The organism is Microbacterium sp. NPDC091676, assembly GCF_044756645.1.
GTDB classification, from domain to species: Bacteria; Actinomycetota; Actinomycetes; order Actinomycetales; family Microbacteriaceae; genus Microbacterium; species Microbacterium paraoxydans_D.
Map to the genome: position 1 here is coordinate 2,490,444 of NZ_JBIVTI010000001.1, position 44,404 is coordinate 2,534,847.

43 protein-coding genes and 1 riboswitch (1 of these 44 running past the window's edge) are annotated in these 44,404 nt (G+C 71.8%); of the genes, 30 read left to right on the plus strand and 13 right to left on the minus strand.

The window, feature by feature from the left end:
• The 3 genes from ACIQID_RS12110 to ACIQID_RS12120 all read left to right on the plus strand — a co-directional run.
• Nucleotides 1–640 carry the 3' end of a glycine--tRNA ligase gene (locus ACIQID_RS12110; RefSeq protein ID WP_400285187.1) on the plus strand. 746 nt of this gene lie to the left of the window's left edge, so only the last 640 of its 1,386 coding nucleotides appear in the window; the start codon falls outside the window, past its left edge; the stop codon is at nucleotides 638–640.
• Between the two features lie 46 nt (nucleotides 641–686).
• A complete protein-coding gene (locus tag ACIQID_RS12115) occupies nucleotides 687–1,373 on the plus strand; it encodes a hypothetical protein (RefSeq protein ID WP_400285190.1) in 687 nt (228 codons plus the stop codon).
• A gap of 278 nt (nucleotides 1,374–1,651) precedes the next feature.
• Nucleotides 1,652–3,331 (plus strand): ABC-F family ATP-binding cassette domain-containing protein, encoded by a 1,680-nt coding sequence (locus ACIQID_RS12120; protein ID WP_400285193.1) that lies wholly within the window; start codon nucleotides 1,652–1,654, stop codon nucleotides 3,329–3,331.
• Between the two features lie 93 nt (nucleotides 3,332–3,424).
• Here ACIQID_RS12120 and ACIQID_RS12125 read toward each other — a convergent pair whose 3' ends face one another.
• The 3 genes from ACIQID_RS12125 to ACIQID_RS12135 all read right to left on the minus strand — a co-directional run bounded on the left by ACIQID_RS12125 (nucleotide 3,425) and on the right by ACIQID_RS12135 (nucleotide 5,783).
• Entirely contained in the window at nucleotides 3,425–3,604 is a 180-nt protein-coding gene (locus tag ACIQID_RS12125; protein ID WP_400285196.1) for a hypothetical protein, read from the minus strand.
• Nucleotides 3,605–3,850: 246 nt separating this feature from the next.
• On the minus strand, nucleotides 3,851–4,441 hold the full coding sequence (locus ACIQID_RS12130; protein ID WP_400285199.1) for an HhH-GPD-type base excision DNA repair protein: 591 nt from the start codon (nucleotides 4,439–4,441) through the stop codon (nucleotides 3,851–3,853).
• Between the two features lie 25 nt (nucleotides 4,442–4,466).
• Nucleotides 4,467–5,783: a glutamyl-tRNA reductase gene (locus ACIQID_RS12135; RefSeq protein WP_331201349.1), complete on the minus strand. Its 1,317-nt coding sequence runs from the start codon at nucleotides 5,781–5,783 to the stop codon at nucleotides 4,467–4,469.
• A gap of 72 nt (nucleotides 5,784–5,855) precedes the next feature.
• Here ACIQID_RS12135 and hemE point away from each other — a divergent pair, with 72 nt between their 5' ends.
• Nucleotides 5,856–6,878, plus strand: coding sequence for a uroporphyrinogen decarboxylase (gene hemE / locus ACIQID_RS12140; protein WP_085605597.1), 1,023 nt, complete (start codon nucleotides 5,856–5,858; stop codon nucleotides 6,876–6,878).
• Nucleotides 6,879–6,929: 51 nt separating this feature from the next.
• On the opposite strand, the gene ACIQID_RS12145 is transcribed toward hemE, so the two are convergent.
• Nucleotides 6,930–7,823: an NAD(P)H-binding protein gene (locus ACIQID_RS12145; RefSeq protein ID WP_400285204.1), complete on the minus strand. Its 894-nt coding sequence runs from the start codon at nucleotides 7,821–7,823 to the stop codon at nucleotides 6,930–6,932.
• A gap of 66 nt (nucleotides 7,824–7,889) precedes the next feature.
• Between ACIQID_RS12145 and ACIQID_RS12150 the strand changes: the two genes are divergently transcribed.
• From ACIQID_RS12150 to ACIQID_RS12200, 11 genes are all read left to right on the plus strand, one after another.
• Nucleotides 7,890–8,201: a metalloregulator ArsR/SmtB family transcription factor gene (locus tag ACIQID_RS12150; RefSeq protein ID WP_060921528.1), complete on the plus strand. Its 312-nt coding sequence runs from the start codon at nucleotides 7,890–7,892 to the stop codon at nucleotides 8,199–8,201.
• A gap of 92 nt (nucleotides 8,202–8,293) precedes the next feature.
• On the plus strand, nucleotides 8,294–9,802 hold the full coding sequence (locus ACIQID_RS12155) for a protoporphyrinogen/coproporphyrinogen oxidase (protein ID WP_400285208.1): 1,509 nt from the start codon (nucleotides 8,294–8,296) through the stop codon (nucleotides 9,800–9,802).
• Nucleotides 9,803–9,971: 169 nt separating this feature from the next.
• Nucleotides 9,972–10,385: a hypothetical protein gene (locus ACIQID_RS12160; RefSeq protein WP_312674784.1), complete on the plus strand. Its 414-nt coding sequence runs from the start codon at nucleotides 9,972–9,974 to the stop codon at nucleotides 10,383–10,385.
• Nucleotide 10,386: 1 nt separating this feature from the next.
• Nucleotides 10,387–10,794, plus strand: a complete 408-nt coding sequence (locus tag ACIQID_RS12165) for a phage holin family protein (protein WP_025104873.1) — start codon at nucleotides 10,387–10,389, stop codon at nucleotides 10,792–10,794.
• On the plus strand, nucleotides 10,781–11,053 hold the full coding sequence (locus ACIQID_RS12170; protein WP_312674788.1) for a hypothetical protein: 273 nt from the start codon (nucleotides 10,781–10,783) through the stop codon (nucleotides 11,051–11,053). Before ACIQID_RS12165 ends, ACIQID_RS12170 begins: the two co-directional genes overlap by 14 nt.
• 78 nt (nucleotides 11,054–11,131) lie before the next feature.
• The gene (gene hemQ / locus ACIQID_RS12175; RefSeq protein ID WP_174521419.1) at nucleotides 11,132–11,809 is read left to right on the plus strand and encodes a hydrogen peroxide-dependent heme synthase; all 678 of its coding nucleotides are present in this window, start codon (nucleotides 11,132–11,134) and stop codon (nucleotides 11,807–11,809) included.
• Nucleotides 11,810–11,814: 5 nt separating this feature from the next.
• On the plus strand, nucleotides 11,815–12,816 hold the full coding sequence (hemC, locus tag ACIQID_RS12180; protein ID WP_312674791.1) for a hydroxymethylbilane synthase: 1,002 nt from the start codon (nucleotides 11,815–11,817) through the stop codon (nucleotides 12,814–12,816).
• Complete coding sequence (locus ACIQID_RS12185; protein ID WP_312674792.1) at nucleotides 12,813–13,610, plus strand: uroporphyrinogen-III synthase; 798 nt, start codon at nucleotides 12,813–12,815, stop codon at nucleotides 13,608–13,610. The genes hemC and ACIQID_RS12185 overlap by 4 nt, the downstream gene beginning before the upstream one ends.
• Nucleotides 13,607–14,584, plus strand: a complete 978-nt coding sequence (gene hemB, locus ACIQID_RS12190) for a porphobilinogen synthase (protein ID WP_400285215.1) — start codon at nucleotides 13,607–13,609, stop codon at nucleotides 14,582–14,584. Before ACIQID_RS12185 ends, hemB begins: the two co-directional genes overlap by 4 nt.
• A 96-nt stretch (nucleotides 14,585–14,680) precedes the next feature.
• A complete protein-coding gene (locus ACIQID_RS12195; protein ID WP_400285218.1) occupies nucleotides 14,681–16,003 on the plus strand; it encodes a glutamate-1-semialdehyde 2,1-aminomutase in 1,323 nt (440 codons plus the stop codon).
• 204 nt (nucleotides 16,004–16,207) lie between these two features.
• Entirely contained in the window at nucleotides 16,208–16,657 is a 450-nt protein-coding gene (locus tag ACIQID_RS12200) for a hypothetical protein (protein ID WP_312674795.1), read from the plus strand.
• Nucleotides 16,658–16,712: 55 nt separating this feature from the next.
• On the opposite strand, the gene ACIQID_RS12205 is transcribed toward ACIQID_RS12200, so the two are convergent.
• Nucleotides 16,713–18,689 (minus strand): ATP-binding cassette domain-containing protein, encoded by a 1,977-nt coding sequence (locus ACIQID_RS12205; RefSeq protein WP_400285222.1) that lies wholly within the window; start codon nucleotides 18,687–18,689, stop codon nucleotides 16,713–16,715.
• A gap of 110 nt (nucleotides 18,690–18,799) precedes the next feature.
• Here ACIQID_RS12205 and ACIQID_RS12210 point away from each other — a divergent pair, with 110 nt between their 5' ends.
• Complete coding sequence (locus ACIQID_RS12210; protein ID WP_400285226.1) at nucleotides 18,800–19,861, plus strand: enoyl-CoA hydratase/isomerase family protein; 1,062 nt, start codon at nucleotides 18,800–18,802, stop codon at nucleotides 19,859–19,861.
• Nucleotides 19,862–19,869: 8 nt separating this feature from the next.
• Here ACIQID_RS12210 and ACIQID_RS12215 read toward each other — a convergent pair whose 3' ends face one another.
• Both ACIQID_RS12215 and ACIQID_RS12220 read right to left on the minus strand, forming a co-directional pair.
• Entirely contained in the window at nucleotides 19,870–20,265 is a 396-nt protein-coding gene (locus ACIQID_RS12215) for a GntR family transcriptional regulator (protein ID WP_400285229.1), read from the minus strand.
• Nucleotides 20,262–21,284: a hypothetical protein gene (locus ACIQID_RS12220; protein WP_400285232.1), complete on the minus strand. Its 1,023-nt coding sequence runs from the start codon at nucleotides 21,282–21,284 to the stop codon at nucleotides 20,262–20,264. The genes ACIQID_RS12215 and ACIQID_RS12220 overlap by 4 nt, the downstream gene beginning before the upstream one ends.
• A 203-nt stretch (nucleotides 21,285–21,487) precedes the next feature.
• On the opposite strand from ACIQID_RS12220, the gene ACIQID_RS12225 reads away from it, so the two are divergent.
• Nucleotides 21,488–23,215 (plus strand): ABC transporter ATP-binding protein, encoded by a 1,728-nt coding sequence (locus tag ACIQID_RS12225; RefSeq protein WP_312674800.1) that lies wholly within the window; start codon nucleotides 21,488–21,490, stop codon nucleotides 23,213–23,215.
• Nucleotides 23,212–25,542 (plus strand): ABC transporter ATP-binding protein, encoded by a 2,331-nt coding sequence (locus tag ACIQID_RS12230; RefSeq protein ID WP_400285236.1) that lies wholly within the window; start codon nucleotides 23,212–23,214, stop codon nucleotides 25,540–25,542. The genes ACIQID_RS12225 and ACIQID_RS12230 overlap by 4 nt, the downstream gene beginning before the upstream one ends.
• 50 nt (nucleotides 25,543–25,592) lie before the next feature.
• On the opposite strand, the gene ACIQID_RS12235 is transcribed toward ACIQID_RS12230, so the two are convergent.
• A complete protein-coding gene (locus ACIQID_RS12235; RefSeq protein WP_400285239.1) occupies nucleotides 25,593–27,083 on the minus strand; it encodes a D-alanyl-D-alanine carboxypeptidase in 1,491 nt (496 codons plus the stop codon).
• A gap of 77 nt (nucleotides 27,084–27,160) precedes the next feature.
• A riboswitch (TPP riboswitch) is annotated at nucleotides 27,161–27,270 on the plus strand.
• Between ACIQID_RS12235 and ACIQID_RS12240 the strand changes: the two genes are divergently transcribed.
• From ACIQID_RS12240 to ACIQID_RS12260, 5 genes are all read left to right on the plus strand, one after another.
• The gene (locus tag ACIQID_RS12240; protein ID WP_312674804.1) at nucleotides 27,263–27,904 is read left to right on the plus strand and encodes an ECF transporter S component; all 642 of its coding nucleotides are present in this window, start codon (nucleotides 27,263–27,265) and stop codon (nucleotides 27,902–27,904) included. (Overlaps the previous riboswitch by 8 nt.)
• Complete coding sequence (locus ACIQID_RS12245; protein WP_400285244.1) at nucleotides 27,904–29,358, plus strand: ABC transporter ATP-binding protein; 1,455 nt, start codon at nucleotides 27,904–27,906, stop codon at nucleotides 29,356–29,358. The genes ACIQID_RS12240 and ACIQID_RS12245 overlap by 1 nt, the downstream gene beginning before the upstream one ends.
• A complete protein-coding gene (locus ACIQID_RS12250) occupies nucleotides 29,355–30,146 on the plus strand; it encodes an energy-coupling factor transporter transmembrane component T family protein (RefSeq protein WP_400285249.1) in 792 nt (263 codons plus the stop codon). Before ACIQID_RS12245 ends, ACIQID_RS12250 begins: the two co-directional genes overlap by 4 nt.
• 101 nt (nucleotides 30,147–30,247) lie before the next feature.
• Nucleotides 30,248–31,618: a glutamate decarboxylase gene (locus ACIQID_RS12255; RefSeq protein ID WP_400285252.1), complete on the plus strand. Its 1,371-nt coding sequence runs from the start codon at nucleotides 30,248–30,250 to the stop codon at nucleotides 31,616–31,618.
• A 9-nt stretch (nucleotides 31,619–31,627) separates the two neighbouring features.
• On the plus strand, nucleotides 31,628–33,100 hold the full coding sequence (locus ACIQID_RS12260) for an amino acid permease (protein WP_400285255.1): 1,473 nt from the start codon (nucleotides 31,628–31,630) through the stop codon (nucleotides 33,098–33,100).
• A 7-nt stretch (nucleotides 33,101–33,107) separates the two neighbouring features.
• Here ACIQID_RS12260 and ACIQID_RS12265 read toward each other — a convergent pair whose 3' ends face one another.
• The gene (locus ACIQID_RS12265; protein ID WP_400285258.1) at nucleotides 33,108–33,833 is read right to left on the minus strand and encodes a phosphotransferase; all 726 of its coding nucleotides are present in this window, start codon (nucleotides 33,831–33,833) and stop codon (nucleotides 33,108–33,110) included.
• Nucleotides 33,834–33,965: 132 nt separating this feature from the next.
• On the opposite strand from ACIQID_RS12265, the gene ACIQID_RS12270 reads away from it, so the two are divergent.
• A complete protein-coding gene (locus ACIQID_RS12270; protein WP_062637106.1) occupies nucleotides 33,966–34,724 on the plus strand; it encodes an SDR family NAD(P)-dependent oxidoreductase in 759 nt (252 codons plus the stop codon).
• A 79-nt stretch (nucleotides 34,725–34,803) separates the two neighbouring features.
• The gene (locus ACIQID_RS12275; RefSeq protein WP_400285263.1) at nucleotides 34,804–35,637 is read left to right on the plus strand and encodes an SDR family oxidoreductase; all 834 of its coding nucleotides are present in this window, start codon (nucleotides 34,804–34,806) and stop codon (nucleotides 35,635–35,637) included.
• Nucleotides 35,638–35,734: 97 nt separating this feature from the next.
• Here ACIQID_RS12275 and ACIQID_RS12280 read toward each other — a convergent pair whose 3' ends face one another.
• The 3 genes from ACIQID_RS12280 to ACIQID_RS12290 all read right to left on the minus strand — a co-directional run bounded on the left by ACIQID_RS12280 (nucleotide 35,735) and on the right by ACIQID_RS12290 (nucleotide 37,858).
• Entirely contained in the window at nucleotides 35,735–36,484 is a 750-nt protein-coding gene (locus tag ACIQID_RS12280; protein WP_400285266.1) for a sulfite exporter TauE/SafE family protein, read from the minus strand.
• Entirely contained in the window at nucleotides 36,481–37,068 is a 588-nt protein-coding gene (locus ACIQID_RS12285) for an ankyrin repeat domain-containing protein (protein ID WP_400285269.1), read from the minus strand. The genes ACIQID_RS12280 and ACIQID_RS12285 overlap by 4 nt, the downstream gene beginning before the upstream one ends.
• A gap of 151 nt (nucleotides 37,069–37,219) precedes the next feature.
• A complete protein-coding gene (locus tag ACIQID_RS12290) occupies nucleotides 37,220–37,858 on the minus strand; it encodes a bifunctional 4-hydroxy-2-oxoglutarate aldolase/2-dehydro-3-deoxy-phosphogluconate aldolase (protein WP_400285272.1) in 639 nt (212 codons plus the stop codon).
• A gap of 132 nt (nucleotides 37,859–37,990) precedes the next feature.
• Between ACIQID_RS12290 and rlmN the strand changes: the two genes are divergently transcribed.
• Together rlmN and ACIQID_RS12300 are read left to right on the plus strand one after the other, a co-directional pair.
• Nucleotides 37,991–39,280, plus strand: coding sequence for a 23S rRNA (adenine(2503)-C(2))-methyltransferase RlmN (gene rlmN, locus ACIQID_RS12295; protein WP_400285275.1), 1,290 nt, complete (start codon nucleotides 37,991–37,993; stop codon nucleotides 39,278–39,280).
• Between the two features lie 122 nt (nucleotides 39,281–39,402).
• Nucleotides 39,403–40,893, plus strand: a complete 1,491-nt coding sequence (locus tag ACIQID_RS12300) for a DUF4407 domain-containing protein (RefSeq protein WP_331201330.1) — start codon at nucleotides 39,403–39,405, stop codon at nucleotides 40,891–40,893.
• Here the strand turns inward: ACIQID_RS12300 and ACIQID_RS12305 are convergent.
• Nucleotides 40,881–41,201 carry a hypothetical protein gene (locus ACIQID_RS12305; RefSeq protein ID WP_400285279.1) on the minus strand — a complete coding sequence of 107 codons (321 nt, stop codon included), beginning with the start codon at nucleotides 41,199–41,201 and terminating at the stop codon, nucleotides 40,881–40,883. The genes ACIQID_RS12300 and ACIQID_RS12305 overlap by 13 nt on opposite strands.
• 19 nt (nucleotides 41,202–41,220) lie before the next feature.
• Here ACIQID_RS12305 and ACIQID_RS12310 point away from each other — a divergent pair, with 19 nt between their 5' ends.
• The 3 genes from ACIQID_RS12310 to ACIQID_RS12320 are packed head-to-tail and all read left to right on the plus strand — an operon-like array spanning nucleotide 41,221 to nucleotide 44,288.
• On the plus strand, nucleotides 41,221–42,714 hold the full coding sequence (locus ACIQID_RS12310) for a PLP-dependent aminotransferase family protein (protein ID WP_400285282.1): 1,494 nt from the start codon (nucleotides 41,221–41,223) through the stop codon (nucleotides 42,712–42,714).
• A gap of 9 nt (nucleotides 42,715–42,723) precedes the next feature.
• A complete protein-coding gene (locus tag ACIQID_RS12315; protein ID WP_400285285.1) occupies nucleotides 42,724–43,221 on the plus strand; it encodes a hypothetical protein in 498 nt (165 codons plus the stop codon).
• Nucleotides 43,222–43,274: 53 nt separating this feature from the next.
• Nucleotides 43,275–44,288, plus strand: coding sequence for an aldo/keto reductase family protein (locus ACIQID_RS12320; RefSeq protein WP_400285288.1), 1,014 nt, complete (start codon nucleotides 43,275–43,277; stop codon nucleotides 44,286–44,288).
• The last annotated feature ends 116 nt before the right edge of the window (nucleotides 44,289–44,404 follow it).

Here is a 44,404-nt window from a genome sequence, read left to right on the forward strand (position 1 = left end):
GCGCCAGTTCGACGTGCCGGAAGACGACCGCGCGCACTACTCGGCCGGCACCATCGACGTCGAGTACCGCTTCGGCTTCGCGGGCAAGGAGTGGGGCGAGCTCATGGGCGTCGCCAACCGCACCGACTACGACCTCTCCAGCCACAGCGAGGCTTCCGGCCAGAGCCTGACGTACTTCGACCAGGCCACGGGCGAGCGCTACACGCCGTATGTGATCGAGCCGTCCTTCGGCCTCACCCGCGCGATGATGGCCTTCCTCGTCGACGCGTACGTGGAGGAGCAGGTACCCAACGCCAAGGGCGGGACCGACACCCGCACCGTCCTCAAGCTCGACCCGCGCCTGGCTCCGGTCAAGGCGGCGGTGCTCCCGCTGTCGCGCAACGAGAAGCTGTCGCCGCTCGCCCGCGAGGTCGCCGACACCCTCCGCGGCTCGTGGGCCGTGGACTTCGACGACGCCGGTGCGATCGGTCGTCGCTACCGCCGCCAGGACGAGATCGGCACGCCGTTCTGCGTCACGGTCGACTTCGACTCGCTCGACGACCGCGCGGTGACCGTGCGCGACCGGGACACCATGGCGCAGGAGCGCGTCCCGATCGACGAGCTGCACGCCTACTTGGCGGAGCGCCTCCGCGGCGCGTGAGGTGACGGCACCGGGGGGAGCCGGCGCACGGGGGGAGTCCTCGCCCGTGCGTCCGGTCGCGGCCATCGTGCTCGGCGCGCTCGCCGTGTCGTGGATGATCCTCACGGTGCTCGACCTGCGCGAGAACGACGGCGCGGGGCCCATCATCGCGATGTTCGGCATCCCGGCGCTCGCGGCGGCGGTCATCATCCAGATCGTGATGGCGCGGCTGGGGGAGCGCAAGCGGGTGCCGAAGGCCGTGTTCTGGTGGGTGCTCGCGGTGCTGCCGCTCGGGACCCTGGCGGGCTTCGTCGTCGCGATCCTCCGCGACCCGGACTACTTCATCGCGGACGAAGGCCCCTGGATGCTCCTCTGGGTGCCGGTCTTCATCGTCGTGGGGCTGCTGCTCGGCGCCCTCGTCTGGTTCTTCTTCGTGTTCCCCCTCGTGTCGCTCGTGACCGTGATCCGCTTGATCGCGCGCGGGGAGGCGAAGCCCGGCGCCCTCATCATGCCGATCGTGCTGCTGAGCCTCGGCGTGCTGAGCATCGTGGGCGGACTCTCGATCGACACCGACAGCAGCGGCCGGGCGTCGTGGGGATCGATCATCGCCGCGTTCCTCGGTCTTCCCGGGAACTACGAGGTGATCTGGGAGCCCGGCCTCTGGATCGTCCGCGGCATCGTCCTCGCGATCATCCTCCTCTTCGCCCTCCCCGCCCGCCTCTCCTCCCGCCTCTCCTCCCGCCCCCGCCGTTGACGCCGAGACCTCGGGTTTCCGTCGAGACCCCGGGGTGCATGCGGGCACACGGCGGGGTCTCGCCGGGAAAGCGGGGTCTGGCGGGCGTGGAGTGACCCTGCTATGGTCGCTCCTCGTGGGTACTCTGATTCGCTAGATCGGGACGCCGCGTCGAGAGCTCTTCTCCGCGGTGGGTCCTGAGCGAACGCGCCCGACTCCGGGCGCGGTCGAGGTTCCTGTTCCCCGCGTCATCGACGCAGATCCCGGCCGTGCGCGTGCGCCGCTGGAGAGGACCCCTCATGTTCCCTGTACTCTCGACCCCTTCCGACACCTCGGCGCGCGCTCATCGCGAGTGCGCGATCCGGGCCGCATCCGTCCGGTTCGCCGACCGTCTCGTGCTGGACCGCATCGATCTCGCCGTCGGGCCCGCCGACCGCCTCGCCGTCATCGGCGACAACGGCGCCGGGAAGTCGACTCTGCTCGATCTGCTCGCCGGTGCTCTCGCGCCGACGTCCGGGGAGGTGCGGCTCGACCTCCCCGGCGGGATCGCGCATGCCCGGCAGAACCCCGTGTTCGCGGACGGGGCGACGGTGGCCGATGCCATCGACGATCTCCTCGGCGACCTCCGCGAGCTGGAGCGCGGACTCGGCCATGCCTACGACCTCCTCGCCGCCGCGACACCTTCCGAGCGCGCGTCGCAGATGGCCGTTGTGGCCTTGTTGCAGGACCGTTTCGAGTCCCGCGGGGGATACGACGTCGACCATCGCATCGACATCGCCCTCGAACAGCTCGGGGTGGGCGGGCTGGATCGCGGACGATCCGTGGCCGCGTTGTCGGGCGGAGAGCGGGCGCGGCTCGCTCTCGCGGTCGCCCTCTCTTCCGGAGCCGAGCTGCTGCTCCTCGACGAGCCCACGAACGACCTCGATGACCGGGCGCTGACCTGGCTCGAGGCGCGACTGGCCGCGCATCGGGGAGCGCTGGTGGTCGTGACGCACGACCGAGACTTCCTGGACCGTTTCGCGACGGCTGTCGTCCAGGTGGAGGACGGTCGGATCCGTCGCTACGGCGATGGTTACGCCGGGTTCCTGCGGGCGCGCGAGGCCGAGCGCCGGGCCGCGGTCGCGCGCCACGAGGAGTGGAAGGCCGAGCTCTCTCGCGCCGAGTCCTTGCTCGCGGCCAACGCGTTCCGGCTGGAGGCGATCCCGCGAAAGCTCGAGCTCGACGGGTTCGGTCATGGCGCGTTCCGAGCGCGGAGCCGTGATCACGGTGCCGTCGGACGCATCCGCATGGCGAAGGAGAGGTTGTCGCGGCTGCGGGAGAACCCGTGCCCGGCGCCGCCCGAGCGCCTCCGGTTCGTGGTCGCGGCAGAGGATCGCGCACCGCTCGACGACCCGCTCCTGACCCTCGATGCCGTCTCCCTCCGCGAACCGGGACGACGGCTCGACGTGTCGCACTGGACGATCGAGGCCGGTTCGCGATGGCTCGTGACCGGGCCGAACGGGGCCGGGAAGACGACACTCCTCCGTCTCCTCGTCGGCGAGCTCCTCCCCGCATCCGGGACGCTCGTCCGCGCCGACGGGCTGCGCGTCGCCTTCCTCCGGCAGGAGGTCGACACGCGCCTGCGGGGTACCGCCGTCGAGGTCTTCGCGGCCCGGACCTGGACGCCGCCGACGGATGCGCACGACGCTCTCCTGGCTCATGGACTCTTCCGTGGGCCGGAAGCGGACCGCGACGTGCGGACCCTCTCCGTCGGGCAGCGTCGGCGGCTGGATCTCGCGGTCGCGCTGGCGACGCCGTTCGATCTGCTGCTGCTCGATGAGCCGACGAACCATCTCGATCCCGAGCTCGTGGAGCAGCTCGAGGGCGCCCTCGTCGACCATCCCGCCGCCGTCGTCACGGTGACGCACGACCGGCGGTGGCGGCGTCACGCAGCGTATGCGCGGCGCGTGCAGGTCGAGGAGGGGGTGGCCACCGCGTGAGACCCCGCCTTCCCGCCGAGACCCCGGGCTCCGCACGTCCGCACGCCGGGGTTTCGGCGGGAACCCGGGGTCTCGGCGGCAGGAGAGGGGGAGCTACGACGTGACTGTCAGGTGCATGCGCGCGTCGCCGCCGGACTCGACCCAGGCACGCGAGCGCTCGAGGATCCCGCGCAGCACGTCGAGGTCGACCCGGTCGAGGTCCTTGAGGTAGAGGCAGCCCACCCCCGTCGTGTGCGGGCCGAGCGCGCCGAGAGCCTCCGCGTGGGCGTCCACGCCGTCGAGGAGGTAGATCGTCGTCGCGGCCTTCCGGGGGGGCGAAGCCCAGAATGCCGCTGTCGCCCTCCGTCCCGGTGGGGTAGCGGTAGTGACAGGAGCCGAACCCGATGATCGAACCCCAGGTCTGCGGCTCGCGCCCGGTGATGTCCTGCAGGAGAGCGGTCAGCGTCTCCGCATCACGGCGACGCACGGCCGGGGAGGAGCGGGCGATCAGCCCCGCGACGTCGTCCCCGGTCGGCTGCACTACTTCGCCGCCTTCGCCGCGGCCTTCATCGCCTTCTTGTACTCGCGCACCTTCGTCAGCGACTCCGGCGACACGATGTCGGCGACACTGCGGTACGAACCGTCCTCGCCGTAGGGCGCCGAAGCCTCCCGCCAGCCCTCGCCGGTGAACCCGTACTGCTTGCCGAGGAGGGCGAGGAAGATCTTCGCCTTCTGCTCGCCGAAGCCGGGAAGGGCCTTGAGCCGTTCGAGCACCTCGGCGCCGCTCGGCTGGGTCCCTGAGCCTGTCGACGGGCGCGTCCACAGGGCGGCGGCATCTCCGTCCCACTCGTCGACGATCGCCTGGCACAGGGTCTGCACCCGCGTCGCCATGGAGCCGGGGAACCGGTGAACGGCGGGCGTCTGCTTGAAGGCCTCCAGGAACTCCTCCGGTGCCATGCCCGCGATCGCCGCAGCATCCGCGGCTCCCGTCCGCTGCTCGATCTTGAGCGGTCCGGTGAACGCGGTCTCCATGGGGATCTGCTGGTCCAGCAGCATGCCGATCAGCAGAGCCGTCGGGTTCTCGGTCAGCAGGGCGTCGGCGGCGGTGTCTCCGGTGATGTGAAGGGCCATGCCTCCAGTCTCCCACCCCGCCGGATCAGGCTGTGGCGGCGTCTTCGACCGTGTCCGCGGCAGGGGTGATCCCGTACAGCGTCGCGAGCGCGGCGGCGAACTCGTCCGCGCGACCGGCGGCGGCGAGCTCATGAGCCCGCACGGTCGGCGTGTGCAGCAGCACACCCGAGAGGTGCCGCAGCGCCTGCTCGACCTTGCCGTCCTCGTCGCCTCGGGCGCGGGCGCGGTCGATCTCACGCTCCAGCAGCTCGAAGATGTGCGAGCGGAAGGCCACGACTGACGGGGTCACGCTCTGGCGGGCGCCGACCACGTGGAAGGTCTCCGCGGCTTCGCGGACGACGCTCCGGGCGGCGTCCGTCGCCTGCAGCTCCTCCAGCGGAGCGTGCAGGCGGATGGTCTCCAGATCCAGCAGTGCGACGCCCTCCAGCGCAGCCACGGCCGGGTCGACGTTCCGCGGCATGCCGAGGTCGACCACCAGTCGGCTCGGGACACCGGTGGTGCCGCTGGTCGCGACGACGGGGCAGCCCGCGGCGGCGAGGCCGACCGGCAGCTGCAGATGCTCCGGGCCCAGCACCGGCTCGGTCGCGGTGGTGCAGGTGATCAGCAGCGTGGAGTGCGCCGCCGTGCGGGCATACTCCTCGGCCGGTACCGGGCGGATGTCGTGCTTCGCCGCGAAGATCTCCGCACGGCCGGACGGGGAGTAGACGGAGATGTCGACGGCGCCGCGTTCACGCAGGGTCGCGAGGGTGACGGCCGCGTAGGCGCCCGTGCCGACCAGCAGCACGCGCTCGGCGGACCAGTCGGCGATGCGGCTGTCGGCGAGCTCCAGCGCGAGGCGCACGAGCGAGCGCCCGGCGCGGCCGAGGGCGGTGACGTTCTTGACCTTGCGCTGCGCCTGGCTCGCGCGCTGGAACAGCCGCTCGAGCTCGGGAGAGGTGGTGCCGTCCTTGCGGGCCGACTTCAGCGCCCGACGGACCTGGCCGGCGATCTCACCCTCACCGGAGACGACGGACTCGAGGCCGGAGGCGACGGAGAAGAGGTGCTCGGCGACGCGGCGACCGGAGTGCACGGCGTAGGCGCCGTCGAGATCGGCGGCGGGGATGCCGGTCGCGGACTCGACCGCCTCGATCACGGCTTCCACGCCGATGGCGCCGGCCGCGGTCACCGGCTCGTCCATCTCCACGTACGCCTCGAAGCGGTTGCACGTCGCCAGGACCACGGCACCCTGCACGCACGGCGCCATGCCCACAATGGTGGGAGCGACGTCGTCGGGGGTGCGGCTCAGGCGTTCGAGCAGTTCGAAGGAGGCGGTCTTGTGACTCGCCGTCACACACAGCAGCACCCTTCGATTGTACCCGAGCGTCCGAGGGCGGGACTCGGCGGCTCCATATGCGCCGGATGGGAGGATGGGGGCATGGCACTCTCCGACGCCCCGCTGCTGCGCGCCCTCACCGGCGATCGCCCCGCCACCGCTCCGGTCTGGTTCATGCGCCAGGCGGGCCGCTCCCTGCCCGAGTACCGGGAGCTGCGGGTCGGCACGCGCATGCTCGACGCCTGCCTCACCCCCGACCTCGCCGCCGAGATCACCCTGCAGCCGGTGCGGCGGCACGGCGTCGATGCGGCGGTCTTCTTCAGCGACATCGTCATCCCGCTGCGCCTCGCCGGCGTGGAGGTCGAGATCGAGCCCGGCCGCGGCCCCGTCTTCGCGAACCCCGTGCGGACGGTCGCGGACGTCGACCGCATCACGGCGATCGATCCGGAGAGCCTGGACGGCAGCGCCATCGCGGAGGCCGTCGGCATCGTCGTCGCGGAGCTCGGCGACACCCCGGTCATCGGCTTCGCGGGGGCGCCATTCACCCTCGCCGCGTACCTCGTCGAGGGCGGTCCGTCCAAGGAGCACCTGCGCGCCCGCGGCATGATGCACGCCGAGCCCGAGGCCTGGCACCGTCTCGCGGGCTGGCTGGCGCAGATCTCACGGCGGTTCCTGGAGACGCAGCGCGATGCGGGCGCCGCGGTCGTGCAGCTCTTCGACAGCTGGGCGGGTTCGCTCAGCCCCGCCGACTACCGCACCTTCGTGGCGCCGCACTCCCGCACGGCTCTGGACGGCATCGGGGTCCCGACCATCCACTTCGGCGTCGGCACCGGCCCCTTCCTCGGCGACATGCGGCTCGACGGCATCGCGGACGGTGTGGGGGTCGACTGGCGGCTGCCCCTCGACGAGGCCGCCGCGATCCTCGGCCCCGACGTCTCGGTGCAGGGCAACATCGACCCCGCGTTCCTCGGCGCACCGTGGCCGGTGCTCGAGGCGCATGTCCGCGACGTGCTCGAGCGCGGTCGCGCGGCCCGCGGGCACATCCTCAACCTCGGCCACGGCGTGCCCCCGGAGACCGACCCCGACCAGCTCACGCGCATCGTCGAGCTCGTGCACGCCGGCTGACCTCCGTTCGAATCGCCTGCTTTGCTGCATCTGCGGCCCAGATGCAGCCATTCAAGCGATTCGAAGCGCGCGCGCCAGCCGCAGGTCCGACAGACCGAAGCGCCCGGTGGGCAGCGCCGCGCGGATGCTGTCGTCGTCGAACGGTCGCGAGGGACGGATGCCCTCCGGCGGCTCCGGTGCCCACGGTGCCGGCTCGCTGACGCCCTCCGCGAGCATCCGCGCCTGCGCCTTCGCGACCAGGGGGACCACCATGGTCCACTCGGTGAGCTGCGCGAGCACCCGCACGACCCAGGTCGGCACCGGGAGGAAGGCGGGGCGGCGTCCGGCAACGCGGGCGATCCGCCGGATGGCCTCTCCGAGCGTCACCTCGTCCGCGCCCATCACCGCGACGGTCGGTTCCGGGATCCGCCCCTCGAGCGCGGCCACCAGCACGTCCGCGGCATCCTCGACCGGGACCGGGCGGGCGGTGCGTTCGCGGTAACCGACCGTCCAGAAGAACGGGAGGGTGCGGACGGCGCGGGTCACGTGATCGACCATGTGATCGCCGGGGCCGTAGATCATCCCGGACTTCAGGATCGTGTGCGGCAGCCCGGAGCCGCGGACGATCTCCTCGGCCTCCCACTTCGACTCGTGGTAGCCGGAGCCGCAGTCGGGACGGGCGCGGAGGAAGCTCACCATGACGAGGCGTCGGACACCGGCGCGGCGGGCGGCTTCGACGACGGCGGCCGTCCCCTCCACGTGCACGCGGCGGAAGGTGTGGTCGCCGATCTCCCGGTTGATCCCGGCGCAGTGGGCCACGGCGTCGCATCCGGCGAAGGCCGCGGCCAGCGCATCGACGTCCGTGATGTCCGTGCCGGAGCGTCGGGAGATCACCACGGGCTCCTCCAGGCGGTCGGCGAGGGCGCGGCCGACGAATCCACTGCCTCCGGTGATGGCGACCTTCATGGTGTTCTCCTTCGCTAATTAGCTATCTGGCGAAACTGTATCTAGCGAAGGTGCTATATTGCAAGCATGGCCGACAGCGCATCCGACATCTTCGCGGCGCTCGCCCATCCCACCCGGAGGCAGATCCTGCAGGACCTCAAGGAGGGGGAGCTCGCAGCCGGGGAGATCGCGTCGCGGTTCTCCGCGAGCGGGCCGACCATCTCCCGCCACCTGAGCGTGCTGCGGCAGGCAGGCCTCGTCTCCGAGCGTCGCGACGCCAACCGCATCTTCTACTCGCTCGTCGGCGAACGCCTGGCCCTCTCCGTGGGCGACTTCCTCTCCACCGTCTGCCCCGAGCAGATCGTCCTCCGCGAGGTCCGCAAGCGCGGTCGGGCCTGACCTCCGTTCGAATCGCGCACCTGGCTGCATCCGCGGCGATTATCCGGCCAATCGGGCGATTCGAGCACAGGTGGCGGTGAAAGGATGGAGGCATGAGTCCCGAGCACCCCGCACCCGCCGAACCGGCTGACCTGGCCGCCCGTGCCGCACGGAAGCACGTCGTCGTGGTGGGTGGCGGCGTCGGCGGACTGGTGGCCGCCCGCGAATGCGCGAAGGTCGGCATGCGGGTGACACTGCTCGAGGGGTCAGAGGCCCTGGGTGGCGTGATCCGCCGGGTCGCCCTGGACGGGGTCGTCGTCGACGCCGGGGCCGAGAGCTACGCGACGAAGGGCGGACACGTCCGGGCGCTCGTGGACGACCTCGGCCTCTCCGACCGCGTCGTGACGCCGCAGGCGGGTGGGGCGTGGCTCGCCGGACTCCCCGGCGGCGGCGCGGCTCCGCTTCCGGCCGGCGGCATCCTCGGCATCCCCGGCAACCCGTTCCAGGACGACGTCCGCCGCATCATCGGCTGGTCCGGCGCCTGGCGGGCCTATCTCGATCGGGTGCGCCCGCCGCTCACGATCGGGCACCAGCTCAGCCTCGGCCGCCTCGTCGCTTCGCGCATGGGGGAGAAGGTGCGCGACCGCCTCGTCGCCCCCGTCACGACCGGCGTCTACTCCGCGTCCCCGGACGACGTGGACATCGATGTCGCCGCCCCCGGACTCAACGCCGCCCTGACCCGCGTCGGCTCCCTGTCCGGAGCGGTGCTGGCCCTCCGCGGCGAGGGTGCGTCGCGCGGCGCGAAGACCCCGGGCGCGGCCGTGGAGGGCCTCGTCGGCGGCATGAACGTGCTCGTCGACGCCCTGGCGGCCGACCTCGACGAGCTCGGCGCGACCGTGCGCACCGGCGTCCGTGCCCGTCGCCTCACGACCGACGGCACCGCCTGGCGCGTGGTGGTCGAGGAGCCTGCCGCGGAGGAGTCGATCGAGGGGGAGGAGACGACCCAGGAGGCGGAGCTCGTCGCCGATGCCGTGATCGTCGCCACCTCCGAGCACGGGGCGAGGGAGCTGCTCGCGGGCGCTGTGCCCGCCCTCGCGGCCGCCGACGCCGCGCCCGCCCCCGAGATCGAGATCGTCAGCCTGCTGCTCGACGCGCCAGCGCTGCGCACCCCGCCCCGCGGCACCGGAGTGCTCACTGTGCCGCACAGCCACACGGCGAAGGCGCTCACGCACTCCACGGCGAAGTGGTCATGGGTACGGGAGGCGGCCGGCGACCGCGAGGTCGTCCGCGTCTCGTTCGGCGCCCAGGGGGAGCCGGCGGCCACCGCGGCGCTGGATGACGAGGCCGCGATCGACCTCGCCCGCCGTGAGGCCTCGGCGCTCCTGGGCGTCTCCCTGACGGCCGCTCAGGTCGTGGCCGCCCACCGGGGGCGCTTCGTGCAGGCGCAGCCCGCGTCGATCATCGGATCGGGGGAGCGGCGCGCGGCGGCCCGTCAAGCCGTGCAGGCCGTTCCCGGTCTGGCCGCGGTGGGCGCGTGGCTCGCCGGCACGGGGCTCGCCCAGGTCGTGCCGGACGCCGCGGAGGAGGCGGAGCACCTGCGCCGCGCCCTCCTCTGGGACTGAGCATCCGCGGAGCATCCGCGAGTGCGGTCGAGTGCTCCGTGTCAACCCTCTGATCGATTGATGCCGAAATCGGCATACGGCGTTACGCTGGGTACCTGATCGCGGTGGAGACGCGGGCGATCGGCGTCCCCCGGGACGGACCACAGCCGGAACAACGTGAGGAGACCCCATGAAGGGGAAGATCGGACTCGTCGTCGGACTCGGCGTCGGCTATGTGCTCGGCACCCGCGCAGGACGCGAGCGCTACGAGCAGATCAAGACGCAGTGGCTGAAGGTCTGGAACACCGACCCGGTGCAGGAGCGCGTCGACAAGGTCAAGGGCTTCGTCGGCGACAAGGCCGCCGCGGTCCCGGGCGCCGTCTGGACCGGCGCCGTGAAGATCGTGAAGTCGGTCACGGGCGACGGCACGCCGGGGCAGAAGCTCGATGCGGTCATCGCCTCCGGCAAGGACGCCGCCGAGGAGATCTCGGACGCCGCCGAGGACGCGGTCGAAGAGGTCAAGGAGCGCGCCGCCGACGCCCAGAAGCCGGCTGCCTCGAAGCCGGCCGCGAAGAAGCCCGCCCCGCGGAAGTCCGACGACTGACATGCCCCGCGGATATCGGGATCGCGCCGACGACAGCCTGCTGACGCTGCTCGGCGACCTGCCGGAGCTCGTCACGAATCTGGTCAAGGCCGAGATCGACGCGGCCAAGGCATGGGTGTCGCGCACGGCGAAGGACGCGGGAGTCGGCTCGGTCTGGTTCCTCGTCGCGCTTTTCTTCCTGTTCTGGGCCGTGCCCGTGATCCTCGTCTTCGCGATCGCGGGACTGTCGTCATGGTGGCCGGTGTGGCTGTCCGCGCTGGCGGTGTTCGGCATCCTCATCATCGCCGTGCTGCTGTTCGCACTGCTCGGCATCCTGAAGTTCCGCAAGGTGCTCCGCCGCCAGAACCCGGCACAGGCCGTGGCCGAAGACATCCGAATCGTGAAGGAGGCCGGCGATGAGCACCCCTGAGTCGCTGCCGCGCACCGCGGTCCCCGCGGGCATCGTCGATCCTGTCGCCTCCGCGCGCGCCGAGCTGAAGGCGGCCCTCGCCGCCATCGAGGTCAAGGGGAACATCCCGCGACGCGTCGAGAAGGCGTCGGCGCGGGCCGCCGTGAAGGCCCGTGCGTTCGCGGACCGCAACCCCGTCGCCGCCATCGCGGCCACGGTCGGGATCGCCGCCGCCGTCGGCGGGGCCGTGTGGGCCATCGCCCGCGCCATCGCGCGCTGACGGACCCCGCACCGCCCTCGGGCGGAGGCAGTATTCCCCTGATTAGCGGCTCCTCCGCAAAGGGGGCAGACTGGGATCATGTCCGACCTGCGCGAAGAGAACCCGTCCGGTTACACCCTCTGGGCCGTCTGGCGACGCAATCCTGACGCCCCCGTCACCGAGAACGATGCGACCGAGCTCGAGTCGATCGTCTCGCACATCGAGGACTCCGGCGTCACCGTCCGCGGCTTCTACGACGTCTCCGGGCTCAAGGCCGATGCCGACCTCATGGTGTGGCTGCACGGTGCCACCGCCGAGGAGCTGCAGAAGGCTCTCCGCCGCCTGCGCCGCACCGAGATGCTGCGCTCGCTCCTCCCGGTGTGGAACGTCATGGGTGTCCACCGCGACGCGGAGTTCAACCGCGCGCACGTCCCCGGCTTCCTCCGCGGCATCGAGCCCAAGGACTGGCTCTGCCTCTACCCGTTCGTCCGCACGCCGGAGTGGTACCTCGCACCGGAGAGCGAGCGCCGCGCGATGCTCGCCGATCACGGGCGCAAGGGAGCGGCGTTCACCGGGGTCATCGCCAACACGGTGGCCTCCTTCGCCCTCGGCGACTACGAGTGGCTGCTGCCGCTCGAGGCCGACGAGCTGACCGATCTCGTCGACATGATGCGCGACCTCCGCTACACCGACGCCCGCATGTTCGTGAAGGAGGAGGTGCCCTTCTACACGGGGCGCCGCCTGCGCTTCGACGAGATCGCGGACGTGCTGCAGTAAGCGCCATGAGCACCCCCATCCGTCTCGGCACCCGCCGCAGCGCGCTCGCGCAGGCGCAGTCCGGTCACGTCGCCGCCGCGCTCGAGAAGGTCACCGGCCGCCGCGTCGAGCTCGTCCCGATCACCAGCGAGGGCGACACCAATCGCGCCTCGCTGTCGGAGATCGGGGGCCTCGGCATCTTCGCCACCCGCCTCCGCGAAGCCCTCCTCGCCGGCGAGTGCGACTTCCTCGTGCACTCGCTGAAGGACCTCCCGACCGCGGTTCCGGAGTCGCTCGTCATCGCGGCGACGCCCCGGCGGGAAGACGCCCGCGACGTCGTGCTCACCCGCCACGGCATCCCCCTGCACGAGCTGCCCGCGGGGAGCGCCGTGGGCACGGGCTCCCCACGACGCATCGCGCAGGTCCACCGTCGTGCGCCCCGCGCCCACGTCGTGGACATCCGCGGCAACGTCGACTCCCGCCTCGCGCGGGTCGCGTCCGGCGAGCTGGACGCCGTGATCCTCGCCGCCGCCGGGCTCTCGCGGCTCGGCACGGACTCCCCGCTGCATCGCGAGGAGCTCGGCCTCGCGGAGTGGCCGACGGCGCCCGGCCAGGGGTCGCTCGCCGTCGAGACACGGGCGGATGCGCCGGAGGAGCTGCGCACGGCGCTGTCGGCGCTGGATCATCGGGAGACGCGGCTCGCGATCACGGTCGAGCGCGCCATCCTGGAGGGACTGGACGCCGGTTGTCAAGCCCCCATGGCGGCGCACGCGATCGTCCAGGGCTCCGAGATCCGCGTCAGGACGGTGGTCTACGCCCCGGACGGCGGTCGTCGGATCGGGCTGGACGTCACGGAAGCCCTGAACGGGGAGTATATTCATCGGAACGGCAGTGGCAATGGTGCGGATGCTGCCGATGGTGCAGACCCGATGCACGCAGCGCGTGAGCTCGGGCTCGCTGTTGCCCGTCGGCTGCTCGATCAAGGGGCGGCCGACCTCGTCCCTCAAGAGCAATCCGAATTGTCATGACCACTTCTGAAAGCAAGCAGGACCGACCGCTGGACGGCTGGCGCATCCTCGTGCCCCGTGGCGGCCCCTGGGGCGACAGCGTCGCCGCCAGCCTCCGGGCCCTCGGCGCCGTTCCCGTCGTCGCCCCCCTCATCAACTTCGCTCCGACGACCGACCAGGCGACCCTCGATCGGGCGCTGGAGCAGCTCGCGGCCGGGGAGTTCGACTGGCTGACCGTCACGAGCGCGACCACGGTGGACGTGCTGTTCGCGCACCGTGCCGTCGTGCCCAAGACCACGAAGATCGCCGCGGTGGGCGAGACGACGGCTGCGGCGCTGCAGGCCGTGGGCTACGAGGTCGCCCTGGTCCCGGAGCAGGACAACTCCGCGCAGGGCATGGCGCAGCAGCTCATCGCCCTGGAGCACGAGCCGCGCCGCATCCTGGCGCTGCGCAGCGAGATCGCCAAGCCCGTCCTCAGCCTTCTCCTGTCCGACGCGGGGCACGACGTGCACGGCGTCGTCGCCTATCGCACGGTCGGCGTCCCGGTGACGGAGCGCATCCGCCGCGACGTCGAGAACGGCCGGATCAACGCGATCCTCATCACCAGCGGATCGGTGGCCGAGCAGGTGCGCGAGCAGTTCCCCGAGATCCCGGACGAGACGCTGCTCGCGGCCATCGGCCCGCGCACGGCCAAGGACGCCGAGCGCGCCGGTCTCCCCGTCTCGGTGGTCGCCGACCGGCAGACCATCGATGCGCTGATCGAGGCCGTGTCGCAGTTCACCCTTCCGCACGCGGCAGACGAGTTCGCGCCGTGAGCTTCCCCGACATCCGCCTGCGCCGCCTGCGCCAGTCGCGCGCGGTCCGCGACCTCGTGCGCGAGACCTCGCTCGAGCCGCGCCAGCTCGTGCTCCCGCTCTTCGTCCGCGAGGGACTCAGCGAGCCGGTCGCCATCGGGTCGATGCCCGGTGTGGCCCAGCACTCCATCGACTCGCTGCGTTCCGCCGCCGTGGAGGCTGCGGAGGCCGGAGTGGGCGGCGTCATGCTGTTCGGCGTGCCGGCGGTGCGCGACGCCCGCGGCTCCGGTGCGGACGACCCGCAGGGCATCCTGAACGTCGCCACCGAGGCGCTGGCGGCCGAGGTCGGTGATGCGCTCGTCGTGCAGACCGACCTCTGCCTCGACGAGTTCACCGACCACGGGCACTGCGGCGTCCTCGCCGCCGACGGCTCGGTGGACAACGACGCGACCCTGGAGCGGTACGCCTCGATGGCCCTGGCCCAGGCGCGAGCGGGATCGCAGCTGCTCGGGCTGTCCGGGATGATGGACGGCCAGGTCGCCGTGATCCGCCAGGCGCTCGACGCCGAGGGCTTCACCGACACCCTGATCCTGGCGTACGCCGCGAAGTACGCGAGCGCGTTCTACGGCCCCTTCCGCGAGGCCGTGGACTCGCAGCTCCAGGGCGACCGCCGCACATATCAGCTCGACCCCGGCAACCGTCGCGAGGGCGTGCGGGAGGCGCTGGTCGACGAGGACGAGGGCGCCGACGTCGTCATGGTGAAGCCGGCGATGGCCTTCCTCGACGTGCTGCGCGAGGTGCGCGATGCCGTGACCGTCCCGGTCTGGGCGTACCAGGTGTCGGGCGAGTACGCGATGATCGAGGCCGCCGCCGCCAACGGATGGATCGATCGGCGCGCCGCGGTCCTCGAGTCGCTGCTGTCGATCCGCCGTGCGGGCGCCGATGCCGTGCTCACGTACTGGGCCACCGAGGCGGCCCGCTGGCTGCGCGGCTGAGCCCTCCTGCTGCCTGCCGGCGGCCTCCGGGGGAGACGCGGCGGGTTAGCCTGGAAGGGATGCCGGGAGAGTTCCGTGCATCACGGAGGAGCCTCGATGACCGACCGCAATGACGACCTTTTCTCTGCCGCCCGAGCGGTGATCCCCGGTGGGGTGAACTCTCCGGTGCGCGCCTACGGGTCGGTCGGCGGGACGCCCCGGTTCCTCGCCTCGGCGCGTGGTGCCACCGTGACCGACGCCGCGGGCCGCGAGTACGTCGACCTCGTCGCGTCCTGGGGCCCCGCGCTGCTCGGTCACGCGCAGCCCGAGGTCGTCGCCGCGGTGCAGGAAGCCGCGACCCGCGGGCTCTCCTTCGGCGCGCCGACCGAGGGCGAGGTCGAGCTCGCGGCGCTCATCGCCGACCGCGTCCGCTTCGGCGAGATCCGTCCCGTGGAGCGCGTCCGTCTCGTCTCGACCGGCACCGAGGCCACCATGACGGCCATCCGCCTCGCCCGGGGCGCGACCGGCCGCGATCTGCTCGTGAAGTTCGCCGGTCACTATCACGGCCACTCCGACGGCCTGCTCGCGGAAGCCGGGTCCGGGGTCGCCACGCTGGCGCTTCCCGGTTCGGCCGGCGTGCCCGCGCCGATCGCCGCGCAGACGCTCGTGATCCGCTACAACGACCCCGAGGCGCTCGCCGCCGTGTTCGCCGAGCACGGCCCCCGCATCGCGGCCGTCATCGTCGAGGCCTCGGCCGCGAACATGGGCGTCGTCCCTCCGCTGCCGGGCTTCAACCGCCTCATCGCGGAGACCGCGCACGCCCACGGTGCTCTGATGATCCTCGACGAGGTCCTCACCGGATTCCGCGTGCACCCGGCCGGCTTCTGGGGCCTCCAGGCGGCGGCGGGGGAGGACTACCTTCCCGACATCCTGACCTTCGGCAAGGTCGTCGGCGGCGGTATGCCGCTGGCGGCCCTCGGCGGTCGTGCCGAGGTCATGAACCTCCTGGCCCCCCTCGGACCGGTCTATCAGGCGGGGACGCTCTCCGGGAACCCGCTCTCGGTGGCTGCGGGCCTGGCCACGCTCCGCCTCGCGACGCCGGAGGTCTACGCGACCGTCGATGCCGCGGCTGCTCGGGTCTCGACGGCCCTCGACCGCGCGCTCTCCGACGCCGGGGTGACCCACGCCCTCGCCTCCGCCGGCAACCTCTTCAGCGCCTCGTTCCGCGCCTCCGCCCCGCGCGACTACGCCGAGGCGCAGGCACAGGAATCGTTCCGGTACGCGGCGTTCTTCCACGCGATGCGCGAGCACGGCGTCGCGCTGCCGCCGAGCGTCTTCGAGGCCTGGTTCCTCACCGCCGCGCACGGCGAGGACGAGCTCCAGCGCATCGAGGCGGCCCTGCCGCACGCCGCCCAGGCGGCCGCCACCGCGCGCCCCTGACCGCTGCTCGCGCGGCTGCCCGCGAGGCTCGTTCGCGGGAGGACAGGCAGCCGCGCGGGGACAGGAACCCCTGGAGACCGTTGCCTGATCTCCCGCGAACGCCTGCGGCAGAGGGCTGAACGTGGGGGATTCCGACAAGGGATCGTTGCGTTCCTGTGAGCAACTTCCAGCCAACCGGGAGGACGGCGCTGGCAGACTGGGGACATGGTGACGTTGTTGCTGGACCAGACGCAACTCGAGGTCGTGCTCTCGCCCATCGAACGTGCCGCCACCTTCCACCGCGAGAACGTCCGCATCGTGCGGGAGACGATCACGAAGGTCCAGCTCACGGACGACGCCTGGACCTGGCTCCGTGGCGTCCCGAATCCGGGTACCCACATCCCGGGCGTGCTGGCCGCCGGGAGCTGGAAGGCCGCCGGGACCCTCGACTTCGTGCTCATCCGCCGCCGACGCCCGAGCGTGGTCGTCGACCTCGAGGGCGATCCGCAGTACAACCGCCTCATCCTGACCACGCGGCACGGCCTCGCGTTGACGCAGGCGCTCCGCCTCCCGGTCTCCGAGGAGCCGACGACGGTCGAGGAGATCGTCGCCACGGCCCCGACCCCGGTGTCGAAGGGCAGCCGGCGCCCGGTCATCCGACCCCGCCCGGCCTGACCCCGGACGCAGAACGCCCTCCCGGGATGCCGGGAGGGCGTTCTGCTGCGTGGGCTCAGTCGCGGTGTTCGTCCCCGTGTTCGTCCGCGGGGGTGTGCTCCTCCGTCGGGGTCTCCGCGCCGGATGCCTCCGGTCCGGGCTCGTCCCCGTGGTCGTCGGCGTCGGTCGAGCCGTCGCTGTCGTCCTCCGTCTGCGGGGCGGTCTCGGCGGCCGCGGCCTCCTCCGTGGGAGCGAGCGGGTAGTCGCGGGGCTCGTCCTCGTAGTAGGCGCGAGCGGCGGCGGCCAGCATCGAGCTCACGGCGGCCGAGCGCGGGTCGTCGTCCTCGGACGCCGGGGAGGCGGGCTCGCCCTGCGCTGCGGCATCGGCGGCCTCCTCGGAGGGCGAGGTCTCGTCCGCCGACGCGGTGTCCAGGCCGGTGAAGAACTCGACGCCCGCGGGCTCCTCGTCACCGGACGTGCCGTCGTGGGCGTCGGCGTCCGTGCTGTCGGCCGGGGTCGCGGCAGCGGTGTCGGCCGCCTCGGCGGGGGTCGCCTCGGGCGAGGACGGCGACTCGTCCGCCTCGATCTCGCCGGGAGCGCCCGTCGTCACCGGCTGCGCGGACGACTCGGCCTCCGCGTCCGCAGACGCCGTTGCGAAGAGGGCGGCGAAGGACCGCCGCGGGGACTCGGTGGCGGGCGCGGGGGCACCGAAGAGGATGTCGTCGAACGACGGCGCGTCCTCGGCCTCCGTGTCCGCGTCCTCTTCCGCGTGCTCCGCCTCTGCAGGCTGCGTGTCTTCGGCCGCGTCGACCACCGGCAGGACCCGGGTGGCGTCGTCGTCCGCCGCGACGACGGGAAGGACACGGGTCGCATCCTCGTCCGCGGGGACCTCCGCCTGCTCCGTCGGGGCGGTGTCGGCGGCGATCGTCCCGGCGGTCACGGGGCCCGTGGCCTGGGGCGTCAGGTCGTCGGCGAGGGCGGCGGTGCCCCCGGCTGCGAGAGCCGCAGCGGCGGTGCCGGCGGCGGCCTCATCCGTCGACACGGCGTCCGTCGGAGCTTCCGCCGCAGGCGCCTCGGCAGCGGTCGCGGGCTCGGCATCCACCTCGGCATCGGCCTCCGTCGGAGACTCCGCCGACGGGAGCGCCGGGGCGGTGTCGAAGCGGCCGCCGCGCATGAGGTCGATGAAGACGTCCTCCAGCGTCGGGCCGCGCTGCACGAGCGTGCTGAGAGCGATGCCGGCGTCGGCAGCCACGGCGCCCACCCGGCTCGCGTCGGTGCCGCGCACGGTCAGGCCGGAGCGGAGCACCTCGATGTCGAACCCTGCGGCGACCAGCGCGGTCGTGAGGCCGGGGCGATCGGCCGAGTCGACGACCACGGAGCCGCCGGCCGGATCGGCCAGCGTCTCGATGCCGCTCGACAGCACGAGGCGTCCCTTGGAGAGCACGAGGACGTGGTCGGCGACCTGCTCGATCTCGCTGAGCACGTGGGACGAGACCAGCACCGTGCGGCCTTCGTCGGCGAGGCGACGCATCAGCAGGCGCATCCAGCGGATGCCCTCCGGGTCGAGGCCGTTCGCCGGCTCGTCGAAGACGAGCGCTCCCGGGTCGCCGAGGAGTGCGTGGGCGACGCTGAGGCGCTGGCGCATGCCGAGCGAGAACCCGCCGATGCGCGTGTCCGCTTCGCCCTCCAGGCCGACGAGGGAGATCACCTCGTCGACGCGGGCCAGGCGGATGCCGTTGGCCTTCGCGGCGATGGTGAGCTGACGGCTCGCGGTGCGGCGCGGCCGGTAGGCCGTCTCCTCCAGGACCGCGCCGATCGTGCGCAGCGGCTGACGCAGCTCGGCGTATGCGACGCCCCCGATCGTGGCGGTGCCGGACGTGGCGCGCACCTGGCCGAGCAGGATGCGCAGGGTCGTCGTCTTGCCCGCGCCGTTGGGGCCGAGGAAAGCAGTGACCGCGCCGGGCTCGACCCGTGCGGAGAAGTCCGAGACGGCCGTCACCTCGTTGAAGCGCTTCGTCACATTCGTGAACTCGAGCACCTGTCCTTCGGGCATCCGGGACCTCTCGTTGCGATGAACAGTTCCTCCTATCCTGCCGGAAAACCGCCTCGGAACCCGCATTTCGTGCGGAATCCGGCCGCACGCGACGGGGTAGCCTGGCACCCGTGACCGATACCCCCGCCGCGCCCCGTGTCCTCATCCGCACCGAAGGAGCGCTCGGGCGGCTCACGCTCAACCGCCCCGAGGCGATCAATGCGCTCGACGAGGACATGATCGCGATCATCACGGAGGCGCTCGTCGCCTGGCGCGACGACTCCGACGTGCAGATCGTCCTCATCGACGGGGAGGGCGAGCGGGGCCTGTGCGCGGGCGGGGACGTGCGCCGCCTGCACGGCCAGATCACGTCCGGTCATCCGGAGCAGTCCGCGGAGTTCTTCCGCCGGGAGTACGCGATGAACGCCATGATCGCGGAGTACCCCAAGCCCGTGGTCGCGCTCGCCGACGGCATCACCATGGGCGGCGGCATCGGTCTCGCGGGCCACGCCGCGATCCGCGTGGTCACCGAGCGCTCGAAACTCGCCATGCCGGAGACCAGGATCGGCTTCACGCCCGATGTCGGCGGCACCTGGCTGCTGGGACGGGCGCCGGGACGGCTCGGCGAGTACCTCGGTCTCACCGGGAGCACGATGAACGGTGCCGATGCCGTGTACGCGGGCTTCGCGGATCACTTCGTCCCCTCCGACCGCCTCGATGCGCTGCGCGAGGCGCTCGCCTACCGCGCCGACCCGACGAGTCCCAGTGAGATCGTCCTGCTGTTCGACGAGACGCCGGAGCCGTCCGCGCTCCCCGCCGCGCGGGAGTGGATCGACGACGCCTTCGCCGCCCCGACCGTCCCCGAGATCCTGGAGCGGCTCCGCGCGCTCGGCACCGGGGATGCGGCCGCCGTGGCCGAGCTGATCGAGGGGCTGGCCCCGACGGGTCTCGTCGTCACGCTCGACGCCGTGCGCGAAGCCCGCGAGATGACGGGGCTGCGCGCCGCTCTCGAGGGCGAGTACCGCCGAGTGCTCTGGTTCGTGAACGAGCACCCCGATCTCGTGGAGGGGATCCGGGCGCAGGTCGTCGACAAGGACCGCGACCCGAAGTGGCAGCCCGCCACCCTCGCCGAGCTCGGCCCCGACGCCGGGGCGGCCGCGCGCGACTACGTGCCGCAGCCGGCGCTGTTCTGACGCGCGCCTCAGCTCTCCTCGGGGACGACGGTGGCGCGGCGACGGGACTCCCAGGTCGCCCGGATCACATCGGTGACGTCGCCGGGTTCGAGGCCGGCGTCCTGTGCGACGTCGACCAGGTCGCGGATCCTCCGGATCACCGCGCCCGGCAGCACGGCGGCGGAGTCGGCGACCCGCGTGCCGGCCGCGGTGCGCGACACGACCAGGCCGTCGGCTTCGAGCATCTTGTAGGCGCGCGCCGCCGTGCCGGGGGCGACCCCGAGGTCGCCCGCCGTCTGCCGGACCGAGGGCAGGCGTTCGCCGGCACCGAGCTGCCCGGAGACGATGAGCCCGCGGAACTGGCGATAGATGTCCCGGGCCGGGAGCGCATCGTCGGGGCCGGACAGCGGGGAGCGCGGCGTCATCGCGCCTCTTCCGGCTGCCGCGACGCCGCCGTCGCGGAGTCTGCCGACCTGCGGGTACCGCCCTGCCGCAGAGCCAGCGCCGAGAGGACCAGGAGCATCACGGCGACGACCTCCAGCACGGGGGCCGCGGCGCCGGCCGCGCGGGCGATGTCGGCGTAGCGCCAGACGATCTCGAACGTGCCCTCGCCCTCGATCGTGAGGGAGCCGATCCGCCCCGCGCTCCCGATGAACCGCCAGGCGGCGGCCAGCGTGAGCAGGATGCCTCCGGTCGCGACCTGGGCGAGCCCCGCGGCGATCCGGCGGCGCTCGTGGTGCTCGGCGGGAACGGTCTCCGGGCGGAGGAACGGACGCGTGGCGTTCGCCGACAGCGCCCACAGGACCGCCCCGGCGAGGAGTGCGCAGCAGAGCAGCACCGCGACGCCGTAGGCCCACCCGTAGAACCACAGTCGCACCGGGTCGACGTCGGTGTTCGGCGCGGGGATCTCCAGGAACACGAAGGGCCCGCCGTCGATGTTCGACGACGCGCAGCCGGCGGCGATCGTCGTGAGGACGAGCCCGAGGAGCGCGAGACCTGCCGCGGCGGTCCCGCCGCGAGGGCTGAAGGAGAGCCAGGTCCGCCGGGTCCCGGTGGTCACCGGTTCCGTCGCGTGATGTGCCCCGCGAACGCTGATCGCGAGTGCCAGGGCGGCGGCGACGGCGGCGGTCGCGAACACGGGGGCGGCATAGCGCCACCAGGACACCTCGCCGTTGAGCGACAGCACGTACCGCGCGAGCACCTCCACCGTCACCCCCGTCACGAGGACCACCAGGGCGCCGGCGGCGAGGAGGCGCCGCTCGGGCGAATAGCGCGCGCCCACGACGACGGCCTCGTCGCGCGTGAGTCGGGTCGCCGTCGCCGCGCGCGTGCGCCACCAGGGCGTGAAGGCGAGCAGTGCAGCGAAGACGAGGCCGACCACGAGGGAGACGGCCGACGAGGAGAGGACGGCGCCGACGACGTCCGGTGGGGTGGGGTTCGGCATGGCGGACTCCGTTCGTTGTGCCATATGTCTATCACAACTTGTGTCATTCGGGTGATACATGTGTCGGTTCGCTGTGAGCGAAGGTCCTCCGGGAGGGGGATCCGAATGTCGCCGCTTCGTGGCACCCTGTCCTATGGCCGGTCGTCGGTCGGCATCCGTCTGCCGGGAGACCCGCCGCCTCCTCCTTCCTAGAAAGTCCGCCTGTGCTGGGAAAACTCCTCCTCCGATATCTGTCTCGCTACAAGTGGCTCCTCGTCGCCGTGCTGGTCTTCCAGTTCGCCAGCGCGGCCGCCACCCTCTACCTGCCGTACCTGAACGCCGACATCATCGACAAGGGCGTCGCGCAGGGCGACACCGCGTACATCTGGCGCACCGGCCTGTTCATGCTGGCCGTGTCGTTCGGCCAGATCGTGGCCTCGGTCATCGCGACCTTCTTCGCCGCCCGCGCCGCGATGGGCGCCGGCCGTGACATCCGCGCCGACGTGTTCGGCAAGGTGAGCGGCTTCTCCGAGCGCGAGGTCTCGCAGTTCGGTGCCGGATCCCTCATCACCCGCAACACGAACGACGTGCAGCAGGTGCAGATGCTGGCGATGATGGGGGCGACCATGCTCGTCACCGCCCCGCTGCTCGCGATCGGCGGCATCATCTTCGCCATCCGGACCAGCGCCGAGCTGAGCTGGCTGATCGCCGTCGCCGTCCCCGTGCTCCTCGTCCTCGCGGCGCTCGTCATCGGCCGGATGGTCCCGCTCTTCCGCAGCTACCAGGGCAAGCTCGACAACGTGAACCGCATCATGCGCGAGCAGCTCACCGGCGTGCGCGTGGTGCGGGCGTTCGTCCGGGAGCGCATCGAGGAGGAGCGCTTCCGCGGCGCGAACACCGACATCATGGTCGTCGGCCGCAAGGTCGGCTCCCTGTTCGTGCTGCTGTTCCCGCTCTTCATGCTCATCCTCAACGTGACGGTCGTCGCCGTCATCTGGTTCGGCGGCATCGAGGTCAACAACGGCACCGTGCAGGTGGGTACCCTGTTCGCCTTCATGCAGTACATCGGCCAGATCATGGGCGGCGTCATCATGGCCAGCTTCATGGCGATGATGATCCCGCGCGCCGCGGTCTCCGCCGAGCGCATCGGCGAGGTGCTGGACACCGAGTCCACGATGACCCGTCCCACGGACGGCGTCACCGTCTTCCCGACGCCCGGTGCGGTCGCCTTCGACGACGTCGAGTTCACGTACCCCGGCGCCGACGCCCCCGTTCTCACCGGCATCAGCTTCGCCGCGGAGCCGGGCGAGACCGTCGCGATCGTGGGTTCGACCGGCTCGGGGAAGACCACGCTCGTCTCGCTGGTCCCGCGCCTGTTCGACGTGTCCGGCGGGTCCGTGCACGTCGGCGGCGTGGACGTCCGTGAGGCCGACGTCGAGGCGCTGTGGGACAGCATCGGCCTCGTGCCCCAGCGTCCCTTCCTGTTCACCGGTACCGTCGCGTCCAACCTGCGCTACGGCCGCGAGGACGCCACCGACGAGGAGCTCTGGCACGCGCTCGAGATCGCGCAGGGGCGCGACTTCGTGGAGGAGATGCCGGACGGCCTCGACTCCCGCATCGCCCAGGGCGGCACGAACGTGTCCGGCGGCCAGCGACAGCGCCTCGCGATCGCGCGGGCCATCGTGCACCGGCCGCAGGTGCTCGTGTTCGACGACTCCTTCTCCGCGCTCGACCTCACGACCGACGCCCGGCTGCGGCAGGCGCTGTGGCGCGAGCTCCCACATGTGACGAAGATCGTGGTCGCGCAGCGCGTGTCCACGATCACCGACGCGGATCGCATCGTGGTCCTCGAGGGCGGCACCATGGTCGGCGTCGGCACCCATGAGGAGCTGCTGGAGACCAGCGAGACCTACCGCGAGATCGTCGAGTCGCAGCTGGGGGTGGACGCATGAGCGAGCAGGACCCTTCGACAAGCTCAGGGACCCAGGGGACCGGCCCTTCGACAAGCTCAGGGACCCAGGGGACCGGCTCAGGGACCCAGGGCCGGCGCCGTCGCGGAGGGGGCTCGGCCGCCGCGCCCACGGTCGAGCGGGAGCTCACCGCCGAGGAGCAGTACGAGGCGGAGCTCGCCGAGCAGGCTCGGCAGAACTCCGGCGACTGGGACAGCGTCGCGCCCGGCAAGGCCGACAACTTCGGCGCGAGCTTCGCCCGGATGATCGGGCTGCTGAAACCCTCCGCGGTGTGGTTCGTCTTCGTGTCGATCCTCGGGGCGATCGGGGTCGTGCTGACCGTCGCCGCCCCGAAGGTGCTCGCCGAGGCGACGAACATCGTCTACCGCGGCTTCATCTCGATCCAGCTCGGTCAGCCCAGCGGCGACTTCCCCGGCTTCCCGGCCGGGACCCCGCAGGACGTGGTGGTCGACGCGTTGCGCGACGCCGGGCAGAACGACTTCGCGAATCAGGTCGGAGCGCTCGGCGACTTCCAGGTCGGCGACGGCATCGACTTCGACGCCCTGCGCTGGGTGATCGCCGCGGTCCTCGCGATCTACGTCGTGGCCGCGTTCCTCAGCTGGCTGCAGGGATACGTCATCAACGTCATCATGGTCCGCACCATGTGGCGCCTGCGCGAGGCCGTCGAGGCGAAGATCAACCGGCTGCCGCTGGCGTACTTCGACAAGGTGCAGCGCGGCGAGCTGATCTCGCGGGTGACGAACGACATCGACAACATCACCCAGACCATGCAGCAGTCGCTGTCCGGTGCCCTGACCGCCGTGCTGACGGTGGTGGGCGTGCTCGTGATGATGTTCTCGATCTCGTGGCAGCTCGCCCTCGTCGCCCTCGTGGCGCTCCCGCTCATGGGCGTGATCTTCGGCGTCATCGGACCGCGTTCGCAGAAGGCCTTCGGCACGCAGTGGCGCAAGGTCGGCCGGCTCAACGCCCGGGTCGAGGAGGCCTTCTCCGGTCACGCGCTGGTCAAGGTGTTCGGCCGTGAGCAGGATGCCCTGGACAAGTTCAAGGCCGAGAACGAGGAGCTCTTCCAGGCGAGCTTCAAGGCGCAGTTCCTCTCCGGCATCATCATGCCCGCGATGACCTTCGTCGGCAGCCTGACCTATGTCGGCATCGCGGTGCTCGGCGGGCTCATGGTCGCGAGCGGGCAGCTGCGGCTCGGCGACGTGCAGGCGTTCATCCAGTACTCGCAGCAGTTCACGCAGCCGCTGTCCGAGCTGGGCGGCATGGCTGCGGTCGTGCAGTCCGGCACGGCGTCGGCGGAGCGGGTGTTCGATCTGCTCGACGCCGACGAGCAGGAGGCCGACGCCCCCGACGCCCCCGCGCTCCGCGAGGGGGAGGGCGTGATCGAGTTCGAGAACGTCTCCTTCTCGTACTCGCCGGAGCGTCCGCTCATCACCGACCTGTCGTTCCGGGTGGAGCCGGGGCAGACCGTCGCGATCGTCGGACCCACCGGCGCCGGCAAGACGACGCTCGTGAACCTCATCATGCGGTTCTACGAGCTCAGCGGCGGCCGGATCATGCTCGACGGTCAGGACATCTCGACCATCACCCGGGACGACCTGCGGTCCCGCACCGGCATGGTGCTCCAGGACCCCTGGCTGTTCGCCGGGAGCATCCGCGAGAACATCCGCTACGGCCGCTCGACCGCGACGGACGAGGAGGTGCTGGCCGCGGCGAAGGCGACCTACGTCGACCGCTTCGTGCACGCGCTTCCGGACGGGTACGACACCGTGCTCGACGAGGACGCGTCGAACGTCTCGGCCGGTGAGCGCCAGCTCATCACGATCGCGCGGGCCTTCGTGGCGCAGCCGTCGATCCTCATCCTGGACGAGGCCACATCGGCGGTCGACACCCGCACCGAGCTGCTGCTGCAGAACGCCATGGCAGCGCTCCGGCAGGGGCGCACCTCGTTCGTCATCGCGCACCGGCTGTCGACCATCCGCGACGCCGACCTCATCCTCGTGATGGAGCACGGCGACATCGTGGAGAAGGGCACGCACGACGAGCTCATCGCCGCGCAGGGCGCGTACTGGCGGCTGTACCAGTCGCAGTTCGAGCAGGCCGCGACCGACCTCGACGCGGAAGCGGCCCTGACCGGGTCGTCTCCGGTCGTGGTGACCGGAGACGCCGACGCCGAGGCCCGCGTGGAGGAGCAGGCGGCGGACGCCGTGGCGGGTGCCGCCGTCGGTGCCCAGCTCCCCGGGGCGGAGGCCGCCGCGGCGCAGGCGCTCCTCGACGACGGGGCGGACGGCTCGACGCCGCGCCCCTGATCGGCATCGCCCTGACGCCCCGCTCCGGACTCGGAGCGGGGCGTCAGTCGTCAGGAGCGGTCCGCGGCGATGCCGAACAGTTCGAGGGGATGGGTGAGGCGCCACCACGGGCTGGGGCCCTCCACGTCCTCGGCGAGCACGAGCGCGGTCTCGGTCGTGTCGACGGGGCCGGTCGTGGTGAGGGTTCCGACGTCGCCGTCCGCCTCGCGCTGCTCGCCGAGATCGAACACGGCCGACGCGGTCGCGCTCGCCCCGTTCCACAGCACCACCTCCGCGTCCTCGCCGGTCACGACGTCGACCTCCTCGCCCCAGATGGTACGGACGCGCCCGACCACCGTCCCGGCGGGAACGGCGGGGCCCTGCGCCTGCAGCGCGGCCTCGGTCTGCGCGAACAGCGCGCGCGTGAGGGCGAGACGCGCCTCGTCGTCCTCCTGGTTCAGCGCCGCGGCGTAGAGGCGGACGGTCGAGTCCCCGATGGAGACGTCCTTCGCGGTCAGCAGGTTCCACCCGACCAGCGTCCCGGTCTTGATGCCGACGACCCCGGGATCGGCGAGCATGCCGTTGGTGTTCTCGACCGTGCCGGCCCCCGGAAGCTCGACCGACCGGGTGCCCACGATCTCCGCGAACACGGGGTTCTGCATCGCGAGCTCGCCGAGAGCCACGAGGGCCTCCGGGGTGGCGACGTTGCGCGCGTCGAATCCGGACGGCGTGACCACGGTGATCCCGGAGAGCCCGCGCTCGCCGAGCCACACCTCGGCGGCGGCCGCGAACTCCCGATCGGAGCCCCAGATCTCCGCCGCGAGCCGATCGATGTAGTTGTTGGCCGAACCGAGCAGGGTGCCCTGCAGGAGCTGGTACTCGGTGAGCACCCCGCCCACGGGCACGTCCAGCGCGGACTGATTCGAGATCCGGTAGTCCCAGTAACGGATGCTGTCGGCGTAGGTGAAGGAGAACTCGGGCCCCTGCTCCCCGGGGGCGAGGGGAAGGCGATCCAGCACCATGAGCGTGCTGACGACCTTGGTGATGCTCGCGATGCTGACCGGGGCGGTCGTGGACGCCGTCGTGGTCATCCCGGCGATGCCCACGGCACCGTCTCCCACCTCCGGCCAGGCGAGCGCGGCCGTGGGGGCGGCCACCGGGGTGAACTCCACGGCCTGGACGGTGGGGGCGACCTCGTGCAGCGGCCAGAGCAGCGTGCTCCCGGCATAGGAGGCGACGAGCCCGGCGAGGATCGCGAGCGGGACGAGCAGCCCGGGGCCGGCGATCGCAGGACGCAGCGTCGCATCGCGCAGCAGACCCGGGGTGGCCTCGGCTGCCGGGGTGGCGTCGAACTCCGGCGTCGACGAGCCGGCCTCGACCACGCCGGTGTCGACCCAGGTCAGCGCGGTCGCCGGTGTGGAGGCGTCGGCCCACGCGACGGTCTCCGTCGTGGGCGCGGGCACCGCGTCGACGGTCTGCGAGGACGCGGGAACGGAGTCTTCGGGCCGCGCGTCGACGCCGACGCCGCCGGACGCCTCTTCAGGGGGATCGGAAGCGGTCACTCGCTTACGGTACCGAATGCCGCCAGGAATCCGCCGTGCGCGGCTCGGGACGCGCGGGCGGAAGACGCTAGGATCGACAGCACAACCACGGGAGTCCGGCGAGCCGGGCTGAGAGGGAGCGAATCGCGCTTCGACCGTCGAACCTGATCTGGGTCATGCCAGCGCAGGGAGGAGTTCACATGAGTACGTCCACGTCCACATCCTCGTCCACGAAGACGACCGGCGCTCCGGCGCGCAGCTATCTGCGGTGGCGCATCGTCGACATCGTCGTCGCCAGCGTGCTCGGCGTCGCCGCCGGCCTGATCTTCCTGGCCTGGAACGTCGGGTACCTCGGCCCCAAGGCCCTGCTCGAGCCGCTGCTCCCCGGGCTCCAGGGGCTCCTGGACGGACCGTGGCTGTTCGCCGGAGTGCTCGGCGGCCTCATCATCCGCAAGGCCGGTGCGGCGATCTACGTCGAACTGCTGGCCGCCGTCGTCTCGGCGCTCATCGGCAACCAGTGGGGTGGCTTCCTCACGCTCGAGGCGGGTCTCGTGCAGGGCCTCGGTGCCGAGCTGGTCTTCCTGCTGTTCTTCTACCGTCGCTGGTCGCTGCCCGTCGCGATCCTCGCCGGTGCCGGCGCTGCGCTCGCGGGAGGCATCAACAACCTCATCCTCTGGTACGCCGGCTCCGGTCCCGCGTTCACCGTGATCTACCTCGTGAGCACCGTGATCTCCGGCGCCGTCATCGCCGGTGCCCTGTCGTGGGTGCTCGCGCGCGGCATCGCGGCGACCGGGGCGCTGGACCGCTTCGGCTCCGGGCGCGAGGCGCGCGTGCGCGTCTGATGGCGGCGCAGGTCGCTCCCGCCGTCGTCGAGGCGCGCGGCTGGGGCTGGCGGCATGCGAGCCGCCGGGCCTGGGCGCTGCGCGACCTCTCGTTCCGCATCGAGCCCGGCGAGCGGGTGCTCGTGCTCGGGGCCTCCGGGGCGGGCAAGTCGACCCTGCTGCACGGTCTCGCGGGCGTGCTCGGCGGCGAGGAGGAGGGCGAGAGCGCGGGGGAGCTCCTCGTCGACGACGCTCCGGCTGTGGCGACCCGCGGGCGCGCCGGACTCGTCCTCCAGGACCCCGATTCCCAGGTGATCCTCGCGCGCGCAGGCGACGACGTCGCGTTCGGGTGCGAGAACCTCGGCGTGCCGCGTGCGGAGATCTGGCCGCGTGTCGAGGCGGCGCTCGCTGCCGTCGGGCTCGAGGTGCCGCTCGATCATCCGACCAAGGCGCTGTCGGGCGGCCAGAAGCAGCGCCTCGCCCTCGCCGGCATGCTCGCGATGCGCCCCGGCCTCGTCCTCCTGGACGAGCCGACGGCGAACCTCGATCCGGACGGGGTGCGCGAGGTCAGGGAGGCGGTGGAGCGGATGCTCGCCGCGCACCCCGCCACCCTCGTGGTCGTGGAGCATCGGCTCGAGGTGTGGTTGCCGCTCCTCACCCGGGTCATCGTGCTCGGTGCCGGCGGGGTGGTCGCGGACGGCCCTCCCGCCGCGGTGCTCGGTGCGCAGGGGGAGCGCCTGGCGGCGGACGGCGTCTGGGTGCCCGGGCGTCCTCCCGTCGAACCGCCGGCACCGCGGGCGGTACCGGGGGAGGTGCTGCTGTCGGCGCGTGCACTCGCCGTGGCGCGGGTGAAGGGGCGTCCGGTGGCCCGCGGCATCGACCTGGACGTGCGTGCGGGCGAGGCCCTCGCGATCACCGGTCCGAACGGCGCGGGCAAATCCACGCTGGGCCTGACCCTCGCGGGCCTGCTCCCGCCCGCGGAGGGGGCCGTGATCGCGGCGCCGATGCTCGCGCAGGGTGCCGATCCCGCGCCGATCCGCTGGGCATCCCGCGACCTCCTCACCCGGATCGGCATGGTCTTCCAGGAGCCGGAGCACCAGCTCCTCGCCACCACCGTGCGGGACGAGCTCGCCATCGGCCCGCGCGCGCTGGGCGTCCCCGAGGACGAGGTCGAGGCCCGCGTCGACGAGCTGCTCACCCGCCTGCGCCTGTCCCCGCTGGGAGCCGCCAACCCGTACACGCTCTCGGGTGGGGAGAAGCGTCGTCTCACGGTCGCGGCCGCGATCGCCACGCGACCCCGGGTGCTGATCCTCGACGAGCCGACGTTCGGACAGGACGCCCGCACCTGGGCCGAGCTCGTCGCGATGCTCGCCACGCTCCGGGATGAGGGCTCCGCGATCGTCACCGTCACGCACGACCTCGACGTGGCGCGCGCCCTGCACGCCACCCGCTTCGCCCTGGGGGCGCCGGCATGACGGATCTCGCCGACACCCGCGCCCGCGCCGGCGTCGTGGCCCGGATCAACCCGGTCGCGAAGCTCGGCGTGAGCGCGCTCATCGCCGTGCCGTTGATCCTCACGCTGGATCCGGTGTCGGCGTCAGTCGCCCTGGTGCTCGAAGCCGTGCTGTTCCTGTTCGCCGGCATCGGGTGGCGCGAGTTCTGGGTGCGCACCTGGCCGGTCTGGCTCGCGGCGCCGCTGACGGGTCTCACCATCGCCCTCTACGGCGAGACGAGCGGCACGGTCTACGTCGACTGGTTCGTGCTGCGCATCAGCGAGGGGTCGCTCGCGCTCGCCGTCGCCACGATGCTCCGGGTGCTCGCGATCGCCCTGCCCTCGGTGGTGCTCTTCATCACGGTCGATCCGACCGATCTCGCCGACGGCCTCGGGCAGATCCTGCGCCTGCCCGCCCGATTCGTGCTCGGTGCGCTCGCGGGCCTGCGCATGGTGGGGTTGTTCCTCGACGACTGGCGGGCTCTAGAACTCGCGCGACGGGCGCGTGGCGTCGCCGACCGCGGACGCATCCGGCGCTTCTTCGGCATGGCCTTCGCCCTGCTCGTCCTGTCGATCCGCCGCGGCGCCAAGCTCGCGACCGCGATGGAGGCACGGGGCTTCGGTGCCCCCGGCCGTCGCACCTGGGCGCGCGAGTCCCGCTTCGGTGCCCCCGAGTGGGCCCTCCTCGCCGTCGGAGCCGCGATCTCCGGGATCGCGATCGCCGCCGCGGTCGCGACCGGCGCCTGGAACTTCATCCTCGGTCCGTCCTGACCCTCACCCCTTTCGGACGAGGGCCCCTGGAGGTGGCTCAGCGGCCGGTCTAGCGTCCGCTGGAGACAGTGCCAATCGACACCGACCGAAAGGGACGTCCCATGAGCATCTCCTCCGCCGACGACCAGCCGCTCTTCACGCGGCCGGGTGAGGCCACCGTCGCACCGCGACACGTCATCCCGGACTCCGAGTCGCTTCCCGCGACGGCGAAGCAGATCGTCGAGGACGAGACCATCCTCGACGGCAACGCGCGCCTCAACCTCGCCACCTTCGTCAGCACCTGGATGGACGACGAGGCGAAGCAGGTCTACATGGCCTCCTTCGACAAGAACATGATCGACAAGGACGAGTATCCGCAGACCGCCGCCATCGAGGACAACTGCTGGCACATGCTCGCGAACCTGTGGAAGGCGCCGGACGCCGCTCGCAGCATCGGCACGTCGACCATCGGCTCCTCCGAGGCCTGCATGCTCGGCGGTCTCGCGTTCAAGCGTCGCTGGCAGCAGGCGCGCCGTGCCGCCGGCAAGGACGCCTCCACGCCGAACCTCGTGATGTCGAGCGCGGTGCAGGTGTGCTGGGAGAAGTTCTGCAACTACTTCGACGTCGAACCGCGCTACGTGCCCATCAGCGAGGAGCACAAGACGCTCGACGGCCACGACCTCGAGAAGTACGTGGACGAGAACACCATCGGAGTGGTCGCCATCATGGGCGTCACCTACACCGGCATGTACGAGCCGGTGGCCGAGATCGCCGCGGCGCTCGACGCGATCCAGGAGAAGACGGGTCTCGACATCCCGATCCACGTGGACGGCGCCTCGGGCGCGATGATCGCCCCGTTCCTCCAGCCCGACCTGGTCTGGGACTTCCGGCTGGAGCGCGTGCATTCCATCAGCACCTCGGGACACAAGTACGGTCTCGTCTACCCGGGCCTCGGGTGGGTGGTCTGGCGCGACGCGCAGTGGCTGCCGGAGGACCTCGTCTTCCAGGTGAGCTACCTCGGCGGGGAGATGCCGACCTTCGCCCTGAACTTCTCCCGCCCTGGCGCACAGGTGCTGCTGCAGTACTACCTGTTCCTCCGCCTCGGGTTCGAGGGCTATCGGGCCGTGCAGCAGGCCTCGCAGGACGTGGCGAAGTTCCTGTCCGCGGGCATCGCCAAGCTCGATGCGTTCGAGCTGTGGAACGACGGCAGCGACATCCCCGTCTTCGCTTGGCGCCTGAAGGACGGGCATACCGACAAGTGGACGCTCTACCACCTCCAGGACCGCCTCCGGATGCGCGGCTGGCTCGTGCCCGCCTATCCCATGCCCGCGGACCTCGAAGACCTCACGGTGCAGCGGATCGTCGTGCGCAACGGGCTCAGCATGGACCTGGCCGCCGAGCTGCTCGATGCCATCACCGCCGAGGTAGCCCACCTCGACGCGCTCACGGCTCCCATGCCGTCCGACCACCCCGACTCGGCGTTCCACCACTAGGGGGCCGACATGTCCGCCTCGCAGTCCGGTGCCGCCGGCGCCGCCTCCACGCCGCGCGTCTCCCGTCCCGCCGTCGCCGTCCTCGGCGTCGGGCAGCTCGCCCTCCTCACCCTCGTGGTCGTGGCGAGCCTGCGCTCGCTGCCGGCGATGGCGATCTACGGCCTCGGCAGCGTCACGCTCTACATCATCCCGGCGATCCTCTTCCTCATCCCCACGGCCCTCGTCGCGGCCGAGCTCGCGACGGGGTGGAAGGGCGGCGTGTACGTCTGGGTGCGCGAGGCCCTCGGCAACCGCTGGGGGTTCACCGCGGTGTGGCTGCAGTGGATCCAGAACGTGGTCTGGTTCCCGACACAGCTCGCGTTCGTGGCCGGCGCCCTCGCCTTCGTCTTCCTCGACCCCTCGCTGTCCAGCTCCGGGTTCTTCACGGCCGTCGTCATCATCGTCTTCTACTGGGGCTCCACCCTGGTCACCCTCCGCGGCGGCGACCTCTTCGCGAAGCTCGGCTCCTGGGGCGGCATCATCGGCACCCTGTTCCCGGCGGTGCTGCTCATCGTGTTCGGGGCGGTGTGGGTGTTCAGCGGAGAGAAGAGTCAGGTGCCGCTGGACGCCTCGGCGATGATCCCGCCGTTCACGGGACTGGCCTCCATCGTGCTCATCGTGTCGAACGTGCTCGCCTACGCCGGTATGGAGGTGAACGCGGTCCACGTGAACCAGATGAAGGATCCCGGCAAGGGCTATCCGCGCTCGGTGTTCCTCGCCGCCGGCCTCATCCTGCTCGTCTTCATCCTGCCCACCATCGCGATCGCGGTCGCGGTGCCCAAGAAGGAGCTCGGGCTGACGAACGGCATCATGCTCGCGTTCGGGGAGTACTTCGACCACTGGGACATGGGGTGGGCGACGGCCGTCGTATCCGCGCTCATCGCCGCCGGTGCCCTCGCCTCGGTCGTGACGTGGGTCGCCGGTCCGTCCAAGGGCGTGCTGGCGGCGGCGGAGACGGGTCTGCTCCCGCCGCTGCTGCAGAAGCGCAACAAGGCCGGGGTCCAGTCGGGCATCCTGATGCTCCAGGGCACCATCGTCACGATCCTCGCGGCGATCTTCATCATCGTGCCGAACGTCAGCGCGGCCTTCGTCGCCCTCATCGACATGGCCGCCGCGCTGTACCTCATCATGTACATGCTCATGTTCGCCTCGGCGATGGTGCTGCGGCGGAAGGCGCCCGACGTCCACCGGGCCTATCGCGTGAAGGCCCTCCCGTTCGTCGCCGGGGTCGGTTTCGTCGCCTGCCTCGCCGCGTTCGTGCTCGCCTTCATCCCGCCCGACGGCTTCACCGCGTTCCCGGCGGCCGCGTACCCGTGGATCGTCGGTCTGGTGATCGTCGTGCTCGGCGTGCCGCCGCTGCTGTTCTACGCGCTGCGCAAACCGTCGTGGGATCGGCGGCCGGCCGACGGGAGCCTCCTCAGCGACGCGCATCCCGAGGCGTGAGGACGGCTCAGGTCTCGTTCCAGAGCCGTCGGTAGTACTCCAGCCGCGGACGATCGGGGTCGACGCCGTAGGCGGCGATGAGCGTGTCCTCCCACCCGGGACCGAAGTTCCACAGCGTGCTCATGGCGGCCACGGCGATGTCGGCCCACCGGTCGGCGACCCCGAGTGCGGCGAGGTCGACGTGGGCCACGGGACGGCCGTCGTCGTCGAGCAGGGTGTTGGGGAGGCACGCGTCGCCGTGGCAGACCACGAGCCGGTCGATCGACGGCGGCTCGAGCAGGTCCGTCGGTACCGTCGTGCCGCGGGCGGCGGCATTCGCGATGCGCTCCGCCGGGCTCCACGTCCACGGGCACTCCGCGACGGGGAGGGCGTCGTGCAGGCGGCGCAGGCCGAGCCCGACCGCGCGGACGGCGGCCTCCGGAGAGGCGGCCCACCGCGGATCCACGGCGCTGCTGCCGGGGAGGGCCGCCGTCACGAGCCACTCGTGCGCCTCGTCCTGGCCTTGGGAGAGCACCTCGGGCACGGTGGTCCAGGTGCGGGCCCAGCGCATCCGCTCGGCCTCGTCACGCATGTTCGCCTCGGGATCGAGGGGACCCCATTTGATGTAGCGGCCGTCGTCGGTGCGGAAGGTCAGGCCGCCGAGCGCGTTGCGCCACGCGGGGGTCAGTGCGGCCCCGGCGGCGAGTTCGCGCACCCGGGCGGGGACCTCGACGGAGGCTGCGGGAATGCTCACCCCCTCATCCTGCCCGACCTCCGTGTCGTAGGCTCGGGTCGACGCGGCGGGCCTGCGGTGACACCAAGAACCGCATAGGCTGGAACTGCGTTCCATGCATGTCGCACGACGACGTTCGAAGGAGAACATCAGATGCAGATCAGCGGACAGGGTGCCCTCGTCACCGGCGGCGCCTCCGGACTCGGGCTGGCCACCGCCCGGCGGCTCACGGCCGCGGGCGCGCACGTCACGATCATCGACCTCGCCTCGTCGAAGGGGGAGGAGATCGCCGCAGAGCTCGGCGGTCTCTTCGTGCCCGCGGACGTGACGAGCGTCGACGAGGTCAAGGCCGCCGTCGCCGCGGCGCAGGCCGCCGCACCGTTGCGGGTGGTCGTGAACTGCGCCGGCATCGCCCCGCCCGCCAAGGTGCTCGACCGCGACGGCACTCCCGCCGTCCTCGCCGACTTCGAGCGGATCGTCCGCATCAACCTCGTCGGCACGTTCAACGTGATCTCGCAGGCGGCCGCCGTCATCGCCGCGAACGAGCTGCATGACGAGGAGCGCGGCGTCATCGTCAACACCGCCAGCGTCGCGGCGTTCGACGGGCAGATCGGGCAGCCGGCGTACTCGGCGTCCAAGGGCGGGGTGCACGCCATGACCCTGCCGATCGCCCGCGAGCTCGCCCGTCACGCCATCCGCGTGTGCACGATCGCCCCCGGCATCATGGAGACCCCGATGCTCATGGGCCTTCCGCAGGAGGCGCAGGACTCGCTCGGACAGCAGGTGCCGTTCCCCGCTCGCCTCGGACGCCCCGACGAGTACGCCGCCCTCGTGCAGCAGATCGTCGAGAACGGCTACCTCAACGGCGAGACCATCCGCCTCGACGGCGCCATCCGCATGGCCCCGCGGTGACCCCTCCCGGCTTCGAATCGCCTGAATGACCCGATTCGACCCGAAAATCCAGCCAATCAAGCGATTCGAAACGAGAACCATGAGCACACTCGTCGGAAAGACCATCCTCATGTCGGGCGGCAGCCGCGGGATCGGCCTCGCGATCGCCCTGCGCGCGGCCGCGGACGGCGCGAACATCGCGATGCTCGCCAAGACCGACTCCCCGCACCCGAAGCTCGAGGGCACCGTGCACAGCGCTGCCGAGCAGATCCGCGCCGCCGGCGGCCAGGCGCTGCCGATCGTGGGCGACGTGCGGGATGACGACCACATCACCGAGGCCGTCATGAAGACGCAGGGCGAGTTCGGCGGGATCGACATCGTCCTCAACAACGCCAGCGTTATCGACCTCTCCCGGTCGCTCGACCTCTCCGCGAAGAAGTACGACCTGATGCAGGACGTGAACGTCCGCGGCACGTTCATGCTCTCCCGGGCCGCGGTGCCCATCCTCAAGGACGCCGAGAACCCGCACATCCTCTCGCTCTCGCCGCCCCTGAACCCCACCCCGAAGTGGCTGGGCGCGCACACCGGGTACACGCTGGCCAAGTACGGGATGACGATGGTCACGCTCGGACTCGCAGCGGAGTTCGCGGCCGACGGCATCGCCGCCAACACGCTGTGGCCGCGCACGACGATCGCGACGGCCGCGGTGCAGAACCTCCTCGGCGGCGACAAGGTGATGGCCGCGAGCCGGACGGCCGACATCTACGCCGACGCCGCCTACGCCGTGCTCACCCAGCCGGCGCGCACGTACACGGGGCAGTCGCTGATCGTGGAGGACGTGCTCGAGGCGAACGGCGTCACCGACTTCTCGGGCTACGCCGCCGTCCCCGGGACTCCGGACAGCGCGCTGTTCCCGGACATCTTCCTGGACTGACGCGCTTCGACAGGCTCAGCGACCCAGATCGGGGTCCCTGAGCCCGTCGAAGGGTGGGGTCCCTGAGCCTGTCGAAGGGCCTGAGCCCGTCGAAGGGCTAGAGCAGCAGGTACACGGCACCGAGGATCGTCAGCACGATCACGATGCGATCGAAGAGCCGCTGATCCAGGCGCCGCGCCACCCGCAGACCGACCAGCGCGCCGAGCACCACGAGCGGCGCGAGGATCGCATCGGTGAGCAGCACGGGACCGGTGAACAGTCCGATCCCGGCCAGGAACGGCACCTTGATCACGTTGATGATCGCGAAGAACCAGGCGGAGGTGCCGAGAAAGACCTGGACGGGCGTCCGCGTGGCGAGGAAGTACATCGACATGACCGGCCCGCCCGCGTTCGCCACCATGGTCGTGAAGCCGCCGAGCGTGCCGTAGACGCCGGCCAGCAGCGCGCCGCCCCGCGCCGCCGCCTCCTGCTCCGCCCGCGCCTGCCGCCACCGCCGCCACAGGGTCACGGCGATCATGAGCAGCAGGATCACGCCGATGGCGCGGCGCACGACCCCGTCTCCGGTCAGGGCGAGGAAGGCGAAGCCCAGGAGGAGTCCCGCCACGACCGCGGGTGCGGGGCGCAGCAGCGTGGGCCAATGCGCGTGCCGTCGATAGGCGAGCAGCGCGAACACGTCGCCCACCATCAGCAGCAGAAGTGTCGCCGCCGTGGAGGTGCGTGCGGGGAGGACCGCGGCGAACAGGGCGATCGCGAGGATGCTGCCGCCCGGAAGAGCGGTCTTCGAGATCCCGATGACGACCGCGGCCACGCCGAGCGCGGCCCAGGCCCAGGGATCGAGTGCTGTCACCGCCGGAGCTCGGCGGCGATGGCGTCGTACCCGCGGTCGGTCGCGAGGTCCAGCGGCAGCACACCGTCGCCGTCGCGGATGGTCGCATCGGCGCCGCCGTCGAGGAGCGCGCGCACCACCTCGACGTAGCGGGCGGAGCCGTCGCCGAGCACGATCGCCTCGTGCAGGGCGGTCCAGCCGAGGTTGTTGATGTGATCCGGGTCGACGCCCGCGTCCAGCAGCATCTCGACCGTCGGCAGGAGACCGCGCTCGGACGCGGGGATCAGCGCGGTGCCGCCGAAGCGGTTGGTGCTGCGGAGGTCGGCCCCGTGCGCCAGGGTCATCCGCAGGATCTCGTCATGCCCGCGGGCGCCGGCGTAGAGGTAGGCGGAGTCCTGGATGTCGTCCTTCGCGTTCACGTCGGCGCCGGCCTCGATCAGGAGCCGTGCCGCGTCGACATGGTTCGCCTTGGTGGCCGCGATCAGGGCAGTCATGCCGCCGTCGCCACGGGCTTCGATGTCGGCGCCCGCGTCGAGCGCGCGGCGGACGGCGTCAGCGTCGCCCGCGGCAGCGGCGGCGAGCAGGTCGGACGTGGCGTCGGTCATGGGAACCTCCGGGATCGGTGGCGAGGGATGCGACGAGGTCGCGGCGGTGCATGCCGAGGCGAGAAGCAGTGCCCCCGCGAGCACGACGGTCGTCGCCACCCGTCGTATCCGCATGCATCCGGTATACCAAATGATCCCGGAGGTCGGCGGCTCAGCCCCGCGTGGCAGCGAGCGCGGTCGCGAAGCGCGCGGCGCGCTCCTCGATGTCCGCCCAGTCCGCGTTCGCGATCGCGGTGCCGTTCGCGAGGTCTCCACCGGCCCCGACGGCGACCGCGCCGGCGGCGAACCAGTCGGCGAGGTTGTCGGGCTTCACGCCTCCCGTGGGCATCAGCGGGGCGTCGGGGAAGGGCCCGCGCAGCGCACCGAGGTAGGAGGGGCCGCCGAGGGAGGCGGGGAAGATCTTCACGACGTCGACCCCGAGTTCGAGGGCGCCCATGACCTCCGTCGGCGTCATCGCGCCGGTCATCACGACGCGGCCGGTGTCGAGCATGGCGCGCGTGAGGTCGGGGAGGGTTCCCGGGCTGACGAGGAACGCGGCACCCGCGTCGGCGGCCTGGGTCGCCTGCTCCGCCGTCGTGACGGTGCCGGCGCCGATGTACGCGGCGTCCCCGTGGCGGGCGATGAGCTCGCGGATCACGGCCGGCGCGTCGGGGGTCGAGAAGGTCACCTCGATGCCGGAGACTCCGCCGCGGATGATCGCCTCCGACGCCTCCAGGGCCAGCTCCGGCGACGGGGCGCGGAGGACGGCGAGGATGCCGGTGGTGCGGGCGCGGGCGAGACGGTCGGACATGCTGCTCCTTGTTCGAGGGGGATGCGGCCATTCTTCCGCACCGCAACTTGTCATTACAAGTAGTGTCGGCCCCGCTCCGCGAAAGGGATCGTGCCCAGGCGCCTCCCACCCGCATCCCGGTACCCTGGAGGGATGGCCGACAACCCCCGCACACCCGAGACGCGCCCCGCGACCGCGCCCGCGTCGTCCCGTTCGGGGGCGATCCGCGAGACGCGCGCCCCGCAGGTGCGCCCCGCGACCGAGGGGTGGACCCAGAAGAAGGACGCCGAGGGGCGCCCCCTGCTGCAGTTCGCGAGCCCGAAGCGCGGCAAGCCGCCGGTCCACCTCGCCGACCTCACCCCGGCCGAGCGCATCGAGAAGGTGAAGGAGCTCGGACTCCCCGGGTTCCGCGCCAAGCAGCTCGCCACGCACTACTTCCGCCACTACACGTCCGACCCCGCGGAGATGACGGACCTCCCCGCCGGTATCCGCGACGAGCTCGTCGCCGGCATGCTCCCGCCCCTCATGACCGAGGTGCGACGGCTGGAGACCGACCGCGGCGACACCATCAAGTTCCTCTGGCGTCTGCACGACGGCGCGCTCGTCGAGTCGGTCCTCATGCGCTACCCCGGCCGCATCACGCTGTGCGTGTCGAGCCAGGCCGGCTGCGGCATGAACTGCCCGTTCTGTGCCACGGGCCAGGCGGGGCTGACGCGCAACATGTCCACCGCCGAGATCATCGAGCAGATCGTCCGGGCCAACCGGGCCATCGCGAACGGCGAGCTGGGCGGCAAGAAGCGCGACGACCACAGCATGGAGCGCGTCTCCAACATCGTCTTCATGGGCATGGGGGAGCCGCTCGCCAACTACAAGCGCGTCATGGACGCGGTGCGCACCATGGTCGCCGCGCAGCCCGACGGTCTCGGCATGAGCGCCCGCGGCATCACGGTGTCGACGGTGGGACTCGTGCCCGCGATCCGCAAGCTCGCCGACGAGAACATCCCCGTCACGTTCGCGCTGTCGCTGCACGCCCCCGACGACCACCTGCGCGACGAGCTCATCCCGGTGAACTCGCGGTGGAAGGTCGACGAGGCGCTCGATGCGGCCTACGACTACTACGCCAAGACCGGGCGCCGCGTGTCCATCGAGTACGCCCTCATCAAGGACATGAACGACCATGCCTGGCGGGCCGATCTGCTGGCGGACAAGCTCAACCAGCGTGGTCGCGGGTGGGTGCATGTGAACCCGATCCCGCTGAACCCGACGCCGGGCTCGATCTGGACCTCGTCCGAGAAGGACGTCACGGACGAGTTCGTGCGGCGGCTGAACGACGCCGGCATCCCGACGACCCTCCGCGACACCCGCGGCAAGGAGATCGACGGCGCCTGCGGGCAGCTCGTCGCGACGACCGAGGACGAGGCTGCCGCCGCGGCGATGGCCTGACCCCGGTTCGAATCGCTCACCTGGCTCCACATCCGGCCCGGATGCAGCCATTCGCGCGACTCGAAGGCCCGTCCAAGGGATCTTCCACGGTATGCACAGGCGGAGTTTCGTAGATTATCGGGATGCCCTATTCCGCCCACCGCCCGGGTCGCTTCGACTCGCAGGGTCGGATCATCATCGACGGCGACCCGAACGCCGAGACGGATGACCTCGACTTCCTGCGCGAGTACGAGCCGACCGGCGACACCCCCGCGCAGTCCGACGTCGCGTCCGACGACCCGACGCCCGAGCCGGTGACGGCGCCCGACGCCCCGGTCGACGCGGAGCCCGTCCCCGAGCGGAAGGCCCGTCCCCCGCGGGTCCGGAAGCCGCGACGCCGGCGCTCTGCCGCCGAGCGCCTCCGTGCTCTCGCGATCCTCGGCGGGGCGGAGGGCGAGATCCTCGACCGCGTCCCCGGCGAGACCCCGCGCTTCGTGCAGATGTTCTTCGTGCTCGCCGGCACCGCCCTGGTCAGTGCGATCTCCATGCTGTTCGCCCTCACGACGGGCGTGCGTGCCGCGGTGTGGCTGGCGATCCCGCTGGCGATCGTGTGGGCGCTCATCATCTTCAACCTCGACCGCTTCCTCACCTCGACCATGACGTCGACCCGCAACGTCTGGAAGCTCATCGGTCTCGCGATCCCGCGCGTCATCATGGCCGCGATCATCGGTTTCGTAGTGGCGGAACCGCTCGTGCTGCAGATCTTCCACAACGACATCTCCCGCGAGGTCGCCGCGACCAACATCGTCCAGGCGCAGGCCGATCAGGAGGCGCTCGAGACCGGCCCCGAGAGGAAGGCGCTGGACGCGGCGTCCGAGCGCGTCGCGGCGCTGGAGAACCAGGCGGCGACGGGCATCGTCGCCGGGACCGAGTCGTCGTCGGCGACCGAGTCCGCCGCCCAGTCCACGGTCGACGATCTGACGGCGAAGCTCACGGAGCAGCAGGCCGTGATCGACCAGGCGCGGACGCTGTATCAGTGCGAGCTCACGGGCGAGGGCGCGGGGACCGTTCCCGGCTGCACCGGCGTGAACGGCGAGGGCGCGAGCTCTCAGGCCGCCCAGGCTCAGCTCGCGGAGGCCCAGCAGACCTACGACGCGCTCGCGGCCCAGCTCCGCACCGCGAACGAGGAGCTCGCCGCGGCCGGAAGCGCCGCCAAGGAGAACACCACGGCCTCGGAGTCGCAGAACCGTCAGCAGGCGAAGGACGAACTCCCCGCCGCGCGCGACACGTACGAGCAGGCGCTCGCGGCCTACAACGCCCGCGCGGATTCCGTGGCGCAGGGCAACGCCGGGGCGGTGGGGCTGCTGAGCCAGATCAGCGGCCTCAACCGCCTGAGCGAGAAGGAGCCCGCGATCCTCTGGGCGCACATCCTCATCGCCGCGCTGTTCTTCATGATCGAGCTGCTGCCGGTGCTGGTGAAGGTGCTCACGAGCTACGGCGACCCGAGCCTCTACGAGAAGGCGCTGGCCATCCGCAAGCAGGTCGCACTGGACAGGGTCACGGCGGAGGGCTTCCGCGACCGCGCCGACATCGTCACCACTCCCGCGTCCGGCGCCGGGGCTCAGGCCACCTGACACTCCTCCGTTTCGAGTCGCGCACTTTGCTCCATCCCGGCCGGATTCGGAGCAAAGTGGGCGATTCGAACGCGGGAGAGGCCTCCGGAACGCGACGCCATCGCGAGAGAACGGATCAGGGCGACCGGGGACGGGGTGGTCGGCCACGGGGTGCCGGTCACGGCGGCCTCGATGAGGGCGAGCGGTCCGCGGAGGGCCGGGTCGTGCGTGCGGGTGTCGTCCTCGAGCCATGCGAGGAGCTCGCCGATGGTCCAATCCCGGTCGATTGGACCGAGATCGAGACTGAAGCTGGTCGTGGAAGCTGTCATTGGTCCAGAATCAGGTCCCATGGACACTCTCGACAGGGCCAATGCGACGCCGGTGGCCCACGAAGCGGTCCCCGGGCCCCTCGTCCAGGCCGGGGAGGTCTCCGCGACCGCCCTCGCCGCACGCCTCGGCCGCTGGGTGCACGGCGACGGCACGCTCTCCACGCGACTCGCCGCGGCGATCGCCGCCCTGATCGGCACCGGTGAGCTGCGCCCCGCCGACCGCCTGCCTGCCGAACGCGCTCTCGCCGCGGTGGTCGCGGTCTCGCGGGGCACGGTCGTGTCCGCCTATGCCTCTCTCGCCGAGCAGGGCCTCGTCGAGCGCCGGCAGGGCAGTGGGACGAGGGTCTCGGGTGCGAGGACGGCGCCCGCGGCGGACCGCCGTCCCGGCCGCGGCGAGGCCCTGTTCTCGGCTCTCCCCAATGCGATCGATCTGCTCCGGACGGTGCCGCAGATCCCGGAGCTCGGTGTGCAGCTCATCCGCGACCACCAGCCGCGGCTCGACCTCGCCCTGCTCCCGGAGACCGACCCCGCGGGGCTTCCCGCGCTCCGCGAGCTCATCGCCGACATGTACCGTGCCGAGGGGACGCCGACCACGCCGGAGCAGATCCTCGTGACCCACGGCGCGCAGCAGGCCATCAGCCTCGTCGTCAACGCGCTCGTGGAACCGGGTGACGTCGTGCTCGCGGAGGAGATCACCTGGCCGGGCGTGACCGACTCCGTGGGGCTGCGCGGCGGCACCGTGCACGGCGTGCCGATGGGCGCGGACGGCCTCGACGTCGGCGCGCTGGAGCAGGCGATGGCCCGGCTGCGTCCTGTGCTGGTCGCGCTCAATCCGCACCACCAGAATCCGACGGGGACGCGACTGCCCGCGGCGGCCCGGCACCGCGTGGCCGAACTCGCCGCGCAGTACGGGGTTCCCGTGATCGAGGACCGCGTCGTCGCCGGCATCTCGTTCGACGGGGTCGTGCCGCCCACGCTCGCCTCGGAACGGCCGGATGCCCCGGTGCTCGTCGTCGAGTCCGTGTCGAAGTGGGCCTGGGCCGGACTGCGGATCGGGTGGCTGCGGGCCGACCCGGTGCTGGTCCGGCGGCTCCGCGGGGCGCGTCAGCTCGCCGACCAGTCCACGAGTGTGCCCGGCCAGCTCCTCGCGCTCGACCTCATCGCGCACGCGACGGAGCTCCGCCGCGCCAACAGCCGCGTGCACCAGGAACGACTCCTCCTGCTGCAGGAGCTGATGGCCGCGCACCTCCCCGACTGGACCTACGACGCCCCTCGGGGCGGACTCTCGCTGTGGGCGGGGCTGCCACGGGGCTCCGCGTCGGCTCTCGCGCGCGTCGCCGCCGCGCACGGGGTCTCGATCGCGGGCACCGGGGCCTTCGCGGTCTCGGCCGCCGCTCCGGACGACCATGTACGTCTGCCGTTCACCGCGCCGGACGACGTGCTCACCGAGGGGGTGCGCCGCTTGGGCGACGCCTGGCGCGAGTACCGGGAGACTCTCAGCAGCCCTGCCTAGGGTGACCGCATGACACCGGTGCCCCGTCCCACCCTCTGGATCTGCATCGCGGGGGTGCTGGCCGTCACCGCGTACGCCGCCCTCGCCGCGGTGCAGATCCTCGTGCTCAACCCGCTCGCCGCGGCTCCGGGCGGCCTCTCCCTCGACGAGGTCCGGGCCGCGATGTCGAACGCCGGGGAGAGCCTCATGCCGCCGACGGTCCTCGGCATCCTCGGTGCGGGGGTGTGCCTGGCCGTCGGGACGGCCGTCGTCTGCCTCCTCACCCGGGCGCCCGCGGTGGTGGCCGGCATGACGTTCCTCGCGCTGCTCATGGGCGGGGCTCCGGCGTACTTCGTCGCGTCGTTCGGTCCGGGCATGGGACTCGCCGACACCTTCGGCATCAGCGGCGCCGATGCCTCCCCCTGGGCGCTGCCCCTGTACGCGATCAGCGCGCTCTCCGCGGTCGGGGTGCTGGTCGGGGCCGCGCTCACGTCCCGCCGCCGCGGACCGGCGCCCGCCACCGCCTGATGATCGCGGCCGATCCGGCCCGCCGCTCCCCCCGGCGGGACTAGCGTTGGTCCATGGTCAACTATCGCTATCTCGGCAACAGCGGTCTCAAGGTCTCGGAGATCACGTACGGCAACTGGGTCACGCACGCCTCGCAGGTCGAGGACGACGCCGCGGTCAAGACCGTGCACGCCGCCCTGGACGCCGGCATCACCACGTTCGACACCGCGGACACCTACGCCAACACGGCCGCCGAAGTCGTGCTCGGCAAGGCCCTGGAGGGCCAGCGTCGCGAGAGCCTCGAGATCTTCACCAAGGTCTACTTCCCGACCGGCCCCAAGGGTCCGAACGACACCGGTCTGAGCCGCAAGCACATCCTCGAGTCGATCAACGGCTCGCTGCAGCGCCTCGGCACCGACTACGTCGACCTGTACCAGGCGCACCGCTTCGACTACGAGACCCCGCTCGAGGAGACGTTCCAGGCCTTCGCCGACGTGGTCCGTCAGGGCAAGGCGCTCTACATCGGCGTCTCGGAGTGGACCGCGGAGCAGCTCCGCGACGGACACGCCCTGGCGAAGCAGCTCGGCATCCAGCTCATCTCCAACCAGCCGCAGTACTCCATGCTGTGGCGGGTCATCGAGGGCAAGGTCGTCCCCGCGTCGGAGGAGCTCGGCATCTCGCAGATCGTCTGGTCGCCGATGGCGCAGGGCGTGCTGAGCGGGAAGTACCTCCCGGGTCAGCCGGTGCCGGAGGGGTCGCGGGCGACGGATCAGAACTCGGGCGCGGGCTTCATCAAGAGCTTCCTGCAGGACGACATCCTCACCGCGGTGCAGCGCCTCAAGCCGATCGCGGAGCAGGCGGGGCTGTCGATGCCGCAGCTCGCGATCGCCTGGGTGCTGCAGAATCCGAACGTCGCGGCGGCCCTGGTCGGCGCCTCTCGTCCGGAGCAGCTCGCCGACACGGTCAAGGCCTCCGGCGTGAAGCTCGACGCCGACACCATGACCGCGATCGACGAGGCTCTGGGCGACACGGTCAACCGCGACGCCGAGCACACGTACTCGGTGTCGCCGAAGTCCCGGCTCGTCTAGGCCTTCGAGTAGCGGGGGGGGGGGGGGGGGGGGGGGGGGGGGGGCCGGGGGGGGGGGGGGGGGGGGGGTGTGGTATAGAGCACCCCCCCGGCGGCCCCGGCCCCAAACACCGCCCG

Excerpts from the sequence above, each read along its gene's own strand:
- ACIQID_RS12120 (WP_400285193.1), top strand. The coding sequence starts at position 1,652 with ATGTTCCCTGTACTCTCGACCCCTTCCGACACCTCGGCGCGCGCTCAT.
- ACIQID_RS12130 (WP_400285199.1), bottom strand. The coding sequence starts at position 4,441 with ATGGCCCTTCACATCACCGGAGACACCGCCGCCGACGCCCTGCTGACC.
- hemE (WP_085605597.1), top strand. The coding sequence starts at position 5,856 with ATGGCACTCTCCGACGCCCCGCTGCTGCGCGCCCTCACCGGCGATCGC.
- ACIQID_RS12145 (WP_400285204.1), bottom strand. The coding sequence starts at position 7,823 with ATGAAGGTCGCCATCACCGGAGGCAGTGGATTCGTCGGCCGCGCCCTC.
- ACIQID_RS12150 (WP_060921528.1), top strand. The coding sequence starts at position 7,890 with ATGGCCGACAGCGCATCCGACATCTTCGCGGCGCTCGCCCATCCCACC.
- ACIQID_RS12155 (WP_400285208.1), top strand. The coding sequence starts at position 8,294 with ATGAGTCCCGAGCACCCCGCACCCGCCGAACCGGCTGACCTGGCCGCC.
- ACIQID_RS12160 (WP_312674784.1), top strand. The coding sequence starts at position 9,972 with ATGAAGGGGAAGATCGGACTCGTCGTCGGACTCGGCGTCGGCTATGTG.
- ACIQID_RS12165 (WP_025104873.1), top strand. The coding sequence starts at position 10,387 with ATGCCCCGCGGATATCGGGATCGCGCCGACGACAGCCTGCTGACGCTG.
- ACIQID_RS12170 (WP_312674788.1), top strand. The coding sequence starts at position 10,781 with ATGAGCACCCCTGAGTCGCTGCCGCGCACCGCGGTCCCCGCGGGCATC.
- hemQ (WP_174521419.1), top strand. The coding sequence starts at position 11,132 with ATGTCCGACCTGCGCGAAGAGAACCCGTCCGGTTACACCCTCTGGGCC.
- hemC (WP_312674791.1), top strand. The coding sequence starts at position 11,815 with ATGAGCACCCCCATCCGTCTCGGCACCCGCCGCAGCGCGCTCGCGCAG.
- ACIQID_RS12185 (WP_312674792.1), top strand. The coding sequence starts at position 12,813 with ATGACCACTTCTGAAAGCAAGCAGGACCGACCGCTGGACGGCTGGCGC.
- ACIQID_RS12195 (WP_400285218.1), top strand. The coding sequence starts at position 14,681 with ATGACCGACCGCAATGACGACCTTTTCTCTGCCGCCCGAGCGGTGATC.
- ACIQID_RS12200 (WP_312674795.1), top strand. The coding sequence starts at position 16,208 with ATGGTGACGTTGTTGCTGGACCAGACGCAACTCGAGGTCGTGCTCTCG.
- ACIQID_RS12205 (WP_400285222.1), bottom strand. The coding sequence starts at position 18,689 with ATGCCCGAAGGACAGGTGCTCGAGTTCACGAATGTGACGAAGCGCTTC.
- ACIQID_RS12215 (WP_400285229.1), bottom strand. The coding sequence starts at position 20,265 with ATGACGCCGCGCTCCCCGCTGTCCGGCCCCGACGATGCGCTCCCGGCC.
- ACIQID_RS12220 (WP_400285232.1), bottom strand. The coding sequence starts at position 21,284 with ATGCCGAACCCCACCCCACCGGACGTCGTCGGCGCCGTCCTCTCCTCG.
- ACIQID_RS12230 (WP_400285236.1), top strand. The coding sequence starts at position 23,212 with ATGAGCGAGCAGGACCCTTCGACAAGCTCAGGGACCCAGGGGACCGGC.
- ACIQID_RS12240 (WP_312674804.1), top strand. The coding sequence starts at position 27,263 with ATGAGTACGTCCACGTCCACATCCTCGTCCACGAAGACGACCGGCGCT.
- ACIQID_RS12245 (WP_400285244.1), top strand. The coding sequence starts at position 27,904 with ATGGCGGCGCAGGTCGCTCCCGCCGTCGTCGAGGCGCGCGGCTGGGGC.
- ACIQID_RS12250 (WP_400285249.1), top strand. The coding sequence starts at position 29,355 with ATGACGGATCTCGCCGACACCCGCGCCCGCGCCGGCGTCGTGGCCCGG.
- ACIQID_RS12255 (WP_400285252.1), top strand. The coding sequence starts at position 30,248 with ATGAGCATCTCCTCCGCCGACGACCAGCCGCTCTTCACGCGGCCGGGT.
- ACIQID_RS12260 (WP_400285255.1), top strand. The coding sequence starts at position 31,628 with ATGTCCGCCTCGCAGTCCGGTGCCGCCGGCGCCGCCTCCACGCCGCGC.
- ACIQID_RS12270 (WP_062637106.1), top strand. The coding sequence starts at position 33,966 with ATGCAGATCAGCGGACAGGGTGCCCTCGTCACCGGCGGCGCCTCCGGA.
- ACIQID_RS12275 (WP_400285263.1), top strand. The coding sequence starts at position 34,804 with ATGAGCACACTCGTCGGAAAGACCATCCTCATGTCGGGCGGCAGCCGC.
- ACIQID_RS12285 (WP_400285269.1), bottom strand. The coding sequence starts at position 37,068 with ATGACCGACGCCACGTCCGACCTGCTCGCCGCCGCTGCCGCGGGCGAC.
- ACIQID_RS12290 (WP_400285272.1), bottom strand. The coding sequence starts at position 37,858 with ATGTCCGACCGTCTCGCCCGCGCCCGCACCACCGGCATCCTCGCCGTC.
- rlmN (WP_400285275.1), top strand. The coding sequence starts at position 37,991 with ATGGCCGACAACCCCCGCACACCCGAGACGCGCCCCGCGACCGCGCCC.
- ACIQID_RS12300 (WP_331201330.1), top strand. The coding sequence starts at position 39,403 with ATGCCCTATTCCGCCCACCGCCCGGGTCGCTTCGACTCGCAGGGTCGG.
- ACIQID_RS12305 (WP_400285279.1), bottom strand. The coding sequence starts at position 41,201 with ATGACAGCTTCCACGACCAGCTTCAGTCTCGATCTCGGTCCAATCGAC.
- ACIQID_RS12310 (WP_400285282.1), top strand. The coding sequence starts at position 41,221 with ATGGACACTCTCGACAGGGCCAATGCGACGCCGGTGGCCCACGAAGCG.
- ACIQID_RS12315 (WP_400285285.1), top strand. The coding sequence starts at position 42,724 with ATGACACCGGTGCCCCGTCCCACCCTCTGGATCTGCATCGCGGGGGTG.
- ACIQID_RS12320 (WP_400285288.1), top strand. The coding sequence starts at position 43,275 with ATGGTCAACTATCGCTATCTCGGCAACAGCGGTCTCAAGGTCTCGGAG.